A 57,671-nucleotide genomic window follows, 5' to 3' on the forward strand; every position below is an offset into this window, starting at 1 on the left:
GCGCAATAACATACGAAATAGAGTGCGCAATAACATACGAAATAGAGTGCGCAATAAAGTGCGCAATAACGTGCGAAATAACGTGCGTAATCGCCCTGCATAATCTCGTGCGTAATTTTTAGACTCGACTCAGTTGTATGGTTAGAGTATGAAATTAGCACCTATAGTTAATCCAGATGCACGAAAGTCTACACCAAAGCCACTGCGCGTAGATTTGCGTAAGGTTTTTTCGATAGGTACAATAGCTTGGCTTATTGCAACAGTAGTTACGGTTATTATTGCGTTTTTGCATATTACTACTTGGTTTCCCGCGCTAGTTTGCGCAAGCGGCATGATTATTGGCGTTCTGCTTTTAATTTGGGAGCACTTTGACCGCTGGGATTATCGCCGGCTCGGAAAATAACTTATATTTACGAAACTTAATTATTTACGGAACTTAATTATTCGCAATCGGCACAGCAAAACTAACTGTAGCCCCCTGGCCCGGTCTGCTCCACAATGTAATACTTCCATGATGCGTAAGTGCCACATGCTTAGCAATTGCAAGACCCAAGCCAACACCATCCTGACTTTTATTATTCTGATTGTGCGCGCGATAAAAACGCTCAAAAATGCGCGACTGATCTTCTAAATCAATACCAACACCCCTGTCAACCACGCGAATTACAGCGTAACGACCGTCCGAAGAAGGCGCGGCAGATATTGAAACAGTAGCGTTTTGAGGCGAATACGTAATAGCGTTTTCAATCAACTTACGAATCGCAGCTTTAATCTGATCGCCGTCACCGCGCACGCGCAAAGAAGAATCAGCTTTTATCTTAAGCAAAACACCGCAATTTTGAGCAAAAGAGTCAGTCTGATTTTTAACCGACTCAAGCAAATCTGCAACCGACAACAATTTAGACGCATTTACGTCAATAGGATTTTGCGCACGAACAAGCCACAATAAATCTTCAAGCATATGCTCAAGTTTTGTGGAAGATTTATTTGCGATTTTCGCTATTTCCTTAACTTTTTGCGTAGAAACGTTAGCTTCCTGCAAAACTTTAGTAAGCTGAGTTAAGCTTCGCGTGGAATTTATTAGCTGATCAGAAACGTTTGCAATAAAGTCGTCTCGAGTTTGCGCAAAACGGTGAGCCGCACTCGTGTCCTCAATAATCAACACAACCATACCGCCACCAACGCTACCTGCCGTAATATTCAGCCAGTTTGGGCGCGAAATCGTAGTCGATTCTTCGGAATCATCCGCAATTTTATAACGCTCTGGAGTTGAAGTCACCAAAGAAAGACGCTCAAATCCCCCGGAATTGCGAACGGAATTAACAGCTTGAAGAAGGCGCGGCTGACACAGCGAATCGTCAATAACAACGCCCAGCAAATAAGCTTCGGAGCTTGCGCGAATTACGTCATTTTCGGAGTCGATTACAACAGTCGGCATGTCGAGCATTGCCAAAACTTGAGACGCATCCGAACTTAGGTCGTCTAAATCGGAAAGATTTTCGGATTCGCGGCCTGAGTTGAGATCTGAATCGTAAGAATTGTAAGAATCGTAAGCATGATTAGAAGTTAAGCCGCGTGAAATATTAACTCTTTTAAACGCGCGCAGCAAAAAACGCCACAACGGCGAAAACCAATCCGACGCAAAAACGCATAACGCAAGCACAACGCAAAGCGAGAGCACGCCAAACGCAATAAATACTACGGCTGAAGAATCAGGCATACTATTATAATCTCATATTTTGCTCACTTTGGTAACTCTGCAAATAAAAAGCGACATAAACTACACACAACTGAGCAGTTTCGGTCGCTTCGTTACTAGCGTCGTCTATAATTAGAAAGGATGCGCACATAAAGCTTATTGCAACAATGAAAGGATGCACCATGCGAGTGATTTTCAACGAAGAAATGAAGGCCGTATCTGCAAACCTCGATCGCATGGCGGAACTTGTGTCGAAAGCTATGAACGACGCGGGAAACGCACTTGTGGACGCGGATTTGGAATCTGCGCAAACTGTTATTGACAAAGACGCAGATTTGGATGCTTTGGAAGCCAGCACTATTGATCAGTGCTTAACTCTTCTCGCGCGCCAAAACCCGGTTGCAACGGACTTGCGCGAAGTTGTTGCCACTATGCGTTTGGCGGCAACTTTCGAACGTATGGGCGATTTAACTAGTCATATTGCGCAAATAACTAGGCGAACTTGGCCAGAGTCCGCTATTGTGCAAGAAGCGCGCGAAACAATTGTTGCGATGATTGACTTCCTGCACGAGCTTTCAGGACGATTAACTACCATGGTTGCTAATCGCGACGTAAAAATAGCAGAAACCATTATTGCTGGAGATGACGCGCTAGATAAGCTGCATGAGGAGATTTTTGCGCTTGTTGAAGGTGAAAATTGGCACGGAACGCGCAGGCAGCTGATTGACATTGTGCTGTTGAGCCGCTTTATTGAGCGCATTGGCGACCACAGCGTTGCTGTTGCAAGGCAGATTGTGTTTATTGTTTCGGGATTTGATCCAACAAAGAAGCCTGAGCCAGATAAAGACACTGTGATTGCGTAACGCTGTGATTGCGTAGCCCTTGTGATTGCGTAACGCTGATATTTTAGAGCGCTGAGTGACATATATTAAGCAGCGTATAAGCAGCGTATAAGCAACACATAAACAGTGCATATTTGTTATGCAAGATTAATATTTATACAATGCTATACCACTATATTTAGTAGTGCACCCAATCCCCCACATCTAAAAACTAAATTATTATTCATTCAATACTCATTAGGGGGGGGGTATAAGAATTCTTGAAATATCGCAGATGCGTTCAATCGCAAATAAAAAGAAACGGGTGAATTTGCAATACGCAACAAATTCACCCGATAGAGAAATTAGAAAGAAGATATTTATAAGTATACGATGCTAGTTAATATTACGCAAGTACTTTTATAATATTTTCTTAAATTTTCTTTTTAATTTTTCGCTAAGTATTAGCTAAGCCTTCTTAAGCCTTCTTAAGCTCGACTTAAGCTCGACTTAAGCTCACTTCTGACCCTGAGCAGCCACAGCGGCAGCGCCGGCAGCAGCAGCTTCTGGATCCAAATACTCACCGCGAGGCTTGATTGGCTTGAAGTTCTCATCCAATTCGTAAAGCAGCGGAATAGCGGTAGGAATATTCACCTTGGAAATCTCTTCCTCGCTCAAACCGTCAAGCATCTTTACGATTGCGCGCAAGCTGTTGCCATGAGCTGCAATCATCACGGTCTTGCCAGACTTAAGCTCTGGAATAATATCGGACTCCCAGTAAGGAGTTACGCGAGTCACAACATTTGCCAAAGCTTCAGTTTCTGGAACTGGATCGCCTGCGTAACGAGGATCGTTAGTCTGAGAATACTCATCGTTTGGATCAATCTCAGGAGGTGGAGTTGCGTAAGAACGACGCCAAATCATGAACTTCTCATCGCCATATTCCTGACGAATCTCAGACTTGTTCTTACCTTGCAAAGCGCCATAGTGACGCTCGTTCAAACGCCAGCTGCGACGAACTGGAATCCACAAGCGGTCGGCTGCATCAAGCGCGTAATTCGCGGTGTTGATAGCACGACGAAGCAAAGAAGTGAACACGATGTCTGGAAGAACGTTCTTCTCCTTAAGAAGCTCGCCACCATGCTTAGCTTCCTCAACACCCTGCTCAGTCAGCGGTACATCAACCCAACCAGTGAACTGATTGGTCTTATTCCATGCGCTCTGACCATGTCGGAGCAATACTAATTTGTATGTCATAATTGCCTAGTTTATTCACGCCTTACGACGACAGTCACACAGCGCTCCAAACACGAGATAAGTTGCGCACGTTTGGAGCAAATAACCACACCAAACCCTCCAAAAGCGAGACAATGCTCTCACGTTTGGAGTGCTGCGCAACAAACTCATCGCATACAAAAAGCCGCTGAACACTAAATAGCATTCAACGGCTTTATCTAATAAAAATTATCAACTAGCGAAGAGGCTTTACGAGTGGGAACGTAATCGTCTCGCGAATAGTTGCGCCCGTAAGAGCAATCAGTAAGCGATCAATACCCATGCCCATACCGCCGGCAGGAGGCATGCCAACGCCGAGAGCCTCAATGAAGTCCTCGTCAATATCCATTGCCTCAACATCGCCAGCCAAAGCATCCTTAGCCTGAGCCACAAAGCGCTCGCGCTGCACAACTGGATCGTTAAGCTCGGAATAGCCGGTTGCAAGCTCAAAGCCGCGCACGTACAAATCCCACTTCTCAACCATTCCAGGCTTCGTGCGGTGACCCTTAACAAGCGGGCTGGTCTCCACTGGGAAGTCGCGCACAAACGTTGGCTCGTAAAGCTTATCCTCGTAGAAGTGCTCCCACAAGTGCTCAACCAACTTGCCGTGATTCTCCACGTCGTCGCGCTCAACGCCAAGCTTGTCTGCAATCGCACCCAAATGCTCAACGGAAGTTTCCGGCGTAATCTCCTCACCCAAAGCCTCGCTAAGCGAGCCGTACATTGTAATCTGCTTCCACTCGCCGCCAAAATCGTACTCTTCGCCATTAAGCAAAGTCACCTTGGTAGAGCCGAAAGCGTCGATAGCAGCCTTCTGAATCAGTTCCTTAGTAAGAGCGCCAATCGTATCGTAAGTGCCGTAAGCTTGGTAAGCCTCGAGCATTGTAAACTCTGGAGCGTGAGTTGCGTCCACGCCTTCGTTTCTAAAGTCACGGTTGATTTCAAAAACGCGGTCAATGCCACCAACCAAGCAGCGCTTCAAGAAAAGCTCCGGAGCGATGCGCAAATAAAGATCAATGTCAAAAGCGTTCATGTGAGTTGTGAACGGACGAGCAGCAGCACCGCCGTGAACCGTTTGCAACATTGGGGTTTCAACTTCCAAGAAGTCGTGACTGTCGAAAGTGCGACGAAGAGAAGCCACAGCGCGAGAACGCCTGCGAACCATATCGCGAATCTTCTCGTCCGCAATCATGCCAATATAAGGCTTGCGCGTACGAGTATCGTCGCTTAATTCCTTGTGCAAAGCTGGAAGCGGCTGCAAAGCCTTAGCTGCAATCGCCCACTCGGTTGCAAAAACGGAAAGCTCACCGGTCTTGGAAGAAATCACGCGACCACGCACGTACAAATGGTCTCCCAAATCAACCATCTGCTTGAAGCTTTTAATGGATTCTTCGCCAATTTCCTTCTTGGAAACCATGGCCTGAATCGTAGTGCCGTCGCCAGCAGAAAGCTTAACGAAGCACAATCCACCAGCATTACGCAAGAAAAGCACGCGTCCTGCAATACCAACCTCGGTATCGGTTTCTTCGCCGGCTTCAAGCTTGCCGTCAAACTGCTTACGAACCTGCTCGATAGTATCCGTAACGTTAAGATGCACCGGGTAAGGCTGCACGCCTTCCTTAAGAAGCATCGCGCGCTTAGCAACGCGCATCTGTACCTGCTCCGGGTGCGCAAGCGGACCAAACTCTTTATTGCTTGGGTCGATTGCTTCGTCCAGAGTTGCGCCTTCGTTTACACGCTTGGCGATTGCCTCGTCTTGAGCGAGTAACATTTCGGCATGTTCAACAGTGTCGATTTCGTTGGTAGTAGCTGTTGCTTCGTTTTCTGCAGCATTTTGAGCGGCAGACATTGCAGTATTGGTGTCAGTCATAAACGCTAATTGTAGCCAGTAGGTAATACAGATGTAAGGGTTTTGAGTACGTTTTATTGCGCTATTAGCTTGATTCGGGCGACCATTTTTGCAGAAAACGTTAGTTTTTGTAGAAATATTTATATTTTTCTGTTTTCGAAAGAAAAAAGCTTTTTTAATAAAAATTTTTATTATTTTATTAAGATATACGAAATTATTTACGAAAAGTGAGGTAATTTTGCAAATATTGCGGAGTGCTCGCTGCGTGCGCAGGGTGATTTCAGTCGCAAAATGGTACAAGCGAATTTTCTATAAAAATTTTTATAAGACTTTTTAAAATTTTCGAAAATTTGAGAGAGATGCTTGGAAGCGACACACATTGCTGATTTGTAGAAAGTTTACGCTAGTATAACCAAGTTGTCGAAGTGTTACGAAACGTGCGAAAGTGCGTGGCGCAAGTAATCGCAAGCACTGTTTCTTGATAAGCACAATCGACATCGGGCTGTAGCGCAGTTTGGTAGCGCGCTTCGTTCGGGACGAAGAGGCCGCGGGTTCAAATCCCGCCAGCCCGACTTTTGATTTTTTGCACTAGCGCGCTCTAAGCGCGCTGCTCATCTGCTACTCTTCAACAATCTGCTTCTCGTCGCGCTTTTTCCTCATCTTATATCCCAAAACGAAGCCGATAAGCAGCATAATCAGCCACGAAATAATTAATCCAGCAATTAAGCCACCATTCCACAACCAGGAATAGTTACCACTTTTACAAGGCGTAGCTTTATTTTCTGATTTTCTTGTCGATTTATTGGATTTGTGCGAATTTGCGTCCGACGGTGAAGTTGGGCACACGCATTTGCAAGTTTCACCGTTGCCATTTAACTGCTTTTGCGCGCCGAAATTGGCGTTATTAGTGAGATTATTGCGATTACGATTGGCTACCCCACGACGAAGCGCGTTATTTTCTACATCAGCACCCTGATTTGATTGAAGAGGATTTTGCGGCGCGTTTTGAGGCGCGTTATCAGGCTCGTTATCAAGCGGATTAAATGGATTTGAATCCGGGTTAATATTCAAATCTGGCTTCGGCGTTACGTCTGGCAAAACACCATGATCGTCTGGATTCGGCGTTGGAGTCGGGGCTGGCGAAGGCGTCGGAGAAGGTCCAGGTTGCGGCTGAGGCTGAGGCTCCGGCGTTGGCGGCGTTGGCGGCGTTGGCGGAACAGGTGGCTTTGGCTTTGGCTTGTGCTTCACATCAGCCGTAAAAGTGACGTCTTTCCACGCAACTAACTCATGATTTGAAATTTTCGAATCAGGAACACCACTACCATTGTTAATAGTTACTTCTTTTGCACCTTCACTATCACTAACTAAGTAGTAGACTCCAGTTCCTGTATGGTTTCTATCAATTACTTCTTTAATGTAATTACCTAACTTACTCTCATCAACATTCCAAGTAACAGTATCGTCAGAAACGATTCCAAGAGACTTTCTTATAGTATCCAAATTCATAACTGGTTTAGAACGAGAAGTATCCGCCTCTTTAAGAAGATTTTTCAATGCATCGACAGAACTCTTTTTCGAATTGCGAATAAGTTTAGCAATGTAAGTTAGACCCGAGTTTTCTGCATAAGCTGAAAGCATTTCCCTAGCGTTTTCCAGCTTATCTGCAGCAGTTAAACTCGTATCATTACTTGGAGAATACTCATATTTGCAATTAGTAAATTTTGTATTACTTAAATTATGTTTAGCATCTTTACCCTGTAGCACATCAGCAACACAAGTTAGAGAAGTATTATCTGTCTTATTCTCAAACTTAACCTCAATATAATCGCGCACTATACGCATATAGTTAGTTCTTGTTTTATGATTTAATTCAATATTTTCGCCTGGATTTTGAGCAGATTTTCCAGTCGACTTACGCCATACACCACTAGCCCTACGAGGGAAAAAATTGCCTACATAAGTAAGATCACGCAAAGTATTATTCAAAACTACACCAAGATACCCAGGTTCATTTTCACTAGGCAAACTATAATAGTCAGGATTTTTAGGAACTTTTGCAGTAGGAATAAACCATTTACTTAAATCTAGCGATTTTAAAGCTGTCATATAAAAAGCACAATACATGTCGTTTATATTGTTAGTGTTCCATTCCTCAATTCCTGGTATAGAGGAAAGTTTATGACAATTAAAGAACATCTCCTCAATGGTTTTTAATTTACCTTCTGTAGATGGGAATATATCTACTTCTTCTAGAGAGCTACACTCCCTAAACATACCTATTGTGTCTTCAATACCTGCATTCTTCCATCCAGATAAATCTATTTTTTTGAGCTTTTTGCAATATTCAAACATGGAATGCACATTCTTTACATTCGTCATATCCCAGTTCTTAATACCATCTAAAGTTCTAAGATTCTCACATTTAGAAAACATTGAGTATGCATTAACACGTTCAAGTTTATTACTGAACTTTATATGCTCTAAACCAATTATTTTCTGAACGCTTCCAAACCCATAAAACATTTGCATTGCGGCAGATAATGTCATATCTTCATCAATAACAATAATTTTTATTTGATTAATTAAAGTAGCTTTGCCATCATAACCATAATAAATTGAATTTACATCAGAAGAACCATTGCCTATCAAAAGTTTTCCATTTACATCATTTTTTGAATCCTTAGGCTTCAAATGCAAAACTTGGAAATTATTTGTCAAAGCGTATTCAAGATTACGACCTTTCAACTCACCCCAACTATCAGCATTTTCAATTTTTATATCGTCTGCATCTATGCCATAGGAATTATCACCAGCCGAACGCTCAGTAGAAGAATGCGCCGAAGCCCTACCCGAATCTGCACCCGCCGAACGAGCATCACTTTTTGAAGCTTTGGTAGCAGACGCGCCGGAAATCGCGGAAGAAGTGCGCGATGTGCCAATCATACCGACTGCGCTTGTGATTGTTGGCAACGTCATTGTTACTGACGCAATCACAGACGCGCAGATGGCCACAATTTTATAAATCCCGCTTTTATTCCTCACGCTCTTCTTGCTCATTTATCTTCCTGTTCAATCAGCGAAAATGCATACTCCTAATACCTATGCTAGCCAGTAAAAAAAAACGGAAGAGAAGCGCAAAAATAAGTTAGCGCGCGCAAAGTTTTTGTCGCTTCTCGAGAAGATTACGGCAGTTTCTTTACGTGGCTGTAAAGTTAAAGTCGATTGATTGAACGAGCGCAATAGCAAGGGGGCTTTGATGCAGAACGCTGCGCAGTTTTATAGCGAGCTTGACGAAATGTTCGCGAATCACGCTGGCGCGGACGCGATTGAATCGTACCTTTTACGAAAACTTGCCGAAGCGAAGGCAGCAGCCGAAACATCCGCGGCAAACGAAGAAGCCAATTCCCTGCAGCTTTCCATTCTCAACGAAATCATGGGATTTTACCGTTCGCGCGGAGAGCACGCAAAAAATCAGCCGATAATAAATCGCGCTTTAAATCTGGCCGATTCCATGCACCTAGCTGGCACCGAAGCCGGCACAACCACTCTAATTAACGCCGCCACAAGCCTTCGCGCGGCAGGCAGCTACGAGCGCGCAGCAGAAATATATTCTCAAGCTATTAAAGAATCATCGAAAACACTAAAACCAAACGATAGAAAACTCGCTGCCCTTCACAACAATCTTTCAATGCTTTATAGCGAAACAGGCAACACGAGCGAAGCAATTGAGGAGCTTAATCAGGCGCTTGAGATTTTGCAAAATACGAGCACGGATCCTGATCACGACATAGATATTGCCGCCACGCACACGAATATTGCGCTTGCTATGTTGCAGAGGTGCTCACATCCCAACACCAGCACAAACAGAAAATCCGCAACTCTTGAATCCGCTTTTAATCACGCTTCGACCAGCGTTCGCATGTACGTCGCTGGAAATAACGAAGATCAACCGCACTACGCTTCTGCTTTGGCAGGTTTTGCGCAAGTTCAGTGCGCGCGCGGCGAGTACGCTCAGGCGGCGGAAAGTTACAGTAAAGCGCTTGATTTGATTGCGAAATGTTACGGAAAAGATAGCGAATCTTACGCGATTACAGCGGAAAATTTGCAGCATACACGCAAGTTAGCAGAAAAAGTTACGGCGAGTGGCGCGGCGAATGCGATTCAATACGATTCGGAAAAGTCGCAAGCAACCGATGAGCAACAGCCAGAGTCAAATAAAACCATAAAATCAATCAAAACTGTAAAAACAGAAAATAATCCAAAAATAAAAACCGGCATGCAATTAGCGCAATCATACTGGCAAACTTACGGAAAGCCGTTACTCGATCAGCCAAAATTCGCGAAATACAAGAACCGCATAGCTGCAGGATTAGTTGGTCACGGTTCGGAATGTTACGGTTTTGACGACGAGATTTCGCGCGACCACGATTTTGGTCCCGGCTTCTGCTTGTGGCTCACCGACGAAGATTACGCGGAAATTGGCGAGGATTTGCAAGACGCTTACGACGCACTTCCACAAGAATACGCCGGTTTTGGCTCTCGCAACGAAACGCCGCGCGCCAAGTCATGCGAAAGTAGCAAGCGCGTCGGAGTGTTCAGCATAAGCGAATTTTTCGAAAATCTAACCGGCTTCCCCACTGCCCCAGCCACAAACGAGCCGCACTTATGGCTATCGTTAAGCGAGTCAACTCTTGCCGCAGCGACGAACGGCAAAATTTTCGCGGATCCTCTTGGCGAGTTCTCAAAAACGCGCCAAAGTTTCAAACTCATGCCGGACGACGTGCGAATCTCACTAATCTCCAGAAGACTTGGCATGATTTCGCAAGCCGGCCAATACAATTTCCCACGCATGATTGCGCGCAAAGACGCATCCGCCGCGTGGCTTTCTATAAACGAATTCGTGCGCGCAACCGCTTCCCTCGTTTTTCTGCTCAACAATCCCGTAACCGCAGGCTACTTGCCTTACTACAAGTGGCAGTTTGAGGCATTGCGAAAGCTAAGCAATCGCATGGCTTCCAGGCTTCCGGAAGTGTGCGGCAAACTTGAGTCAGTAATGCGACTTTCTTCCGCTGCTTGCTTTGGTGGCGACGGCTCCGGCGGCGACGGTTTTGGCGAAGGCGGCAAAGGCGCGGGAATTGCTCAAAAGCAAGTTACGCAAATAATTGACAGTATTTGCGAGGATATTGTGCGCGAGTTGCAATACGAGGGCTTAAGCGATTGCGGCGAAACTTTTTTGGAATGGCAGCGGCCGTACGTTGAAGCGCATATTAATTCGCGCGCTGCGTGCTTAAGGAGCTTATGATGTGCGATTTATTAGCAAATACGGAAACGCAAAATTTGGAAGCGCAAAATTTGGAAGCGCAAAATCCAGAAGCGCAAAATCAAAAATCAGAAAAGCTTGCGGAAGAAATCACTAAACTCGAGTGGAATCAGTTCCAGCTTACGCAAAACGAAGGCGGACGCGCGAATTGCCAGGGAAACTGGCCAACTTTTCGCATTATGCGCATGAGTCAGTTTTTGGCGTGGCCGTTGGATTTGCAGGAGTCTTATAAGCAGGATCTTGAGCGCGCGAATAGCGATGGCCGCAATTTGATTACGGAAAAGTATGCGCGAATGATGGAGTCTACTGCGCCGGAAATTTTTGAGCGCACGATCAAGCCTTATATTAAGCCGATTTTAGAGCCTAGAAAAAGTTCGCAGGAGCAGATTATTTTAACGCAAGTTGAGTGGGCTGCGGATTTTCGCGAGCGCTACCCGCATTTAGGTCTTGCGATGCGCGTGCTTAAAACTAGCGAAGATACAGCAGAAAATACGTCTTTTGAAACGTATTTGCGAGGCGAATTAAGCACGTATTCTGACGCAACTTTCGCAAAATACCAGCGTTTTGTGAATAACTTGCGCGCGGAAAATCTAAATCTTACGCAAATAATAATCGCGAATACTGTGCGCATGTATGGATACGATTCGCTCGAAGCGGCCGAGCGCGCGCAATAAAGCGCTTGAGCGCTGCACGAGTGTCTCATTACGCTGTTTTTGAGACACTAACGCAGATTGCCTACTGCACGAGTGTCTCATTACGCTGGTTTTCAGACACTAACGCAGATTAGTTACTGCACCAGTGCCCGAAAATAGGCAAGCAGAGACACTCGCGCAGATTAGAATGCCGATTAAGGATGCTGATTAAGAATAGAGCAGCGACGCTGCAGAAGCGGCGCGAGAGTCACCTTCGAGAAAAAGCGTGGAAGCAGCGGAAAGACCAGTTTGTTGCAAAAACGCGCGGTAAAGCATTACGTCGGGTTTGCGCAAATGCGATTCGTAAGATGCACAAACGCCGTTAAGCTCGCCAAGTATTGGGCAAGTTTTGCGCGCTAAGTTTAGCCAATCGCAAGAAGCATTACCCAACGCCCACACGCGCACGCCGTTCGCAATCAACTCGCGCGCCTGGCCGCAAGCATCCGCGCGCTCGCCTGCAAAACCGCGCTCGAAACGCTCAAAATACAAGCGATACAGCCACGTAACCGCAGGCCCGTGATGCTCGCTAAACGATTCAAGCGCGCGCTCAATACTCCACCCAGCCTCGCGCAAAGACTCGTGAAACTCAAATCCCCATTCAGGCTCGAAACTAAAAAGCACTTCCCCAATAAAATCCGGGTAATCCGCGGCCAGAGTGCGGCGCGCATCCCAATCCACCAGCAGATTCAAATCGAAAACAACGTCGGAAATTTCGCGCGAAGCATACTTGCGAATACTATTTTCGCGCATATTATTTATATCGCGAATATCACAAATTCCGCTTGCACTAACTGCTTTTATTTCAGCGCCCATAATTCCCACTTGTTTAGTACGTTGCTATCAAAACAAAACGGCAAGTTAACCAAATACTCACGCGGTTGGCGGAATACCAGCGCCCCCAACTACCCCAGAACCATACATTCCAGCAGCAAAGTTCGCCTGCAAACTGTTGAGATTGTAGCCAAGCGCCTCAAGCTGCGCGCGACCGTCTTCATTAATGTTTTCAACGCTCCAGCGCGGCTTCCACGTCCAATCAATGCGAAACTCTTCCACCAAACCTGCGAGCGCATTCGCACACTCGTCCTCAATCAAATCAGTAAGCGGGCAAGCCGGAGTTGTAAGCGTCATTGTAAGAATCGCGCGACCCAGCTCGTCAATTTCAATGCCATAAACTAGGCCTAAATCAACAACATCAATGCCCAATTCCGGATCGACAACATCGTGAAGCGCTTCCTTAATATCTTCTTCGGTAACCCTGCCAATATCGTTCGCGCTTAAAGGTGTCGACGCCGCCACCTCAACAGCCGATTTATTTTCTTCCATAATATTCCTTGCTTTGCTTGTACCAAATTTCGATTTTACAAGCTGCCAAGAATTTGCGGATTCAAGTTTTGTGAAGCTTTTGCGATGCTGTCTTTTAAGCCTTCCCACGCCAAAAGCGCGCACTTAATTCGCATTGGGTATCGCGATACACCTTGCAAAACCATTGCGTCTTCCAGCGCATCTTCCTCATCTTCGTTTTTAAGACCTTCGCCGCGAGATTCCATAAGTTTGTGGAAAAGCGCGTCTAATCGCAAGGCTTCGTCAACCGATTTTCCTTCGACCAAATCAACCATCATCGAAAGGCTTGCTTGCGAAATTGAGCAGCCGTGACCATCCCACTTAACGCTTGAAATTACTGGGGTTTCGTTATTATTTGCGATATTTGAAAGCTCCACGCGCATTGTTACTTCGTCGCCGCAAGTTGGGTTGAATTGGTGCGATTGACCCAAAGCAGAGTTTTCTGCAAAGATTGCCACAGCGCAACTTTCGTGAGTATTATTTAGGGTGATTTCGGCAGATTCTGTATTTTCTGCAGATTCTTGAGATTCTTCCTGCAGTTCCGCTTTTGCGAGCGCATCCGTGCTTTCAAAATGAGTTTTGCCATGCGGATTTCGCGCAGCATCCAAAATCACTTCTTGATACATGCTTTCCAAGCCGTCACCAGACGTATCCCCAAAACCTGCACCAAAACCAGCGCCCGCACCAAAACCCATATCAAACATACGCTCTCCTTACCTACTTCCTAACTCGCTAACTATCCAACTCGCTTGCTAACAATATTTAATCACTTATTTTTTAATAAACGATTCATCATTAGAAAACTCAACAACTTTTTTCAATAACATATCAACTTCATCAAGTTTATGCTTTATATTTTCAAATTCAATTATTTCAAATATTATTTTTAAACAATCGTAGTAATAGCCGCAAGAAAATAAGTATTTAATAGTGTCGTATATGTGATACAATTATAAGAGGTCTTTTGTAAAGGCTTCCAAGTGCCGGGGACGTTTTCCCCGGCTTTTGTTTTACTTACTTATCAGTGTAGTTGGGTTATAAGTCAAAAAGTTGGGGAAAGCATGAGAGAACTTAGCATATTCATAGACGAATCAGGCAGCGATAATTTATCAGACTATTATTACATACTAACTATCGTACTTCATGACCAATCAAATAATTTAGATTATTCAATAAAACTTTACGAAAACTCACTCGAACAAAGACTACTTCCTAATATACCCTTTCATGCTTCACCTCTTATGAACAAAAAAGATAATTATAAATGTTTAGATATGTCTACAAGAAAAAAATTATTGCAATCATTTAGAATATTCTTCAGGCACGTTGAAATTCATTACCATACTTTTGTATACACAAACAGAAAATACGAATCAACAAGTCAATTGTCTGCAGCAATGCGCAAAGATTTAATTAATTTTTTATTCGACAATATGGAATATATGCAACAATATGAAAAAATAAAAATATACTATGACAATGGTCAGCAATCAATAGTTAATGCAATACACAAAGCAATGGAATATAGTTTGTCAAAAAATGCGACCATATACAGATACGCAAAACAATCACAGTATCGTCTAGCACAAATAGCAGATTACATTTGCATGGTAGAACTTACAAAACTCAAATACGAAAATAAACACATAACAAAGACAGATGAAAAATTTTTTGGTTCGTGGTCTGACTTTAAAAAAGGCATATTAAAAGAAACAAGGCATAAAGCTATTGAATAAAACAATGCATACTGACTCGCCAATTTGCTTGACTAACTCGCTAACTCTCCAACTAGCTTGCTAACAACATTATGCACCAAAGTAGGCGCGAACGTGGGAAACGGCTTCAACAAGCGCGCGAGCTTCGTCAATCGTGTTGTAAACGCCAACGGAAGCGCGGTTTGAAGCGTACACGCCAAAATGACGGTGAATCGGCTGAGCGCAATGATGCCCGACGCGAATCGCAATACCCTGCGCGTCCAAAAACTGGCCAACATCATGCGGATGCACGCCCTCAACTTCAAAAGCAACTGTGCCAATCCGATTCTCTAAATCAGTCGGACCCAAAATGCGAACGCCCGGAACATCCTGCAATTTTAGCAATTCTGCAGCAATTTCCTGCTCGTGCTCTGCTACTCGGCTCATGCCAATTTCACGCAACCAATCCGCAGCAACTCCGGCCGCAACCATTTGCGCAACAGGCTGAGTTCCAGCCTCAAAACGGTAAGGCGCATCCATGTATTGCGCAGGCTTGTTAAGCCACGCAAGCTCCACCATTGAGCCGCCGAAATTGGCAGGCGGAAGCGCATCCAAAAGCTCACGGCGACCATACAGGAATCCAACTCCCGTAGGGCCGTACATTTTATGCGCACTAAAGGCTGCAAAATCAACGTTTAACGCGTGGAAATCAACCGGAATATGCGGCACTGACTGGCATGCGTCGAGCACAAAAATCGCGCCGACTTCGTGAGCGCGCTTGCAAATCGACGAAACATCCGTAATAGCGCCAGTAACGTTGCTAATATGCGTAACTGCAACGATTTTCGTGCGCTCGTCAATAATCGTGCGCAAATAATCTGCATCAGTACGCACGCGGCCGTCTTCTGTTACATCAATCCAGCGAAGCTCCGCTCCAGTTCGAAGAGCAAGCTCTTGGAATGGCAGCAAAACAGAGTGATGATCCGCGCGAGATACGACTATTACGTCACCTTTGTGCAGGACGAAATTGCGATGGAAGTCGGTTGAGGTTGCGGTTGAGTTTGCAGTTGCGTTTGCACTTACATTAGCTTTTGCACTAGCGTTACCAATAGCAGTTGCGAGAAGATTAAGTGCGCCTGTAGCTCCAGGAGTAACAACAATTTCCTCGCTGCCAGCATCCGCGCACGCTCCAACAAGACGCGCAACTTTCGCACGCGCTTGTTCAAACGCAACCGTGGAACGCGCCGCCAACTCGTGCGCTCCCCTGTGAACTCCTGCGTTAATTGTTTCGTAAAACTCTTTTTCGGTGTCGATTACAAGCTGCGGCTTTTGTGAAGTTGCTGCAGAATCCAAGTAAATCAAGGGTTTTCCGCGCACAGTATCGTAAAGCGAAGTGCCGTGAACTGTGCGTCGCAAAATCGGAAATTGTTCGCGCAAATCGCTAAATTCTCGCATAATATTTTCTTCAGTCATATTAAACCGCTATTTTTACGCTTTTACGTAATTTTTTACGAATACATAAACAGATTAAGCTATCACCTAAGCTGCGCTTACGCCAGTGCCGACTCGGTTGCGCCTTCCGGCAAATACTTGTCGTAGCCTTCTTCTTCCAGCTCGTCTGCAAGCTCCGGTCCAGCAGTCTTTACAAAGTGACCTTGCGCAAAAACGTGCACAATATCCGGCTTAATATACTTGAGGATTCGCGTGTAATGCGTAACCATCATAATGCCCAAACCGGTGTTTTCTTTGGCGCGATTCACGCCTTCCGACACGATTCGAAGCGCGTCAACGTCCAAACCGGAATCAGTTTCGTCTAAAATTGCAAACTTTGGTTTCAAAAGCTCTAGTTGCAAAACTTCCGCGCGCTTCTTTTCGCCGCCGGAGAATCCTTCGTTTACTGAACGAGACGCAAATTTTGGATCCATTCGAAGCTTTTTCATAGCCTCGCTAAGTTCTTTCACCCAGCTTCTCAAAGATGGAGCTTTGCCTTCGACCTCAGTTTTTGCAGTGCGAAGGAAGTTCGTCATAGACACGCCCGGTACTTCTACTGGGTATTGCATTGCAAGGAACAGTCCGGCTTTTGCACGCTCGTCAGGAGTCATTTTCAAAATATCTTCGCCGTCGAGAAGCACCTGGCCAGAATCAACCTCGTACTTTGGATGACCTGCCAAAGTGTAGGCAAGAGTAGACTTTCCAGATCCGTTAGGACCCATAATTGCGTGCGTTTCGCCAGAATTAACCGTAAGATTTACGCCTTTTAAGATTTGCTTGCGACCCTCTTTTGTTTCTACAGAAGCGTACAAATCTTTAATTTCCAAAGTTGACATGATTTTCTCCTATTCTTCCGTTCTTGCAAGACGGCGCTCAATCGCCTTCATTAAGTGATCAACAATTTCCGGAACGCCAATTTCTTCAATCAGCTCGTTAAAGAATCCGCGCACAACAAGCTTTCTTGCCTCAATCTCACTAATTCCGCGAGATTGCAAGTAGAAAAGCTCTTCGTCGTCAAATCGTCCGACTGAACTTGCGTGACCGGCACCAATAATATTGCCGTTTTCAATTTCCAAATTCGGCTCAGAATCAGCGATTGCGCCAGGAGTGAGCACTAGATTACGGTTCAACTCGTACGAATCTGTGCCAGGAGCTTCCGGCTTAATAAGCGCGTTTCCAACCCAAGTTGAATGCGCGCCTTTTCCTTCCAAAGCGCCCTTGTATACGACTCTGGACTTGCATTCCGGATGATTATGCACAACCATAGTGCGGTGCTCCACATGCTCTCCTGGATCCACAAAATACATGCCGAGCATGTTCAAATCACCCTGCTCGCCGCCAAAATCCTGATCCATGCGAATGCGCACAACATCTCCGCCAAGAGTAACCATAGTGTGGCGAAGCGAAGCTCCCTCACCCACGTGAATACGCTGGTTTCCAACGTGTTTGCTGCCTGAATCCCACTCTTGAATAAAGGTAGTAGAAACGTGCGCATGCTTTCCGAGTATGATTTCCACGCCTTCAGCAAGTTTTGCGCAGCCGGTGTGTTCGATAATAATATCTGCGTTTGTGTGAGAATCTGCTTCGATTACTAAGTGCAGTGCGTCAAGTGATTGCACAGCGTTTTCATTTGCGCTATTCGCGAGATTACCCTGAATTTTTAGCACGATTGGCTTTTTGATTTCGCCAGATACGTGAAGTACGTGCGCTTGTTTCGCCGCATTCCATGCGACTGCAGCCGCGCGATCAGACGGCTTCATGTCGGTGTGAGGAGCCTCGTTTTGCGGCTTTACTTGCAAATTTACAGAACCGTCGCTTCCAACGTAAGAATCATCCAAAGCGGCTCCGCCAACGCCTTCAAGCGTTACTTGGATACTATTAGAAGGCTCGAAACGCTCGAAAAATTCGGAAATTCGTTCAACTGGAGTGTATCGCCAATCTTCCTGCTTACGCGTTGGAATCGCAAAATCTTCCACGTTAAAAGAGCGCACAGATTTGTCTGCACTAGAAGGCATTGCTGCAGGAACCGCGTAAGGATCATTAGGATCTGCTACAGGAATAGTAATTTCTTTTTCCGTCATTTTATTGCCTAAATTCTCTTTTAAATCTTCGCTCATCAGCCCACGGATCCTTCCATTTGCAACTCAACTAAGCGATTAAGCTCAAGCGCGTACTCCATCGGCAGCTCGCGGCTAATTGGCTCTACGAAGCCGCGCACAATCATGCCCATAGCCTCTTTTTCTTCAAGACCGCGGCTCATCAAGTAGAAAAGCTGATCCTCAGAAACCTTGGAAACAGTGGCCTCGTGAGCCATAGAAACGTCGTCTTCGCGCACGTCAACATGCGGATAAGTATCAGACCTGGAAAAATCGTCAACAAGCAAAGCATCGCACACAACAGACGAACTAGAACCCTTTGCGCCTTTAATGATCTTCACAAGACCGCGGTAAGCTGAACGCCCGCCGCCGCGCGAAATCGACTTAGCAACAATCGTAGAACTCGTGTGCGGAGCCAAATGAATCATTTTCGCACCAGTATCCTGGTACTGTCCGCGGCCAGCAAAGCTCAAAGACATAGTCTCCGCTTTTGCGTACGGCTCAGCAAGAATGCAAGCAGGATACTTCATAGTTGCCTTGGAGCCAATATTTCCATCAACCCACTCCATTGTGCCGCCTTCGCGCACATAAGCTCGCTGAGTTACCAAGTTGTACACGTTATTCGACCAGTTTTGCACGGTTGTGTAGCGCACGCGCGCATGCTTCTCTACAACAATTTCAACATTTGCAGCGTGGAGCGAATCCGTGGAATAAATTGGAGCTGTGCAACCTTCAACATAATGCACGTACGAGCCTTCATCAGCAATAATCAGCGTGCGCTCAAACTGACCCATGTTCGGCGTGTTAATGCGGAAGTAAGCCTGAAGCGGAATATCCACGTGCACGCCTTTTGGAACGTAAACGAACGAACCACCACTCCAAGCCGCAGTGTTAAGAGCCGCAAACTTATTGTCGTCAACCGGAATCACAGTTGCAAAATACTTTTTTACAAGCTCTGGATACTTTTGCACTGCCGTATCCGTATCAACAAAAATTACGCCTTGAGATGCTAAATCCTCACGAATCGAATTGTAAATAACTTCCGACTCGTACTGTGCTGCAACACCCGAAACTAAGCGCTTTTTCTCCGCTTCTGGAATGCCAAGCCTATCGTAAGTTTTGCGAATATCTTCTGGCAAATCATCCCAAGTTTTCGCTTGATCGTGTACTGGGCGAACGTAATACTTAAAATCGTCTGCGTCAAAACCGCTTAAATCCACGCCCCAATCTGGCATCGGCTTTTGCAAAAACGCACGGTAGCCTTGCAAACGAAGGTTTAGCATCCATTCTGGCTCATGTTTATCGGCAGAAATTGCGCGAACAACCGACTCGTCAATGCCCTTTTTCGCGGCCTCGCCTGCAGCGTCCGAATCATGCCAGCCGTAATTGTATTCGCCAAATTCGGCAACGATTTGCTCGTCTTGGCGAATTTTATCTTCGTTTACGCGAGCGCGATCTGCCACGTACTGGCTCATTTCAACGTCTGCAGCTTTATTTTTTGCTGGATTATTAGCATCATTTGCTGCAACGCTTGTATGACTAATATTGCTAGTATCGCTCATACGCTTATAGCACCTCCATGCATAACGCATTGCTACGCTCTTACCTTAGAGCGCAATCGCAAAAGCTATTCCCCAACGTTACTTTTGCATTCTGTCTAGTCTATTTCTTACCTATTCAAGGTTACCGCGTAATGCGATTTCTTGGTATAGCTGTGTTACGAACAAAACGTAATGTTTATCACAATCTAATAAAACAAAAAGCGGCAAAACTTAAGAATCCTAAGTTTTACCGCCTGTTTTTACTTGGCTTAAGACTACTTATCTGCCTTGCTATTTTGTGCAGACGACTGATGCTCAAGAGCAGCCGCAACTAATCCAGCAAACAAAGGATGAGGCTTAGTTGGGCGAGACTTAAACTCTGGGTGAGCCTGAGTTGCCACATAGAATGGGTGAACATCTTTTGGAAGCTCCACAAACTCAGTCAAATTACCGTCTGGGCTTTGGCCACTAATACGCAAACCAGCTTCACGCAGGCGATCCTTATACGCAACGTTCACCTCGTAACGGTGGCGGTGACGCTCGGTAACATGCGTAGAGCCGTAAAGCTCAGCAACAATAGAGCCTTCTTCAAGAGTGGCAGGGTAAGAGCCGAGTCGCATTGTGTGACCCATATCTCCCTTACCATCCACAATATCCTTCTGCTCTTCCATAGTTGCAATTACTGGATCTCCACAATCCTTCTCGAACTCTGTGGAATTTGCATCCTCAAGACCTAGAACGTGACGAGCGTACTCAATAACCATAGATTGCAAGCCAAGGCAAAGGCCAAGCGTTGGCAAACCGTGCTCGCGAGCGTAACGGAGCGCGCCAATCTTACCTTCAATACCGCGAATGCCGAAACCGCCTGGAATAACCATTCCGTCCATTTGGTCAAGAGCTGCAGCAGCACCCTCTTGAGTTTCGCACTTGTCGGCAGCAACCCAGCGCACGTTTACCTTAGCCCAGTTTGCAAAACCGCCAGCCTTAATAGCCTCCGTAACAGAAAGGTACGCGTCTGGCAAATCAATATACTTTCCGACGATTGCAATGTTTAGCTCATGCTTTGGATGATGCACGCGCTCAAGCAAATCTTCCCACTCGTTCCAATCAACATCGTGGAATGGAAGCTCAAGCTCACGAACAACGTAAGCGTCCAAGCCTTCGTTGAACAAAATCTTCGGAACATCGTAAATGCTTGGAGCATCCACGCAGTTTACAACGCCTTCAGCGTCAACGTCGCACATAAGCGAAATCTTGTCTTTAATAGCCTGATTAAGCGGACGATCCGAACGCAAAACAAGCGCGTCTGGAGAAATACCAAGCTGGCGAAGCATCATTACAGAATGCTGAGTTGGCTTAGTTTTCAACTCGTGCGCGGCCGCAATATAAGGAACCAAAGAAACGTGCACAAACATGCAGTTTTCTGGACCTAAATCGCGGCGAACTTCGCGAGCAGCTTCCAAGAATGGCTGAGATTCAATATCTCCAACAGTACCACCGATTTCCGTAATAATAACGTCTACATCGTCGGAAGCCTGCGCGCGCATACGCGACTTAATTTCACCAGTAATATGCGGAATAACCTGCACGCACTGACCCAAATATTCACCAGCGCGCTCCTTACGAAGCACAGACTGATAAATCTGACCCGTAGTAACATTCGCTTTTTGACTTAAGAAAACATCAAGGAATCGCTCGTAATGACCAATATCAAGATCTGTTTCTGCGCCATCTTCCGTAACATAGACTTCACCATGCTGGAATGGGTTCATTGTACCCGGGTCAACATTGATATAAGGATCGAGTTTTTGTTGCAAAACGTGAAGGCCGCGGCTTCGCAAAAGTCGTCCTAAAGACGATGCAGTAAGACCTTTTCCGAGGGACGAAACAACGCCACCAGTGACAAAAATATGCTTTGTAATATGCTCCTGAGAGTTACCATGTTTTCTTCTAACCATGGAACTCCATAGTATCTTCGAGCCTCGACTCGGGTGTTGTATTAAAAGCGACTTAAAAAGTTATATTAAGTGCGCAACAGCCTCGAGCGCAAGCTTGTAACCGTACAATCCCATGCCAGTAATAGTGCCGGTTGCAACAGGACTAATCACGCTTATTTTGCGGAAAGAATCGCGTGCGGAAGGATTAGAAATATGCACTTCCATTAGCGGCACTCCAGCGTCCAAAACCATGTGAGCCGCATCCGCCAGCGCATAACTGTAGTGCGTAAAAGCAGCAGGATTCATAACAACAGGAGTATGCGTGTCGGCAGCTTCGTGCATCCAATGAACCATTTGCGCTTCATCATCACTTTGTCGCACTTCTACTTTTAGACCAAGCTCCACTCCCCACTTTTCGCAAAGCGAGCGCAAAGTTTCAAAATCTTGGCTGCCATAAACGTCTGGCTGACGCACGCCGAGACGGCCTAAGTTCGGGCCGTTTACAACAAGAACTTTTTTCGGTTGCTGATTTTCCATTATTGCCTCGCAAAGTTAATTATTTTTTATACACGCGCTCAAAAGCTTCTTTAACTGCTTCAATAGGCGGATTGTCTAAATGAATAGGATTAGAAATACCATCCAAAATTACGAAACGTAGCATGTTGCCGCGCGCTTTTTTGTCACGATGCATAAGATTAAGCACGCGCTCAAACGCAGCGTCAGAATCTTCTCTACTCTGCCACGAAGTTGGTAATCCAAGCGAATCTAAAAGCGAACGATGGTAGGAAACGTCTCCAGCATCCAAATATCCTAAAATTTGCGCAAGCTCGGCCGCAAAAACCATGCCAACAGAAACAGCGTTTCCGTGACGCCAACGGAAGTGTTCAATCTGCTCAATCGCATGGCCTAAAGTATGCCCGTAGTTCAAAAACTCGCGCAAACCCTGCTCTTTTAAATCACTCGAAACGTGATACGCTTTTACTCTAACAGTGCGTTCAATAAGATTCACAATAAGCTCGTGAAGTTCGCTATTATTTTCAATTTGATTCCCATTAAATTCGCGCAAAAGCTTAGCATTATTCAAGTCGCTAAGAATCTTCAAAATTTCGCCGTCTAGAATAAAACCAGATTTTGCAACCTCACCCAGGCCTTCAATAAGAATATCGTTTGGAAGAGTTGAAAGCGTAGAAGTATCTGCCAAAACGCCAGCTGGAGTGTAAAAACTTCCAACCAGATTCTTGCCAGCATCCGTATTGATACCAGTTTTTCCGCCTGTTGAAGCGTCAACCATTGCAAGAAGCGAAGTTGGGCAGTTTACGTAACGAATTCCGCGCATCCAAGTTGCAGCAACAAAGCCGGCAACATCCGTAGCAGCGCCGCCTCCTAAGCCAACAATCGCGTCGGAACGCGTAAAACCAGCTTCACCTAAGCGCGCCCAAATTCCGCTCGCAACTTGAATAGTTTTTCCAGCTTCAGCATCCGGCACAAGTATGTCTAAAACTTCATAGCCTGCTTGGCGCAAAATTGCGCGAGCTCTGTCACTGTGGCGCTGAACCGGCTGCGTGTGAACTAACGCCACTTTAACCGGCTTAGTTCCAAGCATTTGCGGCAAAAGTTGCATGGCTCCGTCGCCAATTCGCACATCGTACGGCTCAATTGCTTCGCCTGTAACATGCACTATGCGTTGCATAATCATGCTCCTTAACTTTTCTGCAGCCATATACGGATTTGAACCTTTTGTTGGAATGTGAATATTTGATACTGCCCTAAAAATTGGGTCTCGCTGCTCAAATAATTCCATCCAACGCTTTTTAGCGTCTTGGCCGATTAGCATAGGACGATTATTGCTCCAACCTGCGCGCTCAATAGCATCGTCTGCGCTGGTTTGCAAATACACTACGCGACCGCCAAGATTCACGTATTCTTTTAGCACTTCCTGCGTTTCTTTGCGAACAGGAGCGCCGCCACCAAGAGAAACAATGCCGGAATCAGCCTGATTTTCTAAAATTACGTTTCTAACTATTCTGGCTTCTATATCTCGGAAAGATTCCTGACCAAACTGCTCAAAATATTGAGTAATTGGCATATTAATTTCGCGCTCAATCATGTCGTCTGTATCGCAAAAAGGCAGATTCATAAGATGCGCAACTTCGCGACCAACGCGCGTTTTTCCGGCGGCAGGCATGCCGATTATAACAGCTAGCGGAATTTTAGTATTGCTCATTTCATATTCTCCGGCCAAGAAGCTAGGTAAGACTCTACATTCCGGCGCGTTTCTTGCAAAGAATCTCCACCAAACTTTTCCAAAGCATACTTTGCCAAAGTAAGTCTTACCATTGCTTCTGCAACTACGGAAGCCGCTGGAACAGCAGTAAAATCGGAGCGCTGATTAATAGCTTGAGCAGCTTCGCCAGTAAGCACATCTACTGTGCGCAAAGCGCGCGGAATAGAAGGAATCGGCTTCATTGCGGCACGCACGCGGATAATTTCGCCGTTTGACATACCACCTTCAATGCCGCCAGCGCGATTAGTTAGTCGGGTGATTTTGCCATTTTCGTCTGCTACGATTTCGTCATGCGCGGCCGAGCCTGGACGATTTGCTTCTTCAAAACCGTCTCCAATTTCCACGCCTTTAATAGCCTGGATTCCCATAAGCGCAGCCGCTAAAGCTGCGTCCAATCGGCGATCTGACTCCACGTATGTTCCAACTCCAGCAGGCATGCCGTAAGCAAGCACTTCTACTACTCCGCCTAAAGTATCTGCATTTGCTTTTGCTTCGTCGATGCGAGCCATCATTTTAGCTTCGGCGTCTTTATCTAGAGTGCGAACTGGAGAAGCATCCAAAGCCGCAACATCGTCAGGTGTTGGTAAAGCTAAACTTTTGTTAGCGTAAACGCCACCGATTCCAACAACGTGCGCAACAGTGCGCACACCCAACGCCTGCTGCAAAAACGCATCAGCAATAGCACCCAAAGCAACGCGCGAAGCTGTTTCCCTAGCGCTAGAGCGCTCCAAAACTTCGCGAGCATCATTAAAACCGTATTTGCGCATGCCAGTTAAATCCGCATGCCCAGGGCGCGGCCTAGAAAGTGGCGCGTTTCGACCAACTTTCTCAATCTCATGATCCAAAGGATCTGCGCTCATTACTTCCGCCCACTTTGGCCACTCTGTATTCGCGATTTCTACAGCAATTGGAGAGCCAAGCGTTACTCCGTGGCGAACGCCGGTTAAAAGACGCACTTTGTCTTGCTCGAACTTCATGCGAGCGCCACGGCCGTATCCAAGACGACGGCGCGCAAGAGCCGCAACAACATCGCTACTAGTAATGCGCACGCCAGCAGGCAAACCTTCAATCATGGCAACTAATGCTTCACCATGCGACTCCCCTGCAGTTTGCCATCTAAGCATGCCATTCTCCATTCTCAACTAATTTACGTGTCTAAATACTTACTCTACTAAGCACCAAGTATTGAGTGGGTTGTTATTGACAGCAATGCTGCGATTATGGCAGATATTGCTTCTACTGGCACGAATGGTATTGATGCGTTGGTTGGCATGCGGATTTTGCAGTAAATTTTCCATAGAAAAAGCCAAAGTAGGCCAACTACTCCAACTAAAGCAAACCAGTAAATTAAGCAGTCAAATCCGAATAATACTAAGGCTTGCGCGATCATTGACGCACTCGTAACATCTCCGAAGCCAACGGAATTTGTTGGAGCGAGTTTTCGCATAATCCAATAAATTACGAAAACAAATACGCAAGAAATACAGCCGAAAATAAGCACGCTAATATTTCCAAACAAAATAATCGAATATATAAGATTCGCAAAAGATTGAAAAATTAGCGCAACAACAACCCAAAGTCTTGGCACTATGCGACTTTTTATATCCGTTACGCAAACTGAAATTAAGCACACAAGCGTTGGTAGCGCCGATATTATCGTAATAATTAATTGCCTCATTAAAGCAAATTACGAAAACTTATAAAACTTTTGCAACCTAAACACATATATGTGGTTAAAAGCTAAATTTTTAGTTGCCTTCAGGATTGTTGCGCTTGTACTCGTCGCGGAATTTCAAAAAGTCGTCTTTGTTATCCGCAAACTTCGTCTCACCAGTCTTCAAATTCGTGGTAACGAAGTAAATCCACGGACCATCTTGAGGCTTAATAGTTGCAAGAAGAGCGTTGTCTCCAGCAATACCAATAGGCGTAGGAGTCAAACCCTTGTGAATGCGAGTATTGTAAGGATTATTTGGATTATCTAGCATTGATTGCGTAAGCTTTATAGGCTTTACTCCCGCTCCGTAACCAATTGTAGAGTCCATTCCAAGAGGCATATCTTTTGCCAAACGGTTTAGTATTACGCGCACAACTTTGCCGTAATATTCGCGATTATTCACTTCAGCTTCGGCAATTGAGGCCATAATTAAAGCTTTTTCGCGATCTTCACCTTTAGGAATACCAAGAGAGTCGAGCTTAGCAATACGCTTTTTTACCATTGCGGAAAGAATATCTTCCGCACTTTTCATAGATTTTACGTTATAAACTCCAGGCTCTAGCCATCCTTCGATGCTTCCTTTAGCTTCTGGAGGCAAAATTCCAGCTCCCCCATCTGCCAAAGCTGCTTTAAACTTATCCATGCTTATTCCAGATAAGCTTGAAGCGCGCTGCAAAACTTCAGTAGCGTGGTCTCCTGCACGAACGTCAAGGAATCCGCCGGCTTTTGTTTGATCGGAAAGAATATTAACCACGTCAATAGCAGCCATATGCTTTTTAAGCGAGTAAACTCCCGGGTACAAGATTTTATTATTTGCAGCAACTGCGGAAGTAAAAGCTGATTGAGATTTAACAACATTTGCTTTAACTAATTTGTTGGCAACACTAATAGCACCCTCGCCGGTGTCAATAGTAAACTCAACCGTTCCAAAGCCTGGGCCTGGCCAGTCTGCAACCGACTCGCTATTTTGAGATAATTTCCACGCGCGAACCGCACTGTATCCAAAATATCCAACAACAGCTAATACGAATACGAGCAGAATAGCTAAAACTACTTTTGCTCTACGCCTGCGTTTTTTTGCCGCAAGACGAGCTTTAGCACGTTTTCTGGAGCTAACAGTCGAAGATTTGTCTTTAGAATTAGATGATTTTGACGACGGCTCGCCATCATGCTCAGTCCACTTTGCATGTTTGTCAAAAAATTCATCAAAATTGTCAGACACGCTATGCTCCTCTTCGCTATTTCTACTTTTACACGATTTTCAAAACTACTCTGCATTATTTGCGTCAAGCGCAGACTGCAAAATTAATACTGCCGACTGCTGATCTACCATAGGACGATGCTTGCGAGTAGAAAAATCAGCTTGTAGCAACTGCCGGTGAGCACTAACTGTTGTTAAACGCTCATCCTTCCAAACAATATCAGGTATGTAAGAAAGCGTCCAATCTCCAACATTTTTCGCTAATTCAATGCGTTTAGCTAAATTTTTACCCCACCGACGCGCTTTTTTCGCAGATTTTCCTTCAGAACCGTCTAATTGAAGAGGCAAGCCAATTACAACACGTTTAACTTGATTTTCTTCTATTAGATTCATGACTTCGTCAATAGCTCTAAAAGAATCTCCAAAAACTTGCACGTTTCCGATTGGATGCGCAAAAGTAAGCTCAGGGTCGGAAAGTGCAAGCCCGACCCTGGCATCACCTAAATCAATACCTAACCACACCATGATTCGTGTTGCTTTCGGTAAAGATTTTAAATTTTAAGCAGGAGGCTACGAGACTCAGGCGAGCTCAGCCACTTGCGCTTTTACAGCTTCCAACGCTTCGTCGATCTTAGAAGCGTCTGTGCCGCCGCCCTGAGCGAAGTCTGGCTTGCCGCCGCCACCGCCGCCAAGAACCTTGGAAGCAGTGCGAACCAAGTCACCAGCCTTAGCACCAAGGCCACGAGCAGCCTCGTTAGTTGCAACTGCAACCATTGGCTTATCGTCCTCGTTTACGCCGCTCAAAACTACTACTGCAGGAAGGTCCTCACCTAGGCGAGAGCGAACGTCAAGAACAGTCTTACGAAGAGTTTCAAACGATCCGAAGTTTCCAACGTTCTTAACAGCCAACTTAACGCTTCCGGCACTAGCTTTAGCGGACTCAATCAAAGCTGGAACAGAATCTGCAAGCTGAGACTCGTAAACGGCTGCAAGCTTACGATCAGAATCCTTCATCTTGCTAAGCAAAGATTCCAAACGTTCAGCCAACTCATCTGGGCGAGCATTAACCATGTCTGCAAGTTGAGCCACCAAAGTGTGCTCGCGAGCGCCATACTCGTATGCTGCCTCGCCGCAAAGAGCGTCAATACGGCGAACGCCAGAGCCAATAGAAGACTCGGAAAGAATAGTTACCATACCAATCTTTCCGGTGCTCTTAGCGTGAGTACCGCCGCAAAGCTCGCGGCTCCAACCGTCGCCGATTTCAACCACGCGCACAACGTCACCGTACTTTTCGCCGAACAAGTGCATTGCTCCAAGCTTAAAAGCGTCGTCGATTGGCATTTCCTTAGGAACAACCTGCAAATCGTCGCGAATACGCTCGTTTACGCGAGCTTCCACGCGGGAAAGCGCATCCTTTTCAACAGCCTTTGGCCACTGGAAGTCGAAGCGCAAACGATCTGGATCAACCACAGAACCGCGCTGAGTTGCCTGCGGACCAAGCTCTTCACGCAAAGCCTTGTGAAGAGTGTGGGTAGCAGTGTGAGAACGTGCCAAAGCAGCCCTGCGAACCTGGTCAATATTCGTGTTTACAGGAGCGCCAACGCTAAGCGTTCCTTCAGTCAAACGGCAGCTGTGAACAATCAAATCCTTGATTGGACGCTGAACGTCGTCAACTTCCAAAATTGCGCCGTCGTCGGAAATAATCTCGCCTTGATCTGCAATCTGGCCGCCGCGCTCAGCATAGAATGGCGTGCGGTCGAGAATAATCTCAACGTTTGCAGGAGCAGTAACGCTTTTAACAGAGCCTTTACCTGCTTCAACAATTGCCAAAACGTTAGAACGGCTTGAGAAGTCTGTGTAACCGAGGAAGTCGATTGGCTTTTCAAGCGCCTTCTTAATATCGTCGTAAACGCTAACGTCCACGTTGTGACGCTTCTTCAAAGCGTCAGCGCGAGCGCGACCTTTCTGCTCGCTCATAAGCTCGCGGAACTTAGCCTCGTCAACCTTAACACCCTGCTCGGCTGCCATCTCAAGAGTAAGCTCAATTGGGAAGCCGTAAGTATCGTGCAAAGTAAACGCGTCTGAGCCGCCAACCATAGGGTCGTCTTTGTGCTCTTTCTTAGCTTTTTCAACAGCCAAGTCGAGAATAGTTGTGCCCTTTTCAAGAGTCCTACGGAAAGCATCTTCCTCACCGTAGGCGGCTTCACTAACCTCGTGGAAAGTATCGTTAAGCTCTGGATAGCTTGGCTCCATTGCAGACTTAGATACTGGGAACAAGGTTGGAAGAACTGGGTCTTGAACGCCAAGCATACGCATTGCGCGAACAGTTCTACGAAGAAGACGACGAAGCACGTAACCGCGGCCAACATTACTTGGGCGCACGCCATCGCTCATAATCATCAAAGCGGAACGCACGTGATCTGCTACAACGCGGAAACGCACGTCAGCATCGTTATTATCGCCGTACTTTACGCCACTAAGCTTTTCTGCAGCTTCAATAACTGGGTAAACTTCGTCAGTTTCGTAAATATTTTCCTTACCTTGCATAAGGTAAGCCAAGCGCTCCAAACCAGCGCCGGTATCAATATTCTTCTGATCGAGCTCGCCAGCAATATGCAAATCAGTCTTAGACTTGACGTTATCTACCTGGTAGTTTTCAAAAACCAAATCCCAAATCTCAATAAAACGAGATTCGTCGGCAGCAGGACCGCCGTCGCGACCATACTTAGGGCCACGATCAACGTAAATTTCGGAGCATGGGCCGCCAGGACCAGGGCCGCCGGTAGTCCAGAAGTTATCTTCCATGCCGAAAACTTGCATGTGTTCTGGATCAAAGCCCTCGTTCTTCCAAATTGCGCGAGCCTCGTCGTCATCAGTGTAAGTAGTAACCCAAAGCTTTTCAGGATCGAAACCGTAGCCGCCCTTATCTTGCGGACTAGTTAAAAGCTCCCAAGCGTAGTGGATTGCTTCTTCCTTAAAATAATCACCGAAGGAGAAGTTACCAACCATTTGGAAGAAGGTTCCGTGACGAGTAGTCTTACCAACTTCGTCAATATCAAGAGTGCGCACGCACTTTTGGTTCGAAGCCATACGTCGAGAAGGAGGCGTCTGCTCACCAAGCAAATAAGGAATAAACGGCACCATGCCGGCAATAGTAAAAAGCGTCGTTGGGTTCGGCGAAATTAGGGATGCCGAAGGAACGACCATATGACCATTTTTAGCAAAATAGTCAAGATAACGCTTTGCAATTTCTGCTGTGCGCATACGTACGAACTCCTTGTGTAATTTTTAGCAAGATCTTGTCATGCAAACATTCAATATAGTACTTCAACACTTAACTTAAACAAACTTTTTCAACTAGCATTTTAGTAAAAACGCAAGTCTAAGCAGCAAAAGATTAGTTAAAAATCCTCATGACGACTGTGAGCATAACGAGAATTAAGCTCATCCTCATGCTTTTTACGACTTTCATTAAAATCTTTAAACAATCCCAATATTGTGCTTAAAGTAATATTTTCCGGCTCTTTACTAAACACAAATTTGCGAGCAGAATCAGGCATTTTGGCTTTTAAGTAGGCACGCGCTTTTGTTACAGCAAGCACACCAATTACAATGCCAACACACATCCAAAATAGGCGCTTGAACATTACTCCCCCTTGCTTGCAGAGCTATTGCTTGCAGAGCTGTTAGAAGATTCTTTTGCAGCGTGACGGCCAGTAGAATGAGAATCGGTCGGAACAGTAGGCTTATTAAAGAAAGAAGCAACCGTGTCTTTTAGCGCGTAGCCGGCAGCAGCAACCTTAACAATAGGCTTTCCAAGGAAAGCACCATACAAATCAGTAAGAGCACCAATATTTGTAACAGTTGTGCGCGTAGCACCTGAAACAGCGTTCACATCGTCAAGAGTCTTATTAACTTGCTTAATCGTCGTCACAGACTCATCAATTGCAGGCATCGCATGCTCACCAGACTCTTTGACAGTTTTCGCAATCTGATCGAACATCTTGCCCAATCTAATTAGCGGATAAATCAAAAAACCCGAAAGCACAGTAAACGCAATCGCGGCAATAAGAGCAGCTATGTCTCCAACGCTCATCGTAACCTCTTTCTGTACCATTTTTGCTTAAGACTTCACAGCGCTGAAAGCTAATACAACAGCAAATCAGACTACAGTTAAAACCATTCGCAATGACTTAAGACTAACGAACGGTAACGACGCATACGTTAAGAAAGCTGCAGCAAAAATCTACTCGTTGTAGCCTCGAATAGTAATAGCGTTATCAATAGGTTTAGTAGTGTCAAAATCGAGCCTAGTTACGCTTCCATTTTCCGGACGCTCGCTTAAATCGTAACCAGCAGGTGCAAAACGGTGCATAAGACTTAAAAGCGTATTTCCGTGCGAAATCTGCAACACGTTATCACCATCTTTAAGCGAAGAATTTGAGGCGATAAGCTTAAAACCGTCTTCTACGCGAGTCCAATACTCAATATCCGACTCTGCATCGTGGAAAGGATCAGCCTCTTTAAGCATGTCGCGCGTGGCTGCAAGACCAAACTTTTCAACGATTTCGTTGTAAGTCTTAGCTCCGTTAGGAGCACCAGCAGCCCACCAAGCCATTTGCATATCTTGGCCTTCAAAATAGCCGTAGCATTGCTCGCGAAAATGCATATCGCTTACAAGCTTTGGACGCGCATTACCGGCAGCCTCGTTTGCGTCGAGAATACGCTGAGCCGTGATTTGCGCGCGCGTAGTATCCGAACAGTAAGCTGCAGCAAAAGTAATATTTTCTAGCTTTTTTGCAGCCTTGTCCGCATCCTTCAAACCTTTTTCGGTAAGCGGAGAATTTGACCAGCCTTGCAGACGATTGTAACGATTAAATAGCGTCTGACCGTGACGCACTAAATAAAGATGCAGCAACATAGCTCCATTATTGCACTACGCGGTACATATGTTTTAGTTGCGATTTTGTTTATTGTGGCGCGAGTTTTGGCTGGTGTTTGGCTGGCAGGTTTCTTGTGCGGCTGTGTGAGATAGGAATTACTAGCGCGACGACCTGCTTGAGCGAAGCATTGCGCGCGCGAAAACAACTCGGAGCGTGAGCTTGCTCAGACGGAAAGTCCAGTGGACTTTCCGTGCAAGCTCAGCCGAACGGCGATTAGCCGTGAGGACAGCGCTACGCTCTTATACCTTATTTAGACTTAAAAGTTGCATAGTTAAGTTTAGTTTTTTACTTACTTTCTTTCAAAAATATTTATTTATCAAAAAGATATTACTATCGCTCCGCTTTTATATTGCTCGACCAAGCAATTCCTATCTCCCACTATTAGTAAAACCGCTAGTGTTTTTTGGTGTGGTAGGAAGAGTGCTTGGCGCGGTGTGTCAGCAGCACGGATGTTAGTGTTCTCTAAACAACAGAAATCAGCGTCCACAGAGCGAAACGCATTGACCCCTGCCACGCGAATGCGCAACAGGGGTCAAGCGGTATGTCCTTAAGAATTAAATCGGCGAATTAACGAGCGTAGTATTCGACGACGTACTGAATGTTGACTTCAACTGGAATCTGATCGACTTCCGGCTTACGAGTCAAAGTAGCCTTCAAAGAGGCAAGATTCACATCGAGATAACCAGGAACTGCTGGCAAAACGTCGCGATGAACGCCTTCTGCAGCCATCTGGAATGGAACCATGGTCTGGCTCTTGGCACGAACCTGAATGGTCTGGCCTGGCTTTACACGGTAAGATGGGCGATCAACAAGATTGCCATCAACCAAAATATGACGATGTACAACAAACTGACGAGCCTGGGCAGTGGTGCGAGCAAAGCCTGCGCGCAAAACCAAAGCATCAAGACGAGTTTCCAAATCGGTGAGCATTGCGTCACCGGTCTGGCCTGCAGTGTGCGTACCCTTCTCGTAAGCAGCGCGAAGCTGCTTTTCGGAGATGCCGTACTGAGCGCGAAGACGCTGCTTCTCGCGAAGACGTACTGCGTAATCGGACTCGGTGCGACGACGAGTGCGGCCGTGCTCACCTGGAGCATATGGGCGCTTCTCGAAGATACGCTGAGCCTTTGGGGTCAAAGCGATGCCGAGGGCGCGAGAAAGACGCACCTGACGGCGAGAACGCTGAATATTAGTCATAACTAATCCTTTAATTCTGTCGTTATCTGAACGGAACGCGAGCCAAACCTTTAGTCAATCGTAAAATCTCCTAAAAATTACTCACGCTGAGCCGGCCTCTCCAGTGCTTCTTCGTGCTAACACACGAACGCGTAAGTATTAAAACGTTGAAATAACGCCATAACTACCGCGCGCCGACCCACTGATGGGCTAAGGCTCCAGATGATGCTTACACAAAATAGGCATCGTTTCTGATTCTACACACCCGTAAGAATAAATTAGCGAAGGGAGCCAGCATCCATTGTGTAGGCGCAATCCGCGCTTCGAGCAGCTTCAGAATCGTGCGTTACCATAAGAACCGCAGCACCACGATTTGCAGCCTCGCGCAACATTTCCACCACTATTAGAGTGTGCTCTGGATCTAAATCTCCAGTAGGCTCGTCCAAAAGCAGAAGCTTTGGATTGTTTATTAGTGCGCGCACAATCATTACGCGACGCATCTCGCCGCCGGAAAGCTCCTTTGGATAGCACCACAGCAAATCTTCAATATGCAAGCGTTTGCAAAAATCAAGAGCGTGATTTGAGTAGTAATCTTCAACGTCTGTACTTTTGCTTTTTTGATCACTACTTTTTTGACCGCCGCTTTTTTGATCGCCGCTTTTAGCAATCTGCACAGGCAAAAGAATATTGTCATACACAGTAAGATTCGGCAAAAGCGTTTGCGATTGCGTAACAAAACCTATATTTTGCGCGCGCAATCTAGATACTTCCCCATCGCTAAATTCAGGCGCGGAAATCTCCTTGCCTAAAACCGTTACACTTCCGTGAGTTGGCTTAAGCAATCCGGCAATCAAATTCAATAAAGTAGATTTTCCGTTGCCTGATTTTCCAACAATTGCAACAAAATCGCCACTATTTAGCGAAAAACTTACGTTGTTTACCGCAGAGAATCTGTGCTTTCGTCGCATAAACTCTCTAGTTACGCGAGTAAGATTCAGCACTGAAACAGGCGATTTTTCGCTATTTAATACCGTTTTTTCGCACATCTAATCACTCCCCTGCTCGAAGAGTCAAATACGTTTCACGCATTGCAATACGCCATGTTGTAAGCGCCGAAGCCGCAACAACAGAAAGCAGTGAAAGAACTATGCTAACAGCCATCAAAGCTATTACAGGAAGTGCCGTAACTTCCAAATACGGAAGCTGCAATTGTGAAGAAATAAGCGAACTATAAGGGAAGATTATAAGACTTGCAGACGCAACTCCAATAACTCCCCCCACAAAACCAAGTATTGCAGATTCGCGCGTAGCCACATCCAAAAGCATTTTTCGCGTAAACCCAAGTATGCGAAGAGAAGCAAACTCTTTTTTGCGCTCATTTAGCGAAGTTGCAAAAACAACAATCAGCACAAGCAATCCAACAATCCAACATGCGGCAATTATAAAAGTAAGCGAGCGCGTAAAAACGCCAAGATTAGCCTGAGTTGTTGCTGTAATTCCTCCAGGGAAAACTATGCCAATGCTATAAAGCCCAGTTGTTTTTTTAATATTTTGCGCAACTTGTTTAGCACTATAACCTTTGCGCACCTTCACTAAAACTGCAGAAATTGCTTTTTCTGCATACTCTTTTGGAATAGCTGTGTGATGCACTTTTGTAGAATACTCAACTACTTGCGGCACGCTTTCTCGTCGCACAAACACAGAATTATCAATGCTTGTGCCAGTTTTTGCGAGCTGAGCTACAACCGGCCATTGGTGACCAAAAAGCCGAACAGTATTCTTGTAGGAAACTAGTACGTTTGCTCCAGCAATCATTTCGCCTTTGTGCAAAGTCTTTTTATGCTGCGAATAAATCCAAGGGCCTATAACAAAATCGGAATCCGGATCAAAACCAATAATCTGCAGCTTTTCCGCGCAGCATCCTGCAGAAAGTGAGGAAATGTACGTTTGAGCGCTCGCCTTTTGAACGCCAGGCGAACGTCTAACTAAATCCTCAATATTATTGGTGAAGTAAAAAGTACTTGATCCGCCGTTAGTAAGTAGCGCCTCAGCTTTAGTATGCGTGCCGTTTGGAATAACCATAATGTCGGCTCCCATGCGGGCGCGCATACTGTTCAAGCCTTGCGCAAGATTCATAGAAATAAGCGAGCCGCCGAAAAATATGGCAGATAAGCACGCTGCAGCTACCAGCAATGTGGCAGTTCTAAGCGGCTTTCGTTTAAGATTTTCCAGCGGCAAACGCTTTAGCGTAATAGTGCGCATAATTTTTGCTTTATTAAGCCGTTTTACAAGCTATGCTATTAGCTATTAGTCTTCTTTGCTATCCAAATACACGGAAATAGCTGCGAACACCAATGCGAGCACGGAAAGAACAATCAGCGTTGGGCGCGTAACCGATGCGCAATGCATCATTGAGCTCTTGCAAACGCCAATAAGGAATGTTGGAACAGCAATCATAAGCAAAGAATTCACGATTACAGCAATGCTCAAACCGATGCGAACATTTTCTTTAACAAAAAGCGCAACAATTCCAAGAACTGCAATAACTAAGCCAATTCCAAGGGCAGCGCGACCAGTGTAGTAGCATGCCATATGCATTCCGCCTTCACTTTGGCAAACTTTTGCGAAAGTTAGCGGAGCAATAGCAATCAATATGCCCAAAATAATAGATGGAATTGATGCGAATAATTTGTTTTTCATAATTGATACCTCATTAAATGTATATTATTTATCTTTTAGTGCTACATTTTCCTTAATGCAACACGCTTCTCGGCGCCCACACCTTCAAGCGCCACGTCCCTGCTAAAAAATATCTTACCTTGAACCGCATAAAACGAAATTTTACAATTTTTCGATTGGAGCGACTCGAAGCATTAAGCGCTTTACGCCGTCAGAACCAAAATCAACTGTAATAATTGAGTTTCTGCCCTTATCTTGAGTTGCAAGAACGGTTCCCAAACCGTAAGTGTCGTGCGTAATTTTGTCTCCAACTTGGAAATCTTGAATATTGAGATTGTTGTCTTTGTCTACAACTGAAGAAGATGAGCCAAGTTTTGTTGAGCTTGTTGACGACGCGGATTTTGTAGTGATTTTGCGCGTTTTTACAGAGCTTGACTTAGACCAATTCGATTTAGACGAGTACGATTTAGAACCGTAGGAAGAACCGTAGGAAGAGCTGGATCCGTAAGAAGATCCGTAAGAAGATCCGTAAGATTTGCCGGAGCCGTAAGATTTAGAGCCGTAAGATTTAGATCCGTAAGATTTAGATCCATACGACCTAGATCCGTAAGCGCTTCCGCCGTAAGTTGTTTTTTCGCCAAAAGCATCGCTGTAATCGTCATCCCAGCCACCGAAATCACTGTCGAAATCACTATTGAAATCGCCGCCAAAATCAGCGCCGAAATTGCCTCTGCGCTCACGCGATGCACCCCAACGATTAACATCAGCCTCTTTGCGCTTCCAATCAATCAAATCATCTGGAATCTCATCCAAAAACTGGCTTGGAAGCATATCTTGAGCCTGACCCCACTGCGCACGCACAGCAGCGCGCGTAACATACAAACGCTGCTTAGCACGCGTAATACCAACATAAGCAAGACGGCGCTCCTCGCAAAGCTCGCCATCGTCTTCCAAAGCGCGCGCATGCGGAAAAGTACCCTGCTCCATTCCAGTTAAGAACACAACCGGATACTCCAAGCCCTTAGCCGTGTGAAGCGTCATCAACGTAACTTTGCCAGTGTCTTCGTTTTCATCCGGCAACTGATCCGAATCTGCCACAAGAGCCGTCGTCTCAAGGAAACCAGCCACGCTAGCATCCGGCGTATTCTGCTCATACTCGGCCGCAACCGACTGCAATTGCGACAAATTATCCACGCGCGAAGCATCCTGCGGATCTTCCGAACGCTGCAAATCTTCCAGCAAACCGCTGTCCTTCAAAATGCTGTCAATAACTTTTGAAGGCTTCGAATCGTTATCTTGCATGCACGTCATCAAATTGTGCATAAGATCTCGAAACTCTTTAAGCTTCGCTGCAGTGCGAGTTGGCATGCCTTCGATTGATTCCAAATGTTCCAAAGCTTGCCAGAAGCTAACGCCCTGAGTTTGCGCATACAAGGTAAGTAAAGATTCTGCGCGAGGCCCCAGTCCGCGCTTTGGAACGTTCAAAATTCGACGCATATTCACGTCGTCGTCCGGATTTGCCATAGACTGCAAGTATGCGAGAGCATCCTTTACTTCGCGGCGCTCGTAAAACTTTGTGCCACCAACCAGCTGATACGGCAAACCTGCCTTAACAAGCGCATCTTCCAGCGAACGCGACTGCGCATTAGCACGGTACATAATTGCCATATCCGAATAAGCAACGCCCTCTTCACCGGCTAATCGCGCTATTTCCCCAGCAATCCAAGCCGCTTCCTGCTGAGCGTTGTCTGCAGCATATCCGCAAATTGGAGCGCCCTGGCCTAGTGCCGTCCACAATTTTTTAGGCTTACGGCCCTGATTATGCGAAATAACAGCGTTTGCAGCGTCCAAAATTGTTTGCGTAGAGCGATAGTTTTGCTCCAGCATAATAGTCGTTGCGTTCGGGAAATCTTTTTCAAAGTCTTGAATATTGCGAATATCTGCGCCGCGGAAAGCGTAAATTGACTGGTCGGAGTCGCCGACGACGGTGATTGATGCAGGAGGATCAACGGATTGTGCTTGCTGCTGCTGCGACTGCTGCGACTGCTGTACCGCGTTTGCGCAAGATTGCTTTACATCCACTCCCGCAAGCTCTCGAACAAGCTCATACTGCGCGTGATTAGTGTCCTGATACTCGTCAACCAAAATATAGCGGAACTTGTGACGGTAGTATTTAGCAACCTCCGGATCTTCTCGCATAAGCTGCACGGTTCGCATAATCAAATCGTCAAAATCAACAGCATTAGCCTGAGCCAAGCGATGCTGATATTCCGCATAAATCGAAGCATATACGGCTTCAGCATTTCCAGCGTGCGCAATCTGCTGACCCAAAACGCCCGGCTTGTAATCGTTGGCATACATGTCTAGCTGTTCTCGCCAACCAATCAAACTATTCTTACAATCAGAAATCTTCGCCAAAATATTTCGCGGAGTAAAACGCTTAATATCAACATTAAGCTCGGTTGCAATAATTTTTACTAAACGCTCGCAATCAGCAGTATCGTAAATAGAAAATCCCGGTTTTAAGCCAATACTTTGACCCGATTTGCGAAGTATTTTCACACATGCGGAGTGGAAAGTCGAAACCCACATGGTATTTGCTTCGCTGCCAATAAGATTGCTCAAACGTTCACGCATTTCAGCAGCGGCTTTGTTGGTAAAAGTGATGGCAAGAATTTGGCTAGGCCACGCACCTTTTTGGCTTAAAATCCAGGCGATTCTGCGCGTAAGAACTCGCGTTTTACCGCTGCCTGCGCCTGCTCCAATAAGAAGAGCCGGACCGTCGTATTGAACGGCTTTAGATTGCTGCGGATTTAATCCGTCGAGTAAAGATTTTTTAATTACGCACACATTTAAACATGTTTACCACATACTGCAGTCGTTTTTGCGTGATTTGTGTCACACGTTTGGGTATGCTTGAGCGTACTGCAATTTAATAAGCAAATGCAATCTGCAATATAATCTGCAATGTAATTGCAATGTAAGTTACGCAAGAAGGGGCTCATCGTGCAAGAACTGGAAGAACGCATCCTAAAAGACGGTATTGTAAAACCTGGAAACGTTTTGAAAGTAGACGCTTTTTTGAACCATCAGTGCGATGTTGAGCTGTTTGACCACATGGGAGCCGCTTGGGCTGAACATTTCCGCAATGCTGGCATCAATAAGATTCTTACGATTGAAGCTTCCGGAATTGGAATCGCTTGCGTTGCTGCACGTCATTTTGGCAATATTCCAGTGGTTTTTGCGAAAAAAGCGCAGTCAATTAATCTCGATGGCGACCAATACGTATCCACCGTATTCTCTTTTACAAAGCAGCGCGAATTTCCGGTAATTGTGTCGCGTAAGTACTTGAGTGCGGAAGATCGCGTGCTTATTTTGGATGATTTTTTGGCTAACGGCAAGGCTTTGCAAGGTTTAATTGATATTTGCGATCACGCTGGAGCTACAGTTGCCGGAATTGGTATTGCGATTGAAAAAGGATTCCAAGGCGGTGGTGACGCGCTTCGTGAAGCCGGATACGACTTGGATTCGCTGGCGATTGTGGATGCAATGGATCCTGTTGATGGCTCAATTTCGTTCCGTAAGTAAATAGTGTGCGGATTTAGACGCACAAACTCACTGGAGTAAGTCTAATTGTGAAAAAACCGAGAAGAATTTTTTGAGACTCTCGATTTTGCTCAGGAATACGATAAAGTAGTCCGGTTGGTATGTTGCAATGCAGATGCAACAAACAATTGATTAGGTGGCTAAACATATGACTGAAGTTGTGATTGCGAGCGCTGTACGCACGCCTATTGGCAAATTCGGCGGCAGCTTATCTTCGCTTTCCTCAGTTGATTTAGGAACGATTGCCGCAAAAGCCGCAATCGAACGCGCAGGTCTTAATGCTCACGACGTAGATCAGGCCATTTTTGGCAACGTTTTGCAAGCAGGCAGCGGTCAGAACGTAGCTCGCCAAATCGCATTGCGCGCAGGACTCGACACTTCCAGCTGCGCAATGACTATTAACGAAGTGTGCGGATCCGGCTTAAAAGCAGTGCGATTAGCACAATCTGCAATCGTAATGGGAGACGCGCAAGTCGTTGTTGCAGGCGGCACCGAAAGTATGAGCAACGTGCCATTTTATGCAACTAACTCGCGATTTAGCGGACACAAATACGGAAACTTTTTGCTTATTGACGGCCTGCAGCGCGACGGCTTAAACGACGCTTTTACAGGCGACGCAATGGGCGTTACTGCAGAAAATGTTGCCGCAAAATTTGGTATTACTCGCGAAGCACAAGATATTTTTGCGCTTAAATCTCACCAAAAAGCTGTTGCCGCTATTAAACGAGGCGATTTTGACTCTGAGATTGTGCCAGTAACTCTTGCAGACGGAACTGTTGTAACACGCGACGAACATCCTCGCGAAGATACGTCTTTAGAGCAGTTGTCGAAATTGCGCACGCTGTTTAAGGCGTCGGACGAAAATTCAGGCGCGGAGCGCGAAGTTAGCGAGCGCGAATCTACCGTAACTGCCGGAAACGCAAGCGGAATCAACGACGGAGCCGCAGCCCTCGTACTTATGAGCAAAGATTACGCGCAAGAGCACGGAATTGAATATCTTGCGCAAATTGTGGGATTTGCAGAAGGCGGAATCGACCCAGATTTAATGGGATACGCTCCAAAACACGTGATGGAACGCATGCTACGCGCAACCGGAAGCAGCGTTGAAAGCATTGATTTGTTTGAGATTAATGAGGCTTTTGCTGCTCAGAGCATTGCAGTTTCGGAGCAACTTCATATTGACGAGTCGAAGCTAAATGTGAGGGGCGGCGCGATTGCGCTCGGTCATCCGCTGGGTGCTAGCGGAGCGAGAATTTTGACAACGCTTATGTACGCTTTGCGAGACAGCAATAAGAAAAACGGAGTGGCTGCACTGTGCGTTGGCGGCGGAATTGGCGTTGCGATGCAGATTAGAATGCGAAGCAATTAAATTAGAATGCGAAGCAATCAGTAGCATTCGTAGTCGGTAAAATCATGAGGTGATTTCGATGACTGCTTTTCGTGAATTAAGCGTGGAAAATCGCATCAAAACCTTAAAAAATGATGGCGCGATAAACGAGTCTGAAGCAACTTTTTTGCTTAAGCAGCTTTCGGAAAGTTCTGATACTACGATTCCCGCGGATGTTGCAAATCATATGATTGAGCATCAGATTGGAAAGTACACGCTGCCGGTTGGCGTTGTGCGCGGGCTGATTGTGAACGGCGAGGCTCGGGACGTTCTGGTTGCAACAGAGGAGCCGTCTGTGATTGCGGCCGCGTGCAATGGGGCGAGGATTGCGGCGGAGTCTGGTATCGAAGGCGGAATTGTTGCAAACTCACCACAATACGGAATTATTGCGCACTCGCCACAATACGTGACTACCGCACAAATCGCTTTTGAAGACGCAGACGGGAGCGTGGCGGCGCGTTTGCGCGAGATTGTTGAGGATTGTGCAAAGGTTGAGGATTTGCTGCGCGTTGCAAACGAGTCACACCCATCAATGAGTAAAAGGGGTGGCGGCGCGCGAAAATGCCGCGTTTCAGCTTTGCATGGCTTCGCCAAACTCGAGATTGACGTAGACACATGCGACGCAATGGGCGCAAACACAGTGAACACTATGGGCGAAGCCGTCAAAGCCCAGCTGGAAAGCTGGCTCGGCGTTGAGGCGCTTGTGGCTATTCTTACCAACACAAGCCGCGTTGCCACCACGGCAGAAGTGCGAATACCGGTTGAAGCGCTCGCTTCCAGGCGGCTTGAAGACTATGAGCGAGAGCGAGAAGGAAAGCGCCTCGCACGCCGAATCGCGGCATTAAGCGCGCTAGCCGCCAGCGACCCTGAGCGCGCCGCCACGCACAACAAAGGAATCCTAAACGGCATTGCAGGAGCCGCGCTCGCGTCCGGAAATGATACGCGAGCGCTAGAAGCTGCAGCACACGCGTGGGCGGCGCGCTCCGGTCGCTACCTACCACTGTCAACGTGGAACACCGAAAGCTTAAACAACCAAACCATACTCCATGGCCGTATTGAAATTCCGCTACAGATCGGCATTGTTGGCGGCTCAATCTCATCTCTTCCAATGGCAAAACTCGCTCTTAAAATCGGCAAATACAAAAACGCAAACGACTTTAGAAACACGCTTGCAGCCCTCGGTTTAGTGCAAAATCTTGCGGCACTGCGCGCGTTGGCAGGCCCCGGCATTCAGGCCGGTCACATGTTGTTGCATGCCTCAAATCTTGCAATCGCAGCCGGCGCTAAAGGCGAAGAAATCGAGAAAATCGCAAAAAATCTTCTGCAACTTAGTCCTGCAGAAAGAACTACGGAAAAAGTTGCGCAATTACTTAAAACATTTCGCGAACCAAGTAAAAATTGAGGAAAATTTAGGGATTTAGGGAAAATGAACACACGAGATACCAAAACCACAACCAATACCACAACTCCACTTGCCGTCGGCATCGACCGCATCTCCTTCGCTACCCCGCACTACTACTTAAATCTCACAGATCTTGCAAACGCGCGCGGAATCGACCCTAATAAATTCACAATCGGAATCGGCCAAAGCGAGCAATCCGTGCCACCAAATCACCAAGACATCGTCACCCTCGCCGCCCAAGCCGCTCTCCCACTGTTACCCCACATCGATAGCAATCGCCTCAAAATGCTAATCGTCGGCACAGAAAGCGGCGTCGACGCAAGCAAATCAAGCGCACTATACGTTCAAAATCTGCTAAAACTCACTCCGTGGGTGCGTGTCGTTGAAGTAAAAGAAGCTTGCTACGGCGGCACTGCAGCTTTGATGATGGCATGCGACTACGTGCGCGCGCACGCCGAAAAAGATCCGCAAGTGCTGGTAATTGCGTCCGATATTGCGCGTTACGGGCTTGCTACCCCTGGCGAAGTAACGCAAGGTGCTGGTGCTGTGGCAATGCTTGTGAGCGCGAATCCGCACGTGCTTAAAATTAACGACGATAGCGTTGTGAAATCCGCGGATATTCAGGACTTTTGGCGACCAGTTTACCAGGATACTGCGCTTGCTCGCGGCAAGTTTTCGACTGAGCAGTATATAGAATTTTTCTGCGACGTGTGGCAAAAGTATTGTGCGCAAAACGATTGTAATTTCAACGATTTTGCAGGACTTTGCTTCCATTTGCCGTATACGAAAATGGGTTTGAAAGCGCTTAAAGCGGCGATGGATACTTGCGATAATACTTGCGCTGATTCTTGCGATAATAGCAACCTAAGCGAGTCGTCACGCAATCGATTACTTTCGCGCTACGAAACAAGCACAAAGTACAGTCGTCGCGTAGGCAATATTTATACGGGTTCCCTGTATTTGGGATTGCTGTCTTTACTTGAGTTAGACGGACTTGAGTTAGACGGACTTGAGTTAGACGGATGCTCTCACGAAAATAGCGAGCTTCCTCCACTTAAAAGCGGCGATAAAATCGGCCTATTTTCTTACGGTTCCGGCGCTGTTGGCGAGTTCTTTAGCGCAACTCTTGTTCCAGGATTTAAAGACGCGCTGTTTGTTCGAGAGCACGCGGATATGCTCGATTCGCGCGTGCGATTAAGCGTTGCAGATTACGAGGAGATGTTTTCTAGCGTTGCGCCTTACGCTCCGGAAGATTTCGTAAGCGATACGTCTCACCGCGAGTGTGCGAACTTCTTCCTAGACGGCATATCATCGCAAGAGCGCCACTATCGTTCGAACTAAAGCGAGGCACAAAGTGCGCGGCATAAACTACTCGCTATAATCCTTTATCAAATGAATCTCACCCACAGTAGGCTGACGAGCCGGCAATTCCATCCAATTTCCACCGTCATAGCCACCTGGGTGAGCCGCAACCATAATCTTTTTGCCCGCATACTTTTCAACAAACGCAGCCTGATCTTTATCCGAATTATCAAATCGAACAGAAACAAGATCAAATATCATGTGACTTGGCATAAACCCACCATACATTCCAGTGCGAAAACCGTTACCCGAACGCTTCTGATCTAATGCAATAATGTCAAAAGTACCGTTTCCTTCGTTTCCTTCGTTCAGAGATTTCATAACTTCATCCTTAGCATTTGGATCATTTGGAGTAGTGCCAGGATAATCGTACGCTTCTTCAGCACTCAACCTCTTAACAGTTCCAGAAAAAACTTGATACCCTTTTTCGAGCCACTCATTAATAGTTTTATTCATCTTCTTCTGCTCAGGAGTTAAATTCGGGGTATCAATCAGATTGTTTATATCAGTTAAGTCGTTAACAGACACAAATTTTGGATACACAAAATTTTGCAAACCAGCCAACGAGCCTGTAGTAAATTTGGTCTTAAATTCTATAGGTTTATCAACGTCAACCGTAGATTTATCAAAACTCTTACCATTAATTTTGTATGTATACACATGCCAAGGAAGACCATCAACACCATCATTTTCAGGAGTTTGATACGATCTTGCAACAACAATACCGTCATGATTGCCACCGAAGAAGATAGTGCCACGCTCTTCATAAATATCATGCTTATCTATAATGTCCGGGTACGAAACAATCTTTCCATTTTTGTACGAGAATACGTGAATATATTGCTCTTTACCATTATTGAAATCTTCAGACGCAGTAACAACCATTTCCGGAATATTGTCGCCATCAATATCCAACAATGCGTAGTAATAGCTGTAATGCTGAGGGAAATTAGTAGAAGTATAAGATCCGCTATCAATCAAATTTTTGTAAGCTTTACCGGCTTTTGAGATAATATCGTCTTGAGTTAAAGCTTTAGGTGCGCTTGCGTTATTAAAACTGTTACCTGCAGCATTCGGATTAGAATTTGCGCCGCGAGTTGATGAAGAATTATTATTTGAGCGGAAGTACCATACGCAAGTGCATACAACTAGCACAATTACAACAACAGCGGAGATTATGGTAATAATAAGATTTTTAGGTTGACTTAGTGCTGCAAAGAACTTGGAAAACTTCGGTTTGACTGGATTAAGCTGCTGTGTATAAGCAGACGGTTGCGGTTGCTGATATTGCTGAGACGGCTGATATTGCTGGTATTGCTGAGTCTGCTGAGGCGCGTAAGTCTGTTGCGGCTGCTGCGATTGCTGCGACTGCTGCGATTGTTGTGATTGCTGATCCTGCGGCTGCTGAGAAGCTGCATCTTCTACTCTTGCACCGCATTTTGTGCAAAACTTGACTGTACCATTGATAGGATTACCACAATTAATGCAAAACATACGAAACCTTCTATCATGCAGCAAATCATAAGCTAAATCGCATAACCAGCATCAATTCTAATAGATAAACGATAAAACAAATAATAAAAAACTCTGCGCCGATGTTACGTGAGTCTTAAAGCCCAAGTAACACAGCGCAGAGCCAACGCTTAAGTTCAATCAACGCAAGTAAACAAGCAAACAGCTAAACAACAATCTGCCTGCCACACGCGTTTCGTAAAATCTCGTAAAATCTCGTAAAATTTCACAATCTAGCAATTTCGCAAAATTTACAAAACTGCTACCGAGAGCTATCTACTACTCAGCCACAACCTTCACGGTGAAGGAAGCGGTGATTTCTGGATGCAACGCTACGGTTGCTGGGAACTCACCAGTGGTCTTAATAGCAGCAACCTTGATTGCGCGAGCTTCCACAGCGGCCTTTGGAGCCAAAGCAGCAGCAATCTTCTCGGCAGAAATGCCACCGAAGAGCTTGCCGGACTCGGAAACCTTAGCAGCGAGCTCAACAACGGTGCCTTCAATCTGAGCCTTAGCTGCAACAGCCTCTTCGCGAGTAGCAACAGCCTTAGCCAAACGAGCGCGACGCATTGCCTCAATCTGGGAAGCAGCACCCTTATTCCAAGCAAAAGCTAAACCTTGTGGAATAAGGTAGTTACGAGCATAGCCAGCCTTAACTTCAACAACGTCACCAGAGTGACCGAGGTTGGCAACAGTCTTGGTAAGAATAACCTTAGTTTCAGCCATTGTTACAACCTCTCAATCAGCGACCGGTAGTGGCGTATGGGAGCAAAGCCATTTCGCGAGCGTTCTTCACGGCCTTCGCGATCTTGCGCTGTTCCTGCACGGTTACGCCGGTAATACGACGGGAACGAATCTTGCCGCGGTCAGAAACGAACTTGCGCAGCAAAGCAACGTCTTTATAATCAATTTCAGTAATTTTGGCAGCCTTCAGAGGATTTGGCTTCTTCTTGAAAGGCTTGACCGGTGGTTGCGGCCTCTTGCGTGACATAAGATGTCCTCTCTCAAATCCGTTATGCTATTTATTCGCATAACATTTAACTGATGATGAAATTATTAGTATTAAGCAAATAATATTAAGCAATATTAAGTAAACAGCCTAAAATTCCGGCTCTTGCTCGTCGCCGCCGAAATCAGCGCCGGCACCGAAAGTAGTAAATCCGTCGTTCGTTGGTGCAGAACTCCACGGATCTGCTCCAGCATTCGCATTGGAAGCAGCTTGACTTGCAGCGTAATTCGCGCCGCCAGCATAACCGCCCTGAGCGAAGTTAGGATTACTTGCACCGTTCGCACCGTTACCAGCTCCAGCTGCACGAGATCCGCCAGCAAAACCAGCTGCGGAAGTCTGTCGATTAACCTGAGCAGTTGCGTAACGCAAAGACGGACCAATCTCATCGATAGTAAGCTCTACTACCGTGCGATTTGAACCATCTTGCGCCTGATACGAGCGCTGCGACAATCGGCCCTGCGCAATAACGCGCATACCTTTAGAAAGACTATTAGCGCAATGCTCTGCTAGGTCTCGCCAAGCTGAGCAGCGCATAAACAATGCAGGACCATCCTCGAACTGATTCGTATTACGATTGAACGTACGAGGCGTAGACGCAATGGTAAAGCTTGCAACAGAAGCACCATTAGAAAGCGACCTTAATTCAGGATCTGCCGTGAGATTTCCCACAACAGTGATAATTGTTTCGCCTGCCATAGTTTGCCTTTTCTTTCTCGCTTTTGCTTGATTTTAAGATCCAACTAAATTCTTGCTAAATTCTTGCTAAATATAGCTAAATCTTACTAAATCTTGCAATTATTTACTTTATTACCTTATTTACTTAGCGTCCTTGCGAAGAATCTTCGTGCGGATTACAGACTCGTTAAGGTTCAAAACACGGTCAAGTTCGTCGCTTACGGCTGGCTCAGCAGTGTAGTTAACCACAACGTAGTTACCTTCGGTCTTGCCTTCAATTTCGTAAGCGAACTTGCGACGACCCCAGTAATCGGTACCGTCAACAGAACCGCCCTCGTTGGTGACGAGCTCAAGATACTGCTCGGTCAACTTCTTAAGACCGTGCTCATCCAGCTCAGGATTTGCAATGAACATCAGTTCATACTTATGTGCAGACATCACCCACCTCCTTCGGACTATCGGCTATGGACTTTCCACAGCAGGAGTGTGTTTGCAAATATGCGCGGCATTTTGCTGATTTCGCTAGTCTTTAACTCAGAAGTCGCTAATTAGGCAGCTTGCAGCGTTAAAACCGCACATAACTTAGCTATTCTACCCCGCGCTCGCGACGACATATTTAAGAGATAAAAGTGAAAGACGGAAGCGGAAAATCCGACCAAAACGACAACAAACGCCGGAAAAGTTGCGCACGTTTGGAGCAATACACAACCCAAAACCCTCCAAATGCGAGATAAGTTCCCCGCGTTTGGAGCGCCAAGACAGCCAAAACGCTCGCACTATAAGCGCTCGCTTACGAAACTCGCGTTGGAAGTCCACTGGACTTCCAACCTAAGCGAGTTTCCGCTCCGAGTTACTTTCGCGCGCTAAATCGCAGCGCTCAAGCATGTCGTCGCGCCAACACGAGTAGTTTAGGTCGTCGCGATTACGCGCGCTCGTGAATATCAACCATGCGATTAGCAATCAGCTCCGGATTGAGCGACTCGTGCACAGGCTGCATCGACTCAGTATTAAGAGCCGCCGCAGCAACCGCAAAACGACCAGTCTTAGCTGAATCAAACTCGTTATATCGCGCATAAATCAACGCCGCCGTCGCAGCATCACTAGAACCATTATCGTTCCCAACAGCTTCAACGCCAACGTTCCCATTACCGTGCGCAAGCATCATTCGCTGCACGCGCTTTACAGGCACAGGGTAAAACGCCACGCCCTCATCTGCCACACCATAAGCCACGCCCGCGCGACCAGCATTCACAAACACATTCTTCACGCCGCGCTTAAGCAACGCACCCGCGCAACGCGTCGCGGAACGCTCGTCAATCGCATTAATGCCAGTAAGCGCCTGCGACTCGGCAGTATCCAGCACAAGAGTATCAATTCTAGACAATCTAGACAGCACGCGCGGAGCCTTCGCATCCGTAATCGCGCGCACAATAATCGGACGACGATACCTATCACACAACCACTCAAACGACTTCTGTGGAATATTAGTATCAAGCACCAAAATATCTGCGTTTTCAATAATCGACATGCGTTCGCGCAGAAAATCAGGAGTCATGTGGTCGTAAATACTCATGTCATCCAAAGCGAGCAAACGCTGGCCGGAAGCGTCGCCAACATACATGTAAGAAGCGGTCATAGAATCCGGAAGCTGCTTTGCGTAACCAATATCTAATCCGTTTGCAGCAGCATCAATGCGGAACAATTCGCCATTGTGGTCGCCGCCATACACAGAAACCATGCTTGTGCGCACATTAAGTCGCTCCAAAGCAACTGCAATATTTCGCCCAACTCCACCAAGCATGTAACGAACTCGCGAAGCGTTAGACGTGTAATCCATCAAATCGCCGCAAGCAATTCCCAGCACGTCCATGCTAATGCCGCCAACAACGGTTACGTAGCTTGGAGGCGTAACAATATAGCCCTTGCCGCGCAAGTAGCCTTTGCGAATGAGATTAGATATGTGAGCCGCAATACCAGAACGAGTAATGCCTGCAAGATTTGCAAGTTCCTGTTGACTAATCATTGGATTTTGTTGAATCCAAGCCAAGATTTGCTGTTCACGTTCTGTCATTGTAGGCCTCATCTCTATTGCTATTACAAATGATCCTTACCTTTGCTTACTTTCTAGGATATTCACAAATCTCATAATATGCACGTAAATTTATAAAATTTTATATATTTTTGTTTATTTTTGTGCTAGGAACTACAATTTTAGGAATTTTATTTATTAAATTTGATTAAATTTGATTAGATTTAATTAGATTTAATTAGACTGGATTAGATTTGACTAGATTTGACTACGCAAGTTTAGTTGCTTACGATTTGCGCGCGTCCACCTCTAGTAAAGTCTAAAACAGCGCCAGCAAGATTCGTAAAAGTCGTAAGATGCACGTCGTCGCGCAAAATTTCAGCAGCGTCATCTCGCGCCTGCGCAATAATCTTCGCATCTTGAACAACGCGCAAAAGCTTCAAACTCGAGCTTCCACCAGACTGTGAATCGCCCAAAACGTCGCCAACATTGCGCAATTCCAAATCTTTTTGCGCAATAACCGCTCCATCAAGGGAATTTTCAACAACCTGCAAACGCTCCTGAGCAACCGTGTCACCATCGGTTTGCGCAACCAAAAACGCCCAGGAATTCGTGCCACCGCGCCCAACTCGGCCACGCAACTGGTGCAATTGCGCAAGACCAAATCGATCCGCATCAAAAATCACAATGCAGCTTGCCTGAGGCACGTCAACGCCCACCTCAATCACAGTAGTTGCAACCAAAACTTGCACGTCTCCGCGCGCAAAACGCTCCATAGTTTCGCGCTTTGTTGCGTCATCGTCGCGGCCGGTAAGCTGAGCAAACTTAATACCTTTGAACTGCGGAAGTGCGGAAAGTCGCCTTAAAATGCCGGTAACCGTGTGCAATTTACGGGCAGGAGTTAAGTTTGCTGAATCGTCGGAAGCGGCGCGAGATAAGTCGGAATTGGCGCGAGATAAGTCTGAATTGCTACGCGATAAATCGTAATTGCCGCGCGATAAATCATCGTCGCTTTCTAAATCATCGTCCTCAATATGCGCGCAAACCACGTAAGCACACTCCCCCGCGTCAATTCGCGAGCGAATATGTGCGAACATGCGCGCCATAGTACCAGCATCTGCTTCTTGCACCACAAAAGTGCGAATCGGCTTTCTGCCGCCCGGAAGTTCCGTCAAATACGAAGCATCCAAATCTCCAAACCAGGTCATTGCGGCAGAGCGCGGAATAGGAGTTGCTGTCATTACCAAAAGATGCGGGGTGATTGAAGAAACTTCAGTATGCGAAACTTCAGAATGTGAACCTTCAGAATGTGAATCTTCGCTCATTTTGCGCATTAGCACATCTCGCTGCGCAACCCCAAAACGATGCTGCTCGTCAATTATAACCAGCGCCAAATTAGTCGGCTTAAAAGTCGCAGAAAAAGCTGCATGCGTGGCCACAATCAGCGCCGGCTCACCGCTTGCAACATTCGCGAGCGCGCGGCGACGCTCGGCAAGCTTCATGCCGCCAGTAACCAAAATAACAGGAACGTTTAGGTTCGCCCGCTTAATCATCTGCCGCAAATTTTCTGCGTGTTGCGACGCCAGAACCTGAGTTGGAGCAACCAAAACCGCCTGATACCCAGATCCTACTGCTTCCAACATTGCGCTCACAGCCACAACCGTTTTTCCGGAACCAACCTCACCTTGCAAAAGTCGGCGCATTGGACGGCGCTCATGCATATCGCCAATAATTTCGTCAATAACCTCTTGCTGGCCGCTCGTAAGCGAGAACGGTAAACTTTCCGTAAATTTGCAGCGAAGACGAGAATTATTACAGGATTTTGCCTGATTATTTTTAGAATTTTCGCGAGATTGCAGCACAGCCACTTGCGAAACAAAAGCTTCTTCGTAACGCAATGTGGCAAGAGCTTTGTAAAATTCGTCGGTTGATTGAGGATTGTGAATAGCGCAAATTGCTTCCGCGCGAGGCAAAAGATTGCGCTTTTTTAGCACGGATTCCGGAAGAATATTGGGGATTTGGGCGGAAAGTGTGGGTTGAGCCGGTTGCGCAGGCTGAGCAGGTTGATTAGATGCAGAAAGCTCGGATTGCGCGGATGAGGATTGCGCGGATTGTGCGGATTGCGCAAGTGCAGGTTGATTAGATGCAGAAAGCGCAGAAATCGCAGAAAGCACAGTTTCGTGAATATGCTCGCTGGAAATCCTAGAATTTGCGTGATAAACCGGCTGCGGGGCGCAAAGCCTAGCCAAACCTTCCTCAACGCTTCCAACAGTATCGGCAGACTTATTAAAACTATCGCGATTTTGTGAAGAATCTACTATTAAAATCTGCGGATGCGCAAACTGAAGTCGGCCATTAAAAGCGCTCGACACGCCGCCAATCACAACGTTTTCACCAACTCTCATCCTAGACGAAAGCCAATTAGCGTAAGCGCGATTTTTAGAAAAATAAATAAGTTGCGCAGCTGATTGCTGATCTTGCAAAACGTTGACTTCGAGCCTAAACCCACGGCGCGCGTTCATTGGCACAAGGTTAATCGACTGAATCTGCGCATAAAACGCAATCTCTTCGCCAATTTGAACATCACGCAAACGCGCAATTTTTAGCGGATTTGTAACCCTGAACGGGTAGTAAGTTAGAGCGTCTTCGATTGTGATGATGCCAAGTGACTTCAGAGCAGAAACGCGGCGCTTGTTGCTGATTATTGAGGAAAGTGCAGCGTGCGTTTTGGCTGAGTTCGTGGGCATATTTAGCATATTTCGATTATAAATCATCCGCAAAGCATTTACTTAAGCGCGCTCCAAACGCGAGAAACTTAACTCACATTTGGAGGGTCTAAAGCCATATAACACTCCAAACGCGAGGAAAGTCGCGCACGTTTGGAGCGCCACAACGCGAGCGCGACGAAAAATCTGCAAATACAAAAAAGCCCCGAGCACTGCTCAGGGCCTTACAATTTAAACGCAATCAATACGCGATTCACGCCTCAACGCGCTGAACCTTGCCAGCCTTAATGCATTTCACGCACACGCGAAGACGAACATTTTCGCCATCAATAGTGGTGCGAACCGGCTGAAGATTCGGGCGGAAGGTGCGCTTATTGCGGATATGCGAATGTGAAACACTGAAACCGGTCTGCGGTCCCTTGCCACATACTGCGCAACGAGCTGCCATAATGGACTCCCTATTTTCTTTGACTTGCAAGTCTTGCGTCATTCAACCATGCCACTGCCCGCGCAAATTACGTATTCAAATAGCCTACGCAAACAGCCCAAACAAATAAGCATGCCGAACGCACAACTACACAAGTATATCACTTACCAAGACAATCCGAATGCACAAACTCCGTCTTATCTCGCAAGTCCGCAACACTCTTGCACCCAAGAAGAGCCATAATAACGCGAATCTGCTCCTGCCAATCTGAAATTTGTTGCGTAAGTGCGTCCTCGCCCTCGTGCATAAGCATGTGCAAAAACTCGCCGGCAACCCCTACAGCAGAAGCCCCTAACGCAAGCGCGCGCACAACATCAAGCGGTGTTCTAACTCCGCCGCTAGCAAAAATTTCCACAGGATTAGCTTTAAGCGCCTCGCACTTTCGAATATCAATCAGCGACTCAACGGTTGTAAGCCCCCAATCCGCCAAATAATCGTATCCGCTGTGCGAGCGACGAGCGTTTTCAATCGTCACAAAATTCGTGCCGCCGCGCCCAGAAACATCAACCGCGCGCACGCCAACATCTCGCAGACGCAAAACATCTCGAGCCGTCATACCGCAGCCAGTTTCCTTCACAACAACCGGCACGCTCACCCTTTCACACGAGCGCACAATCTGCTCAATATTTTTAAGCCAATTTCGAAAATCGCGGTCGCCTTCCGGCATCACAAGCTCCTGAGCCGCGTTCAAATGCACCTGCAGCGCGTTTGCCTGCAGCATATCAACGGCGCGCATAGCATCGCTTTGACTCGTGCCAGCACTTACGTTCGCCATTACAAAACCGCGCGGATTTTCGCTTCGAATCACGCTAAAAGTGGATGTTAGCGCGTCGTTTTGAAGGGCGGCGCTTAGCGATCCGCTTGCGATTGCCACGCCGGTTTTTGCCGCAACGCGCGCGAGTTGTGCGTTTATTTTTTGCGCGTTGGCGCTTCCGCCGGTCATTGCGTTAATATACAGCGGCGAGCGCCAAAGGAAGGCTGGGTTGGCAGAGGCACTGCAGGCGCAACTTGCATCTTCTGCAAACACGCGCACGCTAGAGTCAACTTCGTCCAACGCCACCTGCGGCAAAGCATTCGGCATAAAACGCACGGAGTCAAAACCGGAATTTGCTCGAGGATTATACTGAGCGTCCGCAAGGGCAAGATGCGCGTCCTTGCGATTCTGAATTGATTTAGAAGACTGATTTTCCGACGCTTTAGCGACGCAAGTTTCCGAATCTTCGCCGTCATCAATAATTTGCGCAACTTCAATATTTAAAGGCATAATTCCGTGATTTTCCCAAGCTGACTTCATACTTTCAATCCGATTCTTTTCGTAAATTGTTGTAAGCGCAATTGCGCAATCTCCCCCACCAGCGCCGCTAGTTTTCGCTGGAATCCCGGCAAAAATGGCGTCTTCAATAAGACGCGTAAGCTTTGGAGTTTCGATTATCGTTCCGGTAAGCGCGCTTAATTTTTGTAATAATTCGCGATTTTGTGCAAAACAAGCGGAAATATTATTTAATTCTGATTCTTTTAGAGAAGATTTTTCTAGCGAAGATTTTCGCATTGAAGATTCTTCCAACGAAGATTCTTCCAGCGAGAAGTTTTCTAGCGATTGCGCCAATTTCTGCACGCAAACTTCGCTTTGATCACAAAAATCTTGGTATGTAAATGAGTGCGCAATTTCGGAAGAAACGCTACTTTCTACGCTACTTTCTACGCTACTTACCAGCTGCGCGCTAGAAGCTGGCGAACCGGTCCAGCCTACCAAAAGTTTTAGCGTTTTCGACACATTTATTCGTTTAAATTCCAGTCGCGGCCACTTTTTACGCAATAATTTACTAAAATCAGATTCGCCGGATTTTATCAAACCAAACTCCGACTCAAGCCACTCTCGATCGTACGCGCGGTACAAAATCCAGCCGCCGCATGAGCTCGCGGCCACATCGCCGCCGCTGCCGGACTTCTTTACCATCGAGGAAGCAATCAGCGAAAGTTTGCAAATCGTTGGAACATCAGGCTTCAATCCGTACCATTTGCACAGCGCGCGCACGGTTGCAACAGTTATTGCAGCCGAAGATCCAAGACCGTATTTTCGCCCGGATTTTGCGTCGTCAAGTTCGCTGGAAATGTGCAAATTGTAACTTTTGCGGTCCATATTTGGCGCGAAGCACTCGCTTGCATAAGAGTCAATTACGCGCATTGCGGCGAGCACATACGCATATTTTTCGTCGCCTAGTATTTCGATACTTCCGTCAGAGGAGCGCGTCCAAAAAATCGGCTTATAATTTTCTTTTTCAGATACGATTACGCCGTAATATTTTCGGCTTTCCTGCGATAATGTAGGCAAATTTTCATCATCAACCTTAACGGTTACATAACGATTCACCGCCGCCACAATCGCCGCCGAACCATCAACAACCGCATACTCGCCCGCAATATAAAGCTTTCCGGGAGCACTCGCCTGCACCTGAGTCATAATTTCGCCGCCTGTTTCAAACTCGCACTTACGCTTACGCCATCGCCTGGCAAAGCAATCGTAAATTTTGCAGATTCCGCCACTCGCCCGCGCAACTCCTCAGCCGCACGCGCCGCACAACCCGCATCCGTCAGCACCTTCACATTCGGCCCCGCATCCATCGTGGCCCAAACCGGCCAACCGCACTCACGCATAGAGCGCACAGCATCTAGCACAGCGTAAGTTTTATCCGTCAAATAATTTACAGGCGGATTGGCTTTGCGCATAGTTTCGTGCATTCCCAACGAATTTTGCTCCATAACCTCGCCCAGCTGCTCAATGCTACCAACGCGAATCGCATCAAGAGCGCAAGCAAGATCCTTCTTCGACTGCTCAACCCAAGGCATGTACGCGGGCGAAGTTTCAACAGTGCGACGCATGGCAGTTCGGCTCGAAATCGGCTTTTTGCTGCGATCTAGCGTAACGACAATCATTGCGGGATTCAAATTTTTTGTGGCGGGAAGAGAAGAAGAAAGAGAAGCGGAAATAGAAGCGGAAATAGAAGCGGAAAGCGGCTTATCAGCAGTCTCAGCAAGCAAATCCGCAATCGGCTCCGCATAAGACGTTTCGTCATCCTCGCCCTTATTCCAAAGCACGAATCCGCCAAAAATCGAGCGACACGCCGAACCAGAACCTCGGCGAGCAAGTCTAGAAAGTTCGCGCGGAGTCAAATTCAATCCGGCGGCATAAGATGCGGCAGCTGCAAGAGCAGCAGATCCGGACGCGCTAGAAGCAAGACCGGCCGCAATCGGCACGTGATTATGTGAAACAACTTTCGCTTTCGTTGAAATTCCGGCCTTTTCGCGCACCAAATCGAGCATAGCAACTACGCGAAGACGCGTGGAATCATCCATCGGCAGCTCAACTTCGTCCAAAGTGACGCAATCAGAAGTAAGACTTTCGTCAAAATGCACGCTAGTAGTTGCGTACAAATCCGAAAGAGTGAGCGAAAGCGAGGAAGTATAAGGCAAAATCAGCCGTTCATCGCGCTTGCCCCAGTACTTAATCAGCGCAATATTCACATTCGCTTTGGCTACAGCAAAGTTAGGAGCAAGACTTGAGTCAAACGTTACTTTTGGCTGAATTTCAACGTTTTGCATGCGATTCCTTTGCTGCGAATTGGTGGGCGCTGCCGACGAAGCTGGTAAGCTACACAACTAAGTATCTATTTTAGCAATTGCCGGTGCAAAAGCTCACACGCGCGAAAAAGCGCGCTCAAACGAATACACGCGCGCAAACACTCGCAAGCACACGAAAACGCGCGCAAAATCTGAAAATCTTCCGCAAATGTGAATGTGTTGTAAGCGTAAAGCGCGTACCGTAGTTTTTTGCCTTCGACGCGACTAAATTAGAACAATTGTTAAATCGTAAAAATTACAAATTAAATCGCAAGAATACAAAGGAGACTTAAAGCCGTGCAGCAAACGCAACGCGAACCGTCAAAAGCGCTTAATATCAACGCTAAGACGACGTCAAGTTATGCTGACGCGTCGGGAAATTGTGCGCGCTCGGGATACGGCGAAACTTGCGCAAAGGTGATTCTTTTCGGCGAGCATTCTGTGGTTTATGGGTATTCTGCGATTGCTTTGCCGCTTAAAAACTTGCGCATGCGAGCTACGGTGACTGGGCGCGATTTAGCGGGTGAGGAAACTGCCACTTGCGAAACTTGCGAAACTTGCGAAACTTGCGAAACTAGCGAAACTTGCGAAACTTGCGCAGAAATTCCTGAGTCTGCCGACTCTACAATCCCCCTAAATTCCGATTCGCGCATCACGCTTTCCTGCCTCGACTTTAACGGCAAACTTTCCGAAGTTCCTCCGCGTTTTAGCAGCGTTAGCACCGCAATTCACGCGGCACTCGAGTTTGCGGGGCGCGTCGGCGATTCGCTGCATGTTGCAACAGAGTCTAATTTTCCGCCTGAGCGCGGCCTTGGCTCGTCTGCCGCTTCGGCTGGAGCTGTAATCCGCGCAATTCTTGACTACTATAAAATTCGCGCAAGTGAAAATGAGATTTTTGCGCTGACGCAATCTGCTGAGCGCGTGGCCCACGGACGCCCGTCTGGTCTGGACGCAACTGCAACTTCGGCTTCGTGGCCTGTGCGTTTTAGCAGTGGTGAGTTTTCGCGCATGGAAATCAACATGCGAGCGTGGCTTATTTTGGCGGATTCTGGGTGCAAAGGTATGACGCGCGTAACGGTTGATGCTTTGCGTGCGCGAATGGATGAGCAGCCGGATGCGGTGAAAAATAAGCTGGATGAGCTGGGGGCGATTGCGAATCAGGCGGCGGACGATTTGGCGTTGGGGCGCGCTGCAGATATGGGTGCGAGGATGACGCGAGCGCACCGGATTTTGGCGGATTTGGGCGTAAGCACGCCTCAGCTTGATAAGTTGGTGCGAGCTGCGCTAGATCACTGCGCGTTGGGCGCCAAGCTTACTGGCGGAGGCGGCGGCGGATGCGTGATTGCGCTGGCGGATACTGAGGCTGCGGCCGAGCAGGTAAGCGCGGCTTTGCGTGCGGCTGGCGCGTGCGGCACGTGGATTGTGGACTTGGGCGCGCAGGCATAAGCCGAGAGGCAAAACCGACCACAAACGACGGAAAAGTTGCGCGCGTTTGGAGCGCTAAAGTAGCTCAAACTCTCCAAACGCGAGAAAAGTTGCGCACGTTTGGAGCGCCAAGCCAGCCACAACCCTCCAAACACGAGATGGATTCCCCACGTCTGGAGCACCAAACCAGCCAAAACGACAACAAACGCCAGATAACGCGCGCACAAAAAATGCTAAAACTCCAACCCAGGATTCTTTAACAACTCATCAAACATCGCATGATACAAGCCCAAATTCAAAGACTCTATCCGCGTAATAGTCGAAATTTTGCCGCCAGCATCTTTCGACGAAGCGCCACAAACGTAGACAGCCTCATCATCCGTACCATAATCTATAACCACATACCTATCGTGATACTTCTTTCCAGCAGTCTTAAACTTCAAATCAACACCAGGATAATCACTCACAAAATCATGCAGCACGCTTTCCGTAAGCATATTCTTGCTCCTAGCATTATCACTAAAAACTACGATTTCAACCCCTTCCCCAGCAAACCGCAATAATTCCAACGTCCTAAGACCAACATAATTATCTACAACATAAACGCTTTTCTTAGCTGACTCATATATTTTGCAATACGCAAGATCCGCTTCTATTTTATTGCCGTCCATAAGAAGAAAATG

The 57,671-nt window shown here is 46.6% G+C and carries 48 protein-coding genes and 1 tRNA gene (1 of these 49 running past the window's edge); 11 read left to right on the top strand and 38 right to left on the bottom strand.

Going from position 1 to position 57,671, the window contains the following annotated elements:
* Window positions 1-148: 148 nt before the first annotated feature.
* A complete protein-coding gene (locus ACJV7B_RS05615) occupies window positions 149-403 on the top strand; it encodes a DUF2530 domain-containing protein (protein WP_004128796.1) in 255 nt (84 codons plus the stop codon).
* 33 nt (window positions 404-436) lie between these two features.
* On the opposite strand, the gene ACJV7B_RS05620 is transcribed toward ACJV7B_RS05615, so the two are convergent.
* Window positions 437-1,720 (bottom strand): sensor histidine kinase, encoded by a 1,284-nt coding sequence (locus ACJV7B_RS05620; RefSeq protein ID WP_419389164.1) that lies wholly within the window; start codon window positions 1,718-1,720, stop codon window positions 437-439.
* A gap of 161 nt (window positions 1,721-1,881) precedes the next feature.
* Here ACJV7B_RS05620 and phoU point away from each other — a divergent pair, with 161 nt between their 5' ends.
* Entirely contained in the window at window positions 1,882-2,562 is a 681-nt protein-coding gene (gene phoU / locus ACJV7B_RS05625) for a phosphate signaling complex protein PhoU (RefSeq protein WP_419389165.1), read from the top strand.
* 474 nt (window positions 2,563-3,036) lie between these two features.
* Here the strand turns inward: phoU and ACJV7B_RS05630 are convergent, their stop codons facing one another.
* Window positions 3,037-3,777 carry a phosphoglyceromutase gene (locus tag ACJV7B_RS05630; protein ID WP_004128801.1) on the bottom strand — a complete coding sequence of 247 codons (741 nt, stop codon included), beginning with the start codon at window positions 3,775-3,777 and terminating at the stop codon, window positions 3,037-3,039.
* Window positions 3,778-3,991: 214 nt separating this feature from the next.
* A complete protein-coding gene (gene lysS, locus ACJV7B_RS05635) occupies window positions 3,992-5,665 on the bottom strand; it encodes a lysine--tRNA ligase (RefSeq protein WP_419389166.1) in 1,674 nt (557 codons plus the stop codon).
* A gap of 477 nt (window positions 5,666-6,142) precedes the next feature.
* Here lysS and ACJV7B_RS05640 point away from each other — a divergent pair.
* Window positions 6,143-6,216, top strand: a tRNA-Pro gene (locus ACJV7B_RS05640).
* Between the two features lie 46 nt (window positions 6,217-6,262).
* Here the strand turns inward: ACJV7B_RS05640 and ACJV7B_RS05645 are convergent.
* Window positions 6,263-8,701, bottom strand: a complete 2,439-nt coding sequence (locus ACJV7B_RS05645) for a BspA family leucine-rich repeat surface protein (RefSeq protein WP_419389167.1) — start codon at window positions 8,699-8,701, stop codon at window positions 6,263-6,265.
* Between the two features lie 199 nt (window positions 8,702-8,900).
* Here ACJV7B_RS05645 and ACJV7B_RS05650 point away from each other — a divergent pair, with 199 nt between their 5' ends.
* The gene (locus ACJV7B_RS05650) at window positions 8,901-10,946 is read left to right on the top strand and encodes a DUF4037 domain-containing protein (protein ID WP_419389168.1); all 2,046 of its coding nucleotides are present in this window, start codon (window positions 8,901-8,903) and stop codon (window positions 10,944-10,946) included.
* Window positions 10,943-11,638 (top strand): DUF4125 family protein, encoded by a 696-nt coding sequence (locus ACJV7B_RS05655; RefSeq protein WP_419389169.1) that lies wholly within the window; start codon window positions 10,943-10,945, stop codon window positions 11,636-11,638. Before ACJV7B_RS05650 ends, ACJV7B_RS05655 begins: the two co-directional genes overlap by 4 nt.
* Before the next feature lie 186 nt (window positions 11,639-11,824).
* On the opposite strand, the gene ACJV7B_RS05660 is transcribed toward ACJV7B_RS05655, so the two are convergent.
* The 3 genes from ACJV7B_RS05660 to sufU are packed head-to-tail and all read right to left on the bottom strand — an operon-like array spanning window position 11,825 to window position 13,701.
* A complete protein-coding gene (locus ACJV7B_RS05660; RefSeq protein ID WP_419389170.1) occupies window positions 11,825-12,469 on the bottom strand; it encodes an HAD family hydrolase in 645 nt (214 codons plus the stop codon).
* A gap of 57 nt (window positions 12,470-12,526) precedes the next feature.
* Window positions 12,527-12,979, bottom strand: a complete 453-nt coding sequence (locus ACJV7B_RS05665; protein WP_004128816.1) for a metal-sulfur cluster assembly factor — start codon at window positions 12,977-12,979, stop codon at window positions 12,527-12,529.
* Between the two features lie 35 nt (window positions 12,980-13,014).
* The gene (gene sufU / locus ACJV7B_RS05670) at window positions 13,015-13,701 is read right to left on the bottom strand and encodes a Fe-S cluster assembly sulfur transfer protein SufU (RefSeq protein ID WP_419389171.1); all 687 of its coding nucleotides are present in this window, start codon (window positions 13,699-13,701) and stop codon (window positions 13,015-13,017) included.
* Between the two features lie 357 nt (window positions 13,702-14,058).
* On the opposite strand from sufU, the gene ACJV7B_RS05675 reads away from it, so the two are divergent.
* On the top strand, window positions 14,059-14,733 hold the full coding sequence (locus tag ACJV7B_RS05675; protein ID WP_004128820.1) for a DUF3800 domain-containing protein: 675 nt from the start codon (window positions 14,059-14,061) through the stop codon (window positions 14,731-14,733).
* A 69-nt stretch (window positions 14,734-14,802) separates the two neighbouring features.
* On the opposite strand, the gene ACJV7B_RS05680 is transcribed toward ACJV7B_RS05675, so the two are convergent.
* The 20 genes from ACJV7B_RS05680 to ACJV7B_RS05775 all read right to left on the bottom strand — a co-directional run bounded on the left by ACJV7B_RS05680 (window position 14,803) and on the right by ACJV7B_RS05775 (window position 38,600).
* The gene (locus tag ACJV7B_RS05680; RefSeq protein WP_419389190.1) at window positions 14,803-16,146 is read right to left on the bottom strand and encodes a SufS family cysteine desulfurase; all 1,344 of its coding nucleotides are present in this window, start codon (window positions 16,144-16,146) and stop codon (window positions 14,803-14,805) included.
* A gap of 95 nt (window positions 16,147-16,241) precedes the next feature.
* Window positions 16,242-17,018, bottom strand: a complete 777-nt coding sequence (sufC, locus tag ACJV7B_RS05685; RefSeq protein WP_004110671.1) for a Fe-S cluster assembly ATPase SufC — start codon at window positions 17,016-17,018, stop codon at window positions 16,242-16,244.
* 9 nt (window positions 17,019-17,027) lie between these two features.
* Window positions 17,028-18,299, bottom strand: a complete 1,272-nt coding sequence (gene sufD / locus ACJV7B_RS05690) for a Fe-S cluster assembly protein SufD (RefSeq protein WP_419389172.1) — start codon at window positions 18,297-18,299, stop codon at window positions 17,028-17,030.
* Window positions 18,299-19,840 (bottom strand): Fe-S cluster assembly protein SufB, encoded by a 1,542-nt coding sequence (gene sufB, locus ACJV7B_RS05695; RefSeq protein ID WP_419389173.1) that lies wholly within the window; start codon window positions 19,838-19,840, stop codon window positions 18,299-18,301. The genes sufD and sufB overlap by 1 nt, the downstream gene beginning before the upstream one ends.
* Before the next feature lie 254 nt (window positions 19,841-20,094).
* Entirely contained in the window at window positions 20,095-21,777 is a 1,683-nt protein-coding gene (locus ACJV7B_RS05700; protein WP_004136990.1) for a CTP synthase, read from the bottom strand.
* 60 nt (window positions 21,778-21,837) lie between these two features.
* Window positions 21,838-22,293: a type II 3-dehydroquinate dehydratase gene (gene aroQ, locus ACJV7B_RS05705; protein WP_419389174.1), complete on the bottom strand. Its 456-nt coding sequence runs from the start codon at window positions 22,291-22,293 to the stop codon at window positions 21,838-21,840.
* A 19-nt stretch (window positions 22,294-22,312) separates the two neighbouring features.
* Window positions 22,313-23,980, bottom strand: coding sequence for a bifunctional shikimate kinase/3-dehydroquinate synthase (locus ACJV7B_RS05710; RefSeq protein WP_419389175.1), 1,668 nt, complete (start codon window positions 23,978-23,980; stop codon window positions 22,313-22,315).
* Entirely contained in the window at window positions 23,977-25,164 is a 1,188-nt protein-coding gene (aroC, locus tag ACJV7B_RS05715; RefSeq protein ID WP_410314602.1) for a chorismate synthase, read from the bottom strand. Before aroC ends, ACJV7B_RS05710 begins: the two co-directional genes overlap by 4 nt.
* Before the next feature lie 47 nt (window positions 25,165-25,211).
* Complete coding sequence (locus ACJV7B_RS05720) at window positions 25,212-25,718, bottom strand: prepilin peptidase (RefSeq protein WP_410314601.1); 507 nt, start codon at window positions 25,716-25,718, stop codon at window positions 25,212-25,214.
* Between the two features lie 70 nt (window positions 25,719-25,788).
* Window positions 25,789-26,976 carry an endolytic transglycosylase MltG gene (gene mltG, locus ACJV7B_RS05725; protein ID WP_410314600.1) on the bottom strand — a complete coding sequence of 396 codons (1,188 nt, stop codon included), beginning with the start codon at window positions 26,974-26,976 and terminating at the stop codon, window positions 25,789-25,791.
* A gap of 45 nt (window positions 26,977-27,021) precedes the next feature.
* Entirely contained in the window at window positions 27,022-27,480 is a 459-nt protein-coding gene (gene ruvX, locus ACJV7B_RS05730; RefSeq protein WP_004128848.1) for a Holliday junction resolvase RuvX, read from the bottom strand.
* Window positions 27,481-27,534: 54 nt separating this feature from the next.
* Entirely contained in the window at window positions 27,535-30,219 is a 2,685-nt protein-coding gene (alaS, locus tag ACJV7B_RS05735; RefSeq protein ID WP_419389176.1) for an alanine--tRNA ligase, read from the bottom strand.
* Window positions 30,220-30,356: 137 nt separating this feature from the next.
* Entirely contained in the window at window positions 30,357-30,602 is a 246-nt protein-coding gene (locus tag ACJV7B_RS05740; RefSeq protein ID WP_004128853.1) for a hypothetical protein, read from the bottom strand.
* Complete coding sequence (locus ACJV7B_RS05745) at window positions 30,602-31,051, bottom strand: DUF948 domain-containing protein (RefSeq protein ID WP_419389191.1); 450 nt, start codon at window positions 31,049-31,051, stop codon at window positions 30,602-30,604. The genes ACJV7B_RS05740 and ACJV7B_RS05745 overlap by 1 nt, the downstream gene beginning before the upstream one ends.
* Before the next feature lie 150 nt (window positions 31,052-31,201).
* Window positions 31,202-31,876 carry a histidine phosphatase family protein gene (locus ACJV7B_RS05750; RefSeq protein WP_116794274.1) on the bottom strand — a complete coding sequence of 225 codons (675 nt, stop codon included), beginning with the start codon at window positions 31,874-31,876 and terminating at the stop codon, window positions 31,202-31,204.
* A gap of 589 nt (window positions 31,877-32,465) precedes the next feature.
* On the bottom strand, window positions 32,466-33,092 hold the full coding sequence (gene rpsD, locus ACJV7B_RS05755) for a 30S ribosomal protein S4 (protein WP_004105277.1): 627 nt from the start codon (window positions 33,090-33,092) through the stop codon (window positions 32,466-32,468).
* A 257-nt stretch (window positions 33,093-33,349) separates the two neighbouring features.
* A complete protein-coding gene (locus ACJV7B_RS05760) occupies window positions 33,350-34,117 on the bottom strand; it encodes an ABC transporter ATP-binding protein (protein ID WP_419389177.1) in 768 nt (255 codons plus the stop codon).
* 4 nt (window positions 34,118-34,121) lie between these two features.
* A complete protein-coding gene (locus ACJV7B_RS05765) occupies window positions 34,122-35,333 on the bottom strand; it encodes an ABC transporter permease (RefSeq protein WP_419389178.1) in 1,212 nt (403 codons plus the stop codon).
* A gap of 45 nt (window positions 35,334-35,378) precedes the next feature.
* A complete protein-coding gene (locus tag ACJV7B_RS05770) occupies window positions 35,379-35,771 on the bottom strand; it encodes a DUF4418 family protein (protein WP_419389179.1) in 393 nt (130 codons plus the stop codon).
* Between the two features lie 141 nt (window positions 35,772-35,912).
* Complete coding sequence (locus ACJV7B_RS05775) at window positions 35,913-38,600, bottom strand: ATP-dependent helicase (protein ID WP_419389180.1); 2,688 nt, start codon at window positions 38,598-38,600, stop codon at window positions 35,913-35,915.
* Between the two features lie 156 nt (window positions 38,601-38,756).
* On the opposite strand from ACJV7B_RS05775, the gene ACJV7B_RS05780 reads away from it, so the two are divergent.
* The 4 genes from ACJV7B_RS05780 (at window position 38,757) to ACJV7B_RS05795 (ending at window position 43,486) form a co-directional block, all read left to right on the top strand.
* Window positions 38,757-39,338, top strand: coding sequence for a xanthine phosphoribosyltransferase (locus ACJV7B_RS05780; protein ID WP_004136969.1), 582 nt, complete (start codon window positions 38,757-38,759; stop codon window positions 39,336-39,338).
* A gap of 166 nt (window positions 39,339-39,504) precedes the next feature.
* The gene (locus ACJV7B_RS05785; protein WP_410313685.1) at window positions 39,505-40,725 is read left to right on the top strand and encodes an acetyl-CoA C-acyltransferase; all 1,221 of its coding nucleotides are present in this window, start codon (window positions 39,505-39,507) and stop codon (window positions 40,723-40,725) included.
* Between the two features lie 58 nt (window positions 40,726-40,783).
* Window positions 40,784-42,145: a hydroxymethylglutaryl-CoA reductase, degradative gene (locus ACJV7B_RS05790; protein WP_419389181.1), complete on the top strand. Its 1,362-nt coding sequence runs from the start codon at window positions 40,784-40,786 to the stop codon at window positions 42,143-42,145.
* Between the two features lie 24 nt (window positions 42,146-42,169).
* Complete coding sequence (locus ACJV7B_RS05795) at window positions 42,170-43,486, top strand: hydroxymethylglutaryl-CoA synthase (RefSeq protein ID WP_419389182.1); 1,317 nt, start codon at window positions 42,170-42,172, stop codon at window positions 43,484-43,486.
* 27 nt (window positions 43,487-43,513) lie between these two features.
* Here ACJV7B_RS05795 and ACJV7B_RS05800 read toward each other — a convergent pair whose 3' ends face one another.
* The 10 genes from ACJV7B_RS05800 to mvaD all read right to left on the bottom strand — a co-directional run bounded on the left by ACJV7B_RS05800 (window position 43,514) and on the right by mvaD (window position 55,545).
* On the bottom strand, window positions 43,514-45,001 hold the full coding sequence (locus ACJV7B_RS05800; protein ID WP_419389183.1) for a zinc ribbon domain-containing protein: 1,488 nt from the start codon (window positions 44,999-45,001) through the stop codon (window positions 43,514-43,516).
* 297 nt (window positions 45,002-45,298) lie between these two features.
* Window positions 45,299-45,745 (bottom strand): 50S ribosomal protein L9, encoded by a 447-nt coding sequence (gene rplI / locus ACJV7B_RS05805; RefSeq protein WP_004128899.1) that lies wholly within the window; start codon window positions 45,743-45,745, stop codon window positions 45,299-45,301.
* Window positions 45,746-45,761: 16 nt separating this feature from the next.
* Window positions 45,762-46,010, bottom strand: coding sequence for a 30S ribosomal protein S18 (rpsR, locus tag ACJV7B_RS05810; protein WP_004105399.1), 249 nt, complete (start codon window positions 46,008-46,010; stop codon window positions 45,762-45,764).
* Window positions 46,011-46,118: 108 nt separating this feature from the next.
* Window positions 46,119-46,724 carry a single-stranded DNA-binding protein gene (locus ACJV7B_RS05815; protein ID WP_004128901.1) on the bottom strand — a complete coding sequence of 202 codons (606 nt, stop codon included), beginning with the start codon at window positions 46,722-46,724 and terminating at the stop codon, window positions 46,119-46,121.
* A gap of 120 nt (window positions 46,725-46,844) precedes the next feature.
* The gene (gene rpsF / locus ACJV7B_RS05820) at window positions 46,845-47,141 is read right to left on the bottom strand and encodes a 30S ribosomal protein S6 (RefSeq protein WP_004128903.1); all 297 of its coding nucleotides are present in this window, start codon (window positions 47,139-47,141) and stop codon (window positions 46,845-46,847) included.
* Between the two features lie 484 nt (window positions 47,142-47,625).
* Window positions 47,626-48,774 carry a PfkB family carbohydrate kinase gene (locus ACJV7B_RS05825; protein ID WP_004128906.1) on the bottom strand — a complete coding sequence of 383 codons (1,149 nt, stop codon included), beginning with the start codon at window positions 48,772-48,774 and terminating at the stop codon, window positions 47,626-47,628.
* A 236-nt stretch (window positions 48,775-49,010) separates the two neighbouring features.
* Complete coding sequence (locus ACJV7B_RS05830) at window positions 49,011-51,506, bottom strand: ATP-dependent DNA helicase RecG (RefSeq protein WP_419389184.1); 2,496 nt, start codon at window positions 51,504-51,506, stop codon at window positions 49,011-49,013.
* A 205-nt stretch (window positions 51,507-51,711) separates the two neighbouring features.
* Window positions 51,712-51,906, bottom strand: coding sequence for a 50S ribosomal protein L28 (gene rpmB, locus ACJV7B_RS05835; RefSeq protein ID WP_004105392.1), 195 nt, complete (start codon window positions 51,904-51,906; stop codon window positions 51,712-51,714).
* Window positions 51,907-52,045: 139 nt separating this feature from the next.
* The gene (gene fni / locus ACJV7B_RS05840; protein WP_419389185.1) at window positions 52,046-54,406 is read right to left on the bottom strand and encodes a type 2 isopentenyl-diphosphate Delta-isomerase; all 2,361 of its coding nucleotides are present in this window, start codon (window positions 54,404-54,406) and stop codon (window positions 52,046-52,048) included.
* Entirely contained in the window at window positions 54,403-55,545 is a 1,143-nt protein-coding gene (mvaD, locus tag ACJV7B_RS05845; protein WP_419389186.1) for a diphosphomevalonate decarboxylase, read from the bottom strand. Before mvaD ends, fni begins: the two co-directional genes overlap by 4 nt.
* Window positions 55,546-55,860: 315 nt before the next feature.
* On the opposite strand from mvaD, the gene mvk reads away from it, so the two are divergent.
* A complete protein-coding gene (gene mvk, locus ACJV7B_RS05850; RefSeq protein WP_419389187.1) occupies window positions 55,861-57,009 on the top strand; it encodes a mevalonate kinase in 1,149 nt (382 codons plus the stop codon).
* A 212-nt stretch (window positions 57,010-57,221) separates the two neighbouring features.
* Here mvk and ACJV7B_RS05855 read toward each other — a convergent pair whose 3' ends face one another.
* Window positions 57,222-57,671, bottom strand: partial view of an ORF6N domain-containing protein gene (locus tag ACJV7B_RS05855; protein WP_419389188.1) — the final stretch only. It continues 609 nt past the right edge of the window; the window shows 450 of its 1,059 coding nt (coding positions 610-1,059); its start codon lies beyond the right edge, outside the window — the gene reads right to left on this strand; the stop codon is at window positions 57,222-57,224.

Origin of the sequence: Gardnerella bretellae (genome assembly GCF_048545135.1) — a bacterium.
Taxonomy (GTDB): Bacteria; Actinomycetota; Actinomycetes; order Actinomycetales; family Bifidobacteriaceae; genus Bifidobacterium; species Bifidobacterium greenwoodii.

Bases quoted from the DNA above. Each gene is read 5' to 3' on its own strand.
- ACJV7B_RS05615 (WP_004128796.1), top strand. From the start codon at position 149: ATGAAATTAGCACCTATAGTTAATCCAGATGCACGAAAGTCTACACCA.
- ACJV7B_RS05620 (WP_419389164.1), bottom strand. From the start codon at position 1,720: ATGCCTGATTCTTCAGCCGTAGTATTTATTGCGTTTGGCGTGCTCTCG.
- phoU (WP_419389165.1), top strand. From the start codon at position 1,882: ATGCGAGTGATTTTCAACGAAGAAATGAAGGCCGTATCTGCAAACCTC.
- ACJV7B_RS05630 (WP_004128801.1), bottom strand. From the start codon at position 3,777: ATGACATACAAATTAGTATTGCTCCGACATGGTCAGAGCGCATGGAAT.
- lysS (WP_419389166.1), bottom strand. From the start codon at position 5,665: ATGACTGACACCAATACTGCAATGTCTGCCGCTCAAAATGCTGCAGAA.
- ACJV7B_RS05645 (WP_419389167.1), bottom strand. From the start codon at position 8,701: ATGAGCAAGAAGAGCGTGAGGAATAAAAGCGGGATTTATAAAATTGTG.
- ACJV7B_RS05650 (WP_419389168.1), top strand. From the start codon at position 8,901: ATGCAGAACGCTGCGCAGTTTTATAGCGAGCTTGACGAAATGTTCGCG.
- ACJV7B_RS05655 (WP_419389169.1), top strand. From the start codon at position 10,943: ATGATGTGCGATTTATTAGCAAATACGGAAACGCAAAATTTGGAAGCG.
- ACJV7B_RS05660 (WP_419389170.1), bottom strand. From the start codon at position 12,469: ATGGGCGCTGAAATAAAAGCAGTTAGTGCAAGCGGAATTTGTGATATT.
- ACJV7B_RS05665 (WP_004128816.1), bottom strand. From the start codon at position 12,979: ATGGAAGAAAATAAATCGGCTGTTGAGGTGGCGGCGTCGACACCTTTA.
- sufU (WP_419389171.1), bottom strand. From the start codon at position 13,701: ATGTTTGATATGGGTTTTGGTGCGGGCGCTGGTTTTGGTGCAGGTTTT.
- ACJV7B_RS05675 (WP_004128820.1), top strand. From the start codon at position 14,059: ATGAGAGAACTTAGCATATTCATAGACGAATCAGGCAGCGATAATTTA.
- ACJV7B_RS05680 (WP_419389190.1), bottom strand. From the start codon at position 16,146: ATGCGAGAATTTAGCGATTTGCGCGAACAATTTCCGATTTTGCGACGC.
- sufC (WP_004110671.1), bottom strand. From the start codon at position 17,018: ATGTCAACTTTGGAAATTAAAGATTTGTACGCTTCTGTAGAAACAAAA.
- sufD (WP_419389172.1), bottom strand. From the start codon at position 18,299: ATGAGCGAAGATTTAAAAGAGAATTTAGGCAATAAAATGACGGAAAAA.
- sufB (WP_419389173.1), bottom strand. From the start codon at position 19,840: ATGAGCGATACTAGCAATATTAGTCATACAAGCGTTGCAGCAAATGAT.
- ACJV7B_RS05700 (WP_004136990.1), bottom strand. From the start codon at position 21,777: ATGGTTAGAAGAAAACATGGTAACTCTCAGGAGCATATTACAAAGCAT.
- aroQ (WP_419389174.1), bottom strand. From the start codon at position 22,293: ATGGAAAATCAGCAACCGAAAAAAGTTCTTGTTGTAAACGGCCCGAAC.
- ACJV7B_RS05710 (WP_419389175.1), bottom strand. From the start codon at position 23,980: ATGAGCAATACTAAAATTCCGCTAGCTGTTATAATCGGCATGCCTGCC.
- aroC (WP_410314602.1), bottom strand. From the start codon at position 25,164: ATGCTTAGATGGCAAACTGCAGGGGAGTCGCATGGTGAAGCATTAGTT.
- ACJV7B_RS05720 (WP_410314601.1), bottom strand. From the start codon at position 25,718: ATGAGGCAATTAATTATTACGATAATATCGGCGCTACCAACGCTTGTG.
- ruvX (WP_004128848.1), bottom strand. From the start codon at position 27,480: ATGGTGTGGTTAGGTATTGATTTAGGTGATGCCAGGGTCGGGCTTGCA.
- alaS (WP_419389176.1), bottom strand. From the start codon at position 30,219: ATGCGCACAGCAGAAATTGCAAAGCGTTATCTTGACTATTTTGCTAAA.
- ACJV7B_RS05740 (WP_004128853.1), bottom strand. From the start codon at position 30,602: ATGTTCAAGCGCCTATTTTGGATGTGTGTTGGCATTGTAATTGGTGTG.
- ACJV7B_RS05745 (WP_419389191.1), bottom strand. From the start codon at position 31,051: ATGAGCGTTGGAGACATAGCTGCTCTTATTGCCGCGATTGCGTTTACT.
- ACJV7B_RS05750 (WP_116794274.1), bottom strand. From the start codon at position 31,876: ATGTTGCTGCATCTTTATTTAGTGCGTCACGGTCAGACGCTATTTAAT.
- rpsD (WP_004105277.1), bottom strand. From the start codon at position 33,092: ATGACTAATATTCAGCGTTCTCGCCGTCAGGTGCGTCTTTCTCGCGCC.
- ACJV7B_RS05760 (WP_419389177.1), bottom strand. From the start codon at position 34,117: ATGTGCGAAAAAACGGTATTAAATAGCGAAAAATCGCCTGTTTCAGTG.
- ACJV7B_RS05765 (WP_419389178.1), bottom strand. From the start codon at position 35,333: ATGCGCACTATTACGCTAAAGCGTTTGCCGCTGGAAAATCTTAAACGA.
- ACJV7B_RS05770 (WP_419389179.1), bottom strand. From the start codon at position 35,771: ATGAAAAACAAATTATTCGCATCAATTCCATCTATTATTTTGGGCATA.
- ACJV7B_RS05785 (WP_410313685.1), top strand. From the start codon at position 39,505: ATGACTGAAGTTGTGATTGCGAGCGCTGTACGCACGCCTATTGGCAAA.
- ACJV7B_RS05790 (WP_419389181.1), top strand. From the start codon at position 40,784: ATGACTGCTTTTCGTGAATTAAGCGTGGAAAATCGCATCAAAACCTTA.
- ACJV7B_RS05795 (WP_419389182.1), top strand. From the start codon at position 42,170: ATGAACACACGAGATACCAAAACCACAACCAATACCACAACTCCACTT.
- ACJV7B_RS05800 (WP_419389183.1), bottom strand. From the start codon at position 45,001: ATGTTTTGCATTAATTGTGGTAATCCTATCAATGGTACAGTCAAGTTT.
- rplI (WP_004128899.1), bottom strand. From the start codon at position 45,745: ATGGCTGAAACTAAGGTTATTCTTACCAAGACTGTTGCCAACCTCGGT.
- rpsR (WP_004105399.1), bottom strand. From the start codon at position 46,010: ATGTCACGCAAGAGGCCGCAACCACCGGTCAAGCCTTTCAAGAAGAAG.
- ACJV7B_RS05815 (WP_004128901.1), bottom strand. From the start codon at position 46,724: ATGGCAGGCGAAACAATTATCACTGTTGTGGGAAATCTCACGGCAGAT.
- rpsF (WP_004128903.1), bottom strand. From the start codon at position 47,141: ATGTCTGCACATAAGTATGAACTGATGTTCATTGCAAATCCTGAGCTG.
- ACJV7B_RS05825 (WP_004128906.1), bottom strand. From the start codon at position 48,774: ATGACAGAACGTGAACAGCAAATCTTGGCTTGGATTCAACAAAATCCA.
- ACJV7B_RS05830 (WP_419389184.1), bottom strand. From the start codon at position 51,506: ATGATTTATAATCGAAATATGCTAAATATGCCCACGAACTCAGCCAAA.
- rpmB (WP_004105392.1), bottom strand. From the start codon at position 51,906: ATGGCAGCTCGTTGCGCAGTATGTGGCAAGGGACCGCAGACCGGTTTC.
- fni (WP_419389185.1), bottom strand. From the start codon at position 54,406: ATGACTCAGGTGCAGGCGAGTGCTCCCGGAAAGCTTTATATTGCGGGC.
- mvaD (WP_419389186.1), bottom strand. From the start codon at position 55,545: ATGCAAAACGTTGAAATTCAGCCAAAAGTAACGTTTGACTCAAGTCTT.